Origin of the sequence: Pseudomonas sp. 2822-15 (assembly GCF_002742515.1) — a bacterium.
GTDB classification, from domain to species: Bacteria; Pseudomonadota; Gammaproteobacteria; order Pseudomonadales; family Pseudomonadaceae; genus Aquipseudomonas; species Aquipseudomonas salomonii.
Genome location: NZ_LJRY01000209.1, coordinates 346030 through 403700 on the forward strand (window position 1 = coordinate 346030; position 57671 = coordinate 403700).

General features: G+C 59.3%; 44 protein-coding genes (2 of these 44 only partly in view). 19 read left to right on the forward strand and 25 right to left on the reverse strand.

Annotated elements, in window-relative coordinates; all coding sequences use genetic code 11:
- Positions 1-549: the end of an amino acid permease gene (locus AOA59_RS23720; RefSeq protein WP_099489266.1), read on the forward strand. It extends 867 nt beyond the left edge of the window; 549 of the gene's 1416 nt are visible here — the last part of the coding sequence; its start codon lies off the left edge, out of view; the stop codon is at positions 547-549.
- Between the two features lie 116 nt (positions 550-665).
- Here the strand turns inward: AOA59_RS23720 and AOA59_RS23725 are convergent, their stop codons facing one another.
- The 4 genes from AOA59_RS23725 to AOA59_RS23740 form a co-directional block, all read right to left on the reverse strand.
- Positions 666-1124 carry an Hsp20 family protein gene (locus AOA59_RS23725; protein ID WP_099489267.1) on the reverse strand — a complete coding sequence of 153 codons (459 nt, stop codon included), beginning with the start codon at positions 1122-1124 and terminating at the stop codon, positions 666-668.
- A 179-nt stretch (positions 1125-1303) separates the two neighbouring features.
- Positions 1304-1669: a response regulator gene (locus AOA59_RS23730; protein WP_065930162.1), complete on the reverse strand. Its 366-nt coding sequence runs from the start codon at positions 1667-1669 to the stop codon at positions 1304-1306.
- A gap of 24 nt (positions 1670-1693) precedes the next feature.
- Entirely contained in the window at positions 1694-3133 is a 1440-nt protein-coding gene (locus AOA59_RS23735) for an ATPase domain-containing protein (RefSeq protein ID WP_065930163.1), read from the reverse strand.
- A 205-nt stretch (positions 3134-3338) separates the two neighbouring features.
- Positions 3339-4589 (reverse strand): MFS transporter, encoded by a 1251-nt coding sequence (locus AOA59_RS23740; RefSeq protein WP_099489268.1) that lies wholly within the window; start codon positions 4587-4589, stop codon positions 3339-3341.
- Positions 4590-4691: 102 nt separating this feature from the next.
- On the opposite strand from AOA59_RS23740, the gene AOA59_RS23745 reads away from it, so the two are divergent.
- Positions 4692-5660 (forward strand): AraC family transcriptional regulator, encoded by a 969-nt coding sequence (locus AOA59_RS23745; protein WP_099489269.1) that lies wholly within the window; start codon positions 4692-4694, stop codon positions 5658-5660.
- 36 nt (positions 5661-5696) lie between these two features.
- Here AOA59_RS23745 and AOA59_RS23750 read toward each other — a convergent pair whose 3' ends face one another.
- The 9 genes from AOA59_RS23750 to AOA59_RS23790 form a co-directional block, all read right to left on the reverse strand.
- A complete protein-coding gene (locus tag AOA59_RS23750) occupies positions 5697-6458 on the reverse strand; it encodes an SDR family oxidoreductase (protein ID WP_099489270.1) in 762 nt (253 codons plus the stop codon).
- Positions 6459-6487: 29 nt separating this feature from the next.
- Entirely contained in the window at positions 6488-7315 is an 828-nt protein-coding gene (locus AOA59_RS23755; protein ID WP_065930171.1) for a DMT family transporter, read from the reverse strand.
- An 82-nt stretch (positions 7316-7397) separates the two neighbouring features.
- Positions 7398-8294: a transcriptional regulator GcvA gene (gcvA, locus tag AOA59_RS23760; protein WP_065930172.1), complete on the reverse strand. Its 897-nt coding sequence runs from the start codon at positions 8292-8294 to the stop codon at positions 7398-7400.
- 191 nt (positions 8295-8485) lie between these two features.
- Positions 8486-9409: a hypothetical protein gene (locus AOA59_RS23765; RefSeq protein WP_099489271.1), complete on the reverse strand. Its 924-nt coding sequence runs from the start codon at positions 9407-9409 to the stop codon at positions 8486-8488.
- A gap of 100 nt (positions 9410-9509) precedes the next feature.
- Positions 9510-11474 (reverse strand): DUF262 domain-containing protein, encoded by a 1965-nt coding sequence (locus tag AOA59_RS23770; protein ID WP_158235262.1) that lies wholly within the window; start codon positions 11472-11474, stop codon positions 9510-9512.
- Positions 11474-12946 (reverse strand): DUF262 domain-containing protein, encoded by a 1473-nt coding sequence (locus AOA59_RS23775; RefSeq protein WP_099489273.1) that lies wholly within the window; start codon positions 12944-12946, stop codon positions 11474-11476. Before AOA59_RS23775 ends, AOA59_RS23770 begins: the two co-directional genes overlap by 1 nt.
- Before the next feature lie 165 nt (positions 12947-13111).
- Positions 13112-13954 carry a DUF1460 domain-containing protein gene (locus AOA59_RS23780; protein ID WP_099489274.1) on the reverse strand — a complete coding sequence of 281 codons (843 nt, stop codon included), beginning with the start codon at positions 13952-13954 and terminating at the stop codon, positions 13112-13114.
- A gap of 52 nt (positions 13955-14006) precedes the next feature.
- Complete coding sequence (locus tag AOA59_RS23785) at positions 14007-16061, reverse strand: prolyl oligopeptidase family protein (protein ID WP_099489275.1); 2055 nt, start codon at positions 16059-16061, stop codon at positions 14007-14009.
- Between the two features lie 42 nt (positions 16062-16103).
- Positions 16104-17015: a LysR family transcriptional regulator gene (locus tag AOA59_RS23790; RefSeq protein ID WP_099489276.1), complete on the reverse strand. Its 912-nt coding sequence runs from the start codon at positions 17013-17015 to the stop codon at positions 16104-16106.
- 114 nt (positions 17016-17129) lie between these two features.
- On the opposite strand from AOA59_RS23790, the gene AOA59_RS23795 reads away from it, so the two are divergent.
- From AOA59_RS23795 to AOA59_RS23810, 4 genes are all read left to right on the forward strand, one after another.
- On the forward strand, positions 17130-18344 hold the full coding sequence (locus AOA59_RS23795; protein ID WP_099489277.1) for an MFS transporter: 1215 nt from the start codon (positions 17130-17132) through the stop codon (positions 18342-18344).
- 231 nt (positions 18345-18575) lie between these two features.
- Positions 18576-19817 (forward strand): multidrug efflux RND transporter periplasmic adaptor subunit MexE, encoded by a 1242-nt coding sequence (gene mexE / locus AOA59_RS23800; RefSeq protein ID WP_065930203.1) that lies wholly within the window; start codon positions 18576-18578, stop codon positions 19815-19817.
- Positions 19818-19832: 15 nt separating this feature from the next.
- Complete coding sequence (locus tag AOA59_RS23805) at positions 19833-23012, forward strand: efflux RND transporter permease subunit (RefSeq protein ID WP_065930180.1); 3180 nt, start codon at positions 19833-19835, stop codon at positions 23010-23012.
- A complete protein-coding gene (locus AOA59_RS23810; RefSeq protein WP_099489278.1) occupies positions 23009-24424 on the forward strand; it encodes an efflux transporter outer membrane subunit in 1416 nt (471 codons plus the stop codon). Before AOA59_RS23805 ends, AOA59_RS23810 begins: the two co-directional genes overlap by 4 nt.
- A gap of 267 nt (positions 24425-24691) precedes the next feature.
- Here the strand turns inward: AOA59_RS23810 and AOA59_RS23815 are convergent, their stop codons facing one another.
- Entirely contained in the window at positions 24692-25711 is a 1020-nt protein-coding gene (locus tag AOA59_RS23815) for an AraC family transcriptional regulator (RefSeq protein WP_099489279.1), read from the reverse strand.
- 167 nt (positions 25712-25878) lie between these two features.
- On the opposite strand from AOA59_RS23815, the gene efeU reads away from it, so the two are divergent.
- The 4 genes from efeU to efeO (AOA59_RS23835) are packed head-to-tail and all read left to right on the forward strand — an operon-like array spanning position 25879 to position 30112.
- Positions 25879-26724: an iron uptake transporter permease EfeU gene (efeU, locus tag AOA59_RS23820; protein WP_099489280.1), complete on the forward strand. Its 846-nt coding sequence runs from the start codon at positions 25879-25881 to the stop codon at positions 26722-26724.
- 10 nt (positions 26725-26734) lie between these two features.
- Positions 26735-27937 (forward strand): iron uptake system protein EfeO, encoded by a 1203-nt coding sequence (gene efeO, locus AOA59_RS23825; protein WP_065930184.1) that lies wholly within the window; start codon positions 26735-26737, stop codon positions 27935-27937.
- A 14-nt stretch (positions 27938-27951) separates the two neighbouring features.
- A complete protein-coding gene (gene efeB, locus AOA59_RS23830) occupies positions 27952-29268 on the forward strand; it encodes an iron uptake transporter deferrochelatase/peroxidase subunit (protein WP_099489281.1) in 1317 nt (438 codons plus the stop codon).
- Between the two features lie 25 nt (positions 29269-29293).
- Positions 29294-30112, forward strand: a complete 819-nt coding sequence (gene efeO / locus AOA59_RS23835) for an iron uptake system protein EfeO (protein WP_099489282.1) — start codon at positions 29294-29296, stop codon at positions 30110-30112.
- Positions 30113-30172: 60 nt separating this feature from the next.
- Here efeO (AOA59_RS23835) and AOA59_RS33220 read toward each other — a convergent pair whose 3' ends face one another.
- From AOA59_RS33220 to pssA, 4 genes are all read right to left on the reverse strand, one after another.
- Complete coding sequence (locus AOA59_RS33220) at positions 30173-31150, reverse strand: hypothetical protein (RefSeq protein ID WP_256593108.1); 978 nt, start codon at positions 31148-31150, stop codon at positions 30173-30175.
- The gene (locus AOA59_RS23840; protein WP_256593109.1) at positions 31147-33969 is read right to left on the reverse strand and encodes a hypothetical protein; all 2823 of its coding nucleotides are present in this window, start codon (positions 33967-33969) and stop codon (positions 31147-31149) included. The genes AOA59_RS33220 and AOA59_RS23840 overlap by 4 nt, the downstream gene beginning before the upstream one ends.
- A 169-nt stretch (positions 33970-34138) precedes the next feature.
- Entirely contained in the window at positions 34139-37612 is a 3474-nt protein-coding gene (locus AOA59_RS23845; RefSeq protein WP_143522805.1) for a hypothetical protein, read from the reverse strand.
- Positions 37613-37733: 121 nt separating this feature from the next.
- Positions 37734-39077, reverse strand: a complete 1344-nt coding sequence (gene pssA / locus AOA59_RS23850) for a CDP-diacylglycerol--serine O-phosphatidyltransferase (RefSeq protein WP_065930188.1) — start codon at positions 39075-39077, stop codon at positions 37734-37736.
- A gap of 125 nt (positions 39078-39202) precedes the next feature.
- Here pssA and AOA59_RS23855 point away from each other — a divergent pair, with 125 nt between their 5' ends.
- Both AOA59_RS23855 and AOA59_RS23860 read left to right on the forward strand, forming a co-directional pair.
- Positions 39203-39766: a TetR/AcrR family transcriptional regulator gene (locus AOA59_RS23855; RefSeq protein ID WP_099489284.1), complete on the forward strand. Its 564-nt coding sequence runs from the start codon at positions 39203-39205 to the stop codon at positions 39764-39766.
- A gap of 54 nt (positions 39767-39820) precedes the next feature.
- A complete protein-coding gene (locus AOA59_RS23860) occupies positions 39821-40300 on the forward strand; it encodes a nuclear transport factor 2 family protein (RefSeq protein WP_065930190.1) in 480 nt (159 codons plus the stop codon).
- Between the two features lie 134 nt (positions 40301-40434).
- On the opposite strand, the gene AOA59_RS23865 is transcribed toward AOA59_RS23860, so the two are convergent.
- Positions 40435-41589 carry a PQQ-dependent sugar dehydrogenase gene (locus AOA59_RS23865; RefSeq protein WP_099489285.1) on the reverse strand — a complete coding sequence of 385 codons (1155 nt, stop codon included), beginning with the start codon at positions 41587-41589 and terminating at the stop codon, positions 40435-40437.
- A gap of 12 nt (positions 41590-41601) precedes the next feature.
- Positions 41602-41919: a hypothetical protein gene (locus AOA59_RS23870; RefSeq protein ID WP_065930192.1), complete on the reverse strand. Its 318-nt coding sequence runs from the start codon at positions 41917-41919 to the stop codon at positions 41602-41604.
- Between the two features lie 196 nt (positions 41920-42115).
- Here AOA59_RS23870 and AOA59_RS23875 point away from each other — a divergent pair, with 196 nt between their 5' ends.
- Both AOA59_RS23875 and ligD read left to right on the forward strand, forming a co-directional pair.
- On the forward strand, positions 42116-42970 hold the full coding sequence (locus tag AOA59_RS23875) for a Ku protein (protein WP_065930193.1): 855 nt from the start codon (positions 42116-42118) through the stop codon (positions 42968-42970).
- A 24-nt stretch (positions 42971-42994) separates the two neighbouring features.
- Positions 42995-45481, forward strand: a complete 2487-nt coding sequence (gene ligD, locus AOA59_RS23880; RefSeq protein WP_099489286.1) for a DNA ligase D — start codon at positions 42995-42997, stop codon at positions 45479-45481.
- Positions 45482-46625: 1144 nt separating this feature from the next.
- Here ligD and lpxO read toward each other — a convergent pair.
- A complete protein-coding gene (gene lpxO, locus AOA59_RS23890) occupies positions 46626-47525 on the reverse strand; it encodes a lipid A hydroxylase LpxO (protein WP_065911666.1) in 900 nt (299 codons plus the stop codon).
- Between the two features lie 362 nt (positions 47526-47887).
- On the opposite strand from lpxO, the gene AOA59_RS23895 reads away from it, so the two are divergent.
- Positions 47888-48274 carry a TIGR03067 domain-containing protein gene (locus AOA59_RS23895; protein ID WP_099489288.1) on the forward strand — a complete coding sequence of 129 codons (387 nt, stop codon included), beginning with the start codon at positions 47888-47890 and terminating at the stop codon, positions 48272-48274.
- A 136-nt stretch (positions 48275-48410) separates the two neighbouring features.
- On the opposite strand, the gene AOA59_RS23900 is transcribed toward AOA59_RS23895, so the two are convergent.
- Positions 48411-49223: a bifunctional 2-polyprenyl-6-hydroxyphenol methylase/3-demethylubiquinol 3-O-methyltransferase UbiG gene (locus tag AOA59_RS23900; RefSeq protein ID WP_099489289.1), complete on the reverse strand. Its 813-nt coding sequence runs from the start codon at positions 49221-49223 to the stop codon at positions 48411-48413.
- 154 nt (positions 49224-49377) lie between these two features.
- On the opposite strand from AOA59_RS23900, the gene AOA59_RS23905 reads away from it, so the two are divergent.
- The 3 genes from AOA59_RS23905 to AOA59_RS23915 all read left to right on the forward strand — a co-directional run bounded on the left by AOA59_RS23905 (position 49378) and on the right by AOA59_RS23915 (position 53846).
- The gene (locus AOA59_RS23905; RefSeq protein WP_099489290.1) at positions 49378-50616 is read left to right on the forward strand and encodes an MFS transporter; all 1239 of its coding nucleotides are present in this window, start codon (positions 49378-49380) and stop codon (positions 50614-50616) included.
- A gap of 142 nt (positions 50617-50758) precedes the next feature.
- Entirely contained in the window at positions 50759-52345 is a 1587-nt protein-coding gene (locus AOA59_RS23910) for an ABC-F family ATPase (RefSeq protein ID WP_074854431.1), read from the forward strand.
- A 325-nt stretch (positions 52346-52670) separates the two neighbouring features.
- Positions 52671-53846, forward strand: a complete 1176-nt coding sequence (locus tag AOA59_RS23915; protein ID WP_099489291.1) for an MFS transporter — start codon at positions 52671-52673, stop codon at positions 53844-53846.
- Here the strand turns inward: AOA59_RS23915 and AOA59_RS23920 are convergent.
- The 3 genes from AOA59_RS23920 to AOA59_RS23930 all read right to left on the reverse strand — a co-directional run bounded on the left by AOA59_RS23920 (position 53840) and on the right by AOA59_RS23930 (position 56786).
- A complete protein-coding gene (locus tag AOA59_RS23920) occupies positions 53840-54877 on the reverse strand; it encodes a dienelactone hydrolase (RefSeq protein WP_065911674.1) in 1038 nt (345 codons plus the stop codon). The genes AOA59_RS23915 and AOA59_RS23920 overlap by 7 nt on opposite strands.
- A gap of 241 nt (positions 54878-55118) precedes the next feature.
- The gene (locus AOA59_RS23925; protein ID WP_099489292.1) at positions 55119-55730 is read right to left on the reverse strand and encodes an FMN-dependent NADH-azoreductase; all 612 of its coding nucleotides are present in this window, start codon (positions 55728-55730) and stop codon (positions 55119-55121) included.
- A gap of 129 nt (positions 55731-55859) precedes the next feature.
- Positions 55860-56786: an AraC family transcriptional regulator gene (locus AOA59_RS23930; protein ID WP_099489293.1), complete on the reverse strand. Its 927-nt coding sequence runs from the start codon at positions 56784-56786 to the stop codon at positions 55860-55862.
- Positions 56787-56943: 157 nt separating this feature from the next.
- Between AOA59_RS23930 and AOA59_RS23935 the strand changes: the two genes are divergently transcribed.
- Positions 56944-57671, forward strand: the 5' portion of a protein-coding gene (locus AOA59_RS23935; protein WP_099489294.1) for an NAD-dependent succinate-semialdehyde dehydrogenase. The gene runs 652 nt beyond the window's last position; only the first 728 of its 1380 coding nucleotides appear in the window; its start codon is at positions 56944-56946; its stop codon lies off the right edge, out of view.

The following is a 57671-nucleotide window of genomic DNA, read 5'->3' on the forward strand; positions in this document are numbered from 1 at the left end:
GCAGCCGGCATCGTTAACTTCGTGGTCCTGACATCCGCCGCGTCATCGGCCAACAGTGGCGTATTCTCCTCCAGCCGCATGCTGTTCGGGCTGGCCAATCAAGACAACGCTCCGGGTGTCTTTCGGCGTCTATCGGGCAACAGCGTGCCTCTGTTGAGCCTGGCCTTCACGACACTGTTGATGCTGTCAGGCGTGCTCGTGCTGTTCATCGTTCCGGAAGTCATGACGGCATTCACCATCGTGTCCACCGTGTCGGCGATTCTGGTGATCTTCACGTGGTCGACCATCCTCGCGTCTTACATTGCCTATCGCAAAAAACGTCCTGAGCTTCACGCCAAATCTGCTTACAAGATGCCAGGCGGCGTGCCAATGGCCTGGTTGTCACTGGCTTTTATGGGCTTCGTGCTCTGCCTGCTGGCATTGAGACCTGACACACGCGTTGCGTTGATGGTCATGCCGGGGTGGTTCATATGGCTGGCAATTGCCTATCAGCTGACACGTAGCAGGAAACCAAAAACCGCCGTTGAATCGGCAGGTCAATTCGGTTGAGTCAAAAGGCGGACTTCAACCGGCAACGACCACGGCGCAGAACCCCACACGGGCACGCCTCAGCGGTTGATTAAAACAAAATAAAAAAGGCGCTCCGCAGAGCGCCTTAAACACACTTATTGCAGGCTTACTTGACGCTGGTCTGGCTTGCCGGTAGTACCGATCTCAATACGTTTTGGCTTGGCTTCTTCGGGTATAACCCGAAGCAGCTCGATGGCTAGCAGACCGTGGGTGAGCGCTGCACCTTGAACTTCGATATGGTCAGCCAGCCGGAAGGACAAGCGGAAGGCGCGTTGCGCTATCCCTTGGTGCAGGTAAGTCACCTTCTCGTCGTTTTCACGTTTTCCACCAGAAACGCTCAATACGCCATTTTCAACCTGAATGTCTATGTCCTCCTCAGTAAGCCCCGCCACTGCAATCACAATGCGGTATTGATCCTCACCATGCTTCTCCACGTTATGCGGTGGATAGGTATTACCAGCCTCACTACGAAGCGCTGATTCAAACAGGTCGTTGAAGCGATCAAAACCCACAGACTGACGAAACAGAGGGGCCAAAGAAAGAGTAGTAGCCATAGTAAATCTCCTGAGTGTTCTCCAAGTGATTTAAGACGCGACCCGTTTGCGGCATCGCGTAAAACCGAAAATAGGTGCTACCAAAACGTTTTCAAGAGCCCCCGAAAAATTTTTTCAACTCGATTGTTCGGGCAGGCGGAGCCCGTTTCTACGTGGCTCCGGGTAGGTAGATGCAGTACTCACTGATCAGAGGCGAGCAGCTTTTTAACTTCGGCAATGATCAAGTCGATGTTGAATGGTTTCGACACTACCGCATCAAACAGATCCGATCTCTGCATGCCGATGTGTGCCTGAGCACCGCTCATCAGAATGATCGGCAATTGATTCGCGCAAGGGAGGGCTCGAACGGCTGTGGCGAATTCCAGGCCGTCCATCACGGGCATCATAAAATCGGTGATGATCAAGGCTGGCCTTTCTCTATCCAGCACTTCCAGTCCTTTTCGACCATTGCTGGCAGTCACCACCATGAACCCCTCATCCTCCAGTGCGAAGCTGAGAATGTCAGCGATCAAGTACTCGTCGTCGACGACCAGGATGGTGGTCATGTTAATTCAATCCACTCAAAACGCTTAAGAAAGTGAACCGGGCGATGTCTCAGTGGGGGCTGAAGGTTCATGTCTCGAAGCCTTTTTCAGGAAAACATCGCGTTCTTGGATGACAACCTCAAATCTGGAGGGGTCATAAGAGCTATCTCGTACCTTAAGAATGGAAAGCGTCCTGCTTAGTTCAGAGTGATTCTCAGAGAAACGCATCAGCATCAAGTTATCGACGATGCTGGACAGGTCAGAGTTCGGCGCGCTGACCTCGGAGCCAAATAGATCACGCATTTCCCAGGATGCGAATACGGTTACGCCCCTGGATCGAAGCTCATTCATCAGCGCACTGAAGAAGTCAGTAGTTCGCGCCGGGTTTGTAGAGACTCGGGTCATACCGCTGAGGCTATCGATGAACAGGCGCTTGATGCCTTTTTCTTCTACAAGACTCAACAGGCGAGCGCCCAACCCATCCAGTAACCCCTCAGTCGTCGGCTGCCAGGCAATGCTCAGGGCGCCGCTGTCCTCCATGCCCTGGATATCGATACCCAGTGATTGGCCTTTGAGTCGTAACCGTTGTGGGCTCTCATAAAAGCCAAAATGCAGTCCTGGAGCCTCCACCGTCGACTCGGCCAGAAACTTCAGGCCCAGCGTCGTTTTACCAATGCCGGAGGGGCCCATGACCAGAGACACGCTGGAACTGTAAAGGCCTCCCCCCAATATGCCGTCCAGCGAACCAATGCCACTGGCGATACGCGTCATGTCGGCGCTGTCGGGGGCGGACGGGTGGCTATAAAGGCTTTCGAGCCGAGGGTAAACCACCAAACCATTGTCGGTAATTTCACACTCATGAAGACCTGTCATGGCTCCACTGCCGCGAGTTTTACGCAGTTGAATACGACGTACCGAGCGGGTGCCAAACAGCTCTTCGCCCATTTCAATGACGCCATCAACCATGGTGTGCTCAGGGCTGCCGTCGTCGAGACGGGAGCTGGTCAGAAATAGCACCGTGCAACCCGCGAAAGCGGCGTGCCCTTGCAACTCGGAAATGAATTTCTTGGTGTCGATGTGCGAGTCGGCTTTTGAGCGAGCATTGAGCAAGCCATCGACCACCATCACTGTAGCTTTTTGGCGACTTATTTCGCGCCGAAGCAGTTTCACCACCTCGTCCAGCCCTTCGTTTTCCAACGTGTCAAACGCGCTGACAAACTGAATGTCGGCGCCCACTTTGGATGCGTCGAAAAAGCTCAGAGTAGAAAGAAACTGAAACAGGCGGTCGTGTGACTCGGCCAGCAGTGTGGCGACCAGAACCCGGCCTCCATTGTTCGCATGATGGAACCCAAGTTGGTTGGCCAGGATCGTTTTGCCAGACCCTGGCCGCCCCTGGATTATGTAGGAGGCGCCCGCGACCAGCCCTCCCTTGAGCAGAGCGTCGAGCCCTTCGATTCCACTTTGGAGGCGTTTTAGCTTTTCCACAATGCGACCCTGATCTGAAAAAACAGGCTGTTTAAGCCCAATGATGGGAATGCTAACGCCATTTACGCTTTAGAGCCATTCAGACCTGGAGCGCGGTGGGTTAATCAACGGGAATGAAGTCCCGGATCATCTATCCCATGCGCGTATTGCGCAAGAAATGCTCAAGCACTTTACGAACGGGTTCGAAACGGTTTGGCTAACCGGATCAAAGATGCAACGCGGGCTTGGACTGGCGGATGCCATGGGCGGAGGGGACGCGAACACGCAGCGCAATCAGCAACGCGGCCAGCAGCATCAGCACGGCCGCGGCGACGAATACGCCTGCACTGCCACCGAGGCTGAATACCGCACCGCCTGCGGCGGCGCCCGTTGCGATGGCGGACTGCACCGAGGCCACCACCATGCCCCCGGCGCTTTCCGCCTGGTCAGGCACCGCGCTGGCGACCCAGTTCGACCACGCCACCGGCACGCCACCAAAGGCCAGGCCCCAGATCGCCAGCAGGACCGCCTGCCCCGGCACCGAGGCCGGCAACAGCACCAACGCCAGTGCGGCGACGCCGACCAGTGCAGGCATCAACACCAGTGTGGCCAGCGGGTGGCGCTCCAGCAGCCTCCCGGCCAACAGCGTGCCGACGAAGTTTGCGACACCGAACCCCAGCAGCATCAGTGACAGCCCTTGGGCGCCGATACCCGTAGTCCCCTCGAGGAAGGGCCGAACATAGGTGAACATCGCGAAGTGCCCGCTGTGCACCAGCACACAACCGAACATGCCCATGGCGATGCCCGGGCGCAGCAACACCTCAAGTACCGTACGCAGGCGTGCCGGCCGGCGCGGCGCAAGGCGCGGCAGCGTGAACGCCTGGAAAGCCAGGGTCGCCATGCCTACCGCTGCCGCCGCAAAGAACGCGCTGCGCCAGCCATAGAGCCCACCCAAGTAGCTGCCCAGCGGTACCGCAACGACCGTGCCGATGGCGATGCCGCTGAAAATGATCGACAGCGCCCGGGGCAACAAGGCACTCGGTACCAGGCGCATCGCTACCGCCGCCGCCATGCTCCAGAACCCGCCAAGGGCAATGCCCAGCAAGATGCGCATCAACAACAGCACCGCGAAGCTGGAGGAAACGGCGACCAACAGATTGGAGGCAACCATCAACGTGGAAAAACCCAGCAACACCCACCGTCGGTCGATGCCACGGGTCAGGCCTGGTACCAACAAGCCGGCGAACAACGCCACCACGGCCGTCACCGTTACTGCCTGGCCAGCCAGCGCTTCGGACACGCCCAGGTCAGTCGCCATCAGCGTCAACAAACTGGCTGGAAGGTACTCAGCGGTCAGTAATCCGAACACCCCCATGGCCAGGGAAAATACTGCCATCCACGCGGGGGTTGCAGGTTCTAGGTCCGAGTCGACGCCGTACGGGCTATCGCAAACGGTATTACACACACAGTCAGTCATTGCACGGATCTCCCAATCTTCATTGCGAGCCGCAGTCTAGGCGCGGGAATCCGGATGATCTATGATCTTAAGTCTCTACTTTTTGATCAAAACACCTGAACGATGCCTACAGATCAGTTTGCGCTTTCCTCAGATCTCATCAACGAGCTGTTACGCGGCATGCGCCTGCGTGGGGTCGAATACCGGCGTATCCAAACGGGCCCGACCTTTGGTTTGGGCTTCGCGGAAAAACCCGGGCACGCCTGGTTCCATTTCATGGCCGTCGGCACTGCAGTGTTGAAAATGGAGGACGGCACCACTTACGCGCTGTCTGCCGGCAACGCCGTGTTTATTTCCCATGGCGCGGCCCATCAACTGTTTTCCCATACGGACGTGCCGGTTCAAGACATCGACCGTTTAGACGGCGCCCCTCTGGGCGACACCGTCAGCGCGGTGGATACCGGGACCGATGGCAGCCCCACCCCAAGCACTATTGTGTTCAGTGGCTGCATGGAGTTTGAACTGGGCAGCATCCATGGGCTTGGTCGGCTGATGCCGGGCCTGATGCTGATTGATGCCGGTGGCCAGCGTTACCCCGGACTGGTGCCGATCCTTACCACCATGGAACGCGAGGTCAGCGCCGCCCGTGTCGGCTTCGCTGGTATCCTCGCGCGACTGGCCGACGTGGTGGCGGCCATGGTCGTTCGCGGCTGGGTGGAGTGCGCCTGCGGCAACGCCTCTGGGCTGGTCGCCGCCTTGCGCGATCCACGCCTGGCCGGTGCGCTGCTTGCGCTCCACCAACAACCGGGTCGCGAATGGACCGTTGCGCAGTTGGCCGAGCACTGTAATACCTCGCGCTCGGTGTTCGCCGAGCGCTTTCAAGTGACTATCGGCATGACCCCGCTGCGCTATGTCACCGAACTGCGAATACGCCTTGCACGCCAGTGGCTGACCCTCGAAAGGCTGCCGATTGAAGAGGTGGCGCAGCGCTTGGGCTATACCTCCCAGGCCGCCTTCAGTCGTGCATTCAAGCGCATTACGGGGCAGACACCGGGATTGAGTCGCAAGGTCAGGCAGCCCGCGCTGACTTGAACCGAGCGTAAGCAGCCGATGATCCGTGGCGTCGGCTCATTTACCGCCCGTCACGTCGAGGAATGTACCGGTAACGAAGGATGCCTCCGCGCTCGCCAGCCATAGAATCGCACGAGCCACCTCCTCGGGCTGACCACCGCGCCCCATGGGGATCGAATCCTTGACCCGGTCGACCCGCCCCGGCTCACCGCCACTGGCGTGCATGTCGGTATAGATATGCCCGGGGCGAATACAGTTGACGCGTATGCCTTCGCGCGCCACCTCCTTTGCAAACCCAATGGTGAACGTCTCCAACGCGCCCTTTGACGCCGCATAGTCGACGTACTCATTGGGGCTGCCGAGGCGCGCCGAGGCCGAAGAGACATTGATCACCACACCGCCCGGGCCGTTGTGGCGGTAAGCCATGCGTTTCACCGCCTGCTGGGCACAGAGTATTGGCCCAATGGCATTGACCGCAAAGATGCGCTGCATCCGCTCCAAACCAAGGTCTTCCAGGCGAGACTGAAGCCCCAGCATCCCGGCGTTATTGACCAGCACGTCGATACGTCCGAACCTGCGGTCGATGGCCGCGAACAAATCGGCCACCTGTTGCGGGTCCGCACTGTCGGCCCGCATCGCCAACGCCCGGCGCCCCAACGCTTCTACATCCGCAGCCACGGCCAGCGCTGCGGATTCGTTGGCAACGTAGCTGATAGCCACGTCATAACCCCTTTCGGCGGCCAGCCGGGCGGTGGCGGCCCCCACTCCACGACTGCCACCCGTGATTAGAATCAGCGGGGCCTGCGAGACATTGACCATTGAACATAGCTCCTGAGCTGTTGGCTGCATCAGCCGATGATGAGAGTACCGCCGGCGATCACCACGCACGCCAGTATCCGGCGTGCAGTGAGCGTCTCGCCGAGAAACGCATAGCCGATCAACGCCGCGAACAGCACGCTGGTTTCGCGCAGTGCCGATACCGCGCCCAGGGGTGCTTCGTTCATGGCGTAGATGATCATTCCATACGCGAGCAATGAGACCAGGCCGCCGACCAGCGCGGTCACTGTTCCGGGCCGGACGCAGAACAAGCTGCGGCTGTCGCGCAGGCCGATGTAGACCACCGGCATCAGCACGCCCCACAGGGCGCACATCCATACCGTGTAGGCAAGCGGCGCACCGGAGAGCCTCGCACCGATGCCGTCGACCACGCTGTAGGCCGCGATAAAGCCGCCCGTTCCCAGCGCATAGGGCAAGCTGGGAACCGACAGACTGCGCCCTCTGAAGGCCAACGAAATAATCCCGCCCGACACCAGCGCAATACCGACGAGCTCGCCAGGGGTGATGCTCTCTCCGGCGAACACGGCGGCACCGAAGGTGATCAGCACCGGCGACGATCCACGTGAGATCGGATAGACCTGCCCCAGATCGCCGACCCGGTAACTGCGCACCAGAAACAGGTTGTAGCCCACATGCAGCAACCCCGAGACCACCGCGTAGCCCCAGCTTTCAATCGCCGGGGGCGCCATGAATGTCGCAGCAACCACACTGGTAATGGCGATGGCGACGCACATCACCGTCATCGACCACAGCCGATCGGCGCCGCTACGCAGCAGCGCGTTCCAACTCGCATGCAGGAGCGCGGCGAACAGCACAAGGAACACGAGATGAATAGGCATGCGCCACTTTAGACAATGCGGCGCCGGGGCTAAAGCGAAGTCTCCTCATTGCGCCATGAGCAGATGCTCATAATTCATGGGTCTACGCCTGTACTTTCAGCGCCTCGCTGACCAGCCATTGGCGAAAGCTGGCGATGTGCGGCTGCGATTCGATGCCCTTGGGGCAGACGAAGTAGTAAGCCAGCGGCGATGGCAGCGGTATGTCGAACAGCCGCACCAAACGGCCATCGCTGATTTCATTCTCGACATGCCCGCTGCGCACCAATGCAACGCCCTGGCCGAGCAAGGCGGCCTCGACCGTCATGTTGGTATCGCCAAACCTGACGCTCTCCTTGAGCGGCAAATAGGCCAGGCCGACGGTTTGAAACCACGCCTCCCACTTTGGCACCAACTCAGCGCCATCACGCGTCAGCAGCGGGAAGTGCAACAAGTCTGCGGGGCTCTGCGGCGTCCCCACGCGTCGCAGCAGTTCGGGGCTGGCCACAGGAAATACCTGCTCCCCAAACAGGAACTCCGAATGCAGACCTGGGTAATTGCCCTTGCCGAGCCTGATCGCAACATCCGCCTGGCCGTGCGAGAAGTGGATAATTTTATCCGTGGTGTCCAGCGAGACCAACAGCTCGGGGTGCTGACGAGCCAGACGTGGCAAGCGTGGCAGCAACCATTTGAGCGCGAAGGAATAGGTGGTGCTGACGCTGAGTCGCACCCTGCCCTTTTGCTCGCGCAAGTCACCCAACGTCGCCTCCAGACTGATGAAAAACTCCCGCACGATGGGCGCCAGCGTAGCCCCCGCTGCCGTGAGGCGTAACGCCTTGCCACGCTCAAACAACGGCACGCCCCAAAGCGCCTCCAGGTGCTTGAGCTGGTGACTGACCGCGCTTTGAGTCACATGCAACTCCTGTGCAGCGGCTGTAAACGTCGGGTGGCGGGTCGCAACTTCAAAAGCGCGCAAGGTCGCGGTGGGCGGCAGATCTCTCATAGGGGCGGTATCCAGCGAGTTTTCGCAAAAGCACGTGTATGAAAGTTAGCTCATACCGAAGCGAAGTTCACTGTAAACGTCGCGTCCCTGGCGGGACAGTGGCTCAGTAGCGGTTGATAACCCACTAGCATCCAGGGTATTCGTTCGCTTGCCCTACTCCGCCCCCAACCCTCACCATCGGGGGCTCGCTGCTAGGCGTTTGGGAGTTGACCATGCGCCCTGATATGCTGAACAAAACTCTCCTCTTGCTGCGGGCTATTTATGTGTAAAGCTGACAGCAGAGAAGACGGGATTCTAGAGTTCATATTTTGATGCATCACGTTCCTGTCCATGTTAGCGGGGTGAGATACTTGCGCCAGGCTATCGAAGTTTTTCTCGTTGCAACTGATAATCCAAGCACCGTCAATGTGCGCGTACGCTGAGTTATCGAAATAGCTTGTGGTGAGGATTGTGCTGTTTTCCTTGGTGACCTGAAAGTCGATATCCACGATTTTTGGTGAGATTTTTTTCTGCTCGTCAATATCTATATAGATCGTCGCCTGCCGGGTGAAAAGATTTTTTAAATAGGCATAGTCAATAAGTTCATTTCCCTGAATAAATCCAACATTAATACAGATGATATTTATATCGTCGGACTGGGTGGTTTCATTGTTGAGGTAAGCCTCATACTTTCCTGCTTTTTCTTTAAGCGCCGACGTTATTCTTGCATGCAAGCTGTCCATTTCGGGGGTGTAGGCGTCTACTGAGCTTCCTGGCGCGGGGTCTTCCGGTCGGTGAGGAAAGAAGTATTGGGCGTACTGAGTTTTTTTCTGCACCACCTGAATGGGTGTTATCACTTCAATATTTATTCTTTTACTTTCAAAGCTAAACGTAATATCAGGACCTTTTTTCTCGCTGGAAATACCCTTGATACGCTGGGTGCAATATTTAAGAACAACCAGCTCCGACAGCCGCTGCATGGTCTTGTCCGCGTCACTCATTTGCGAGATAAAGTTTTCATCCAGCAGTTTATTTTCATGCATTTCATTATAAAGATTTGAATAGAATTCAATAATATTCTGGTCGCACGTGTAATACGCTTCAACAGCACGTGCAAAATGCGAAGCACCGGCCATACTATGTTCCTTCCTTTGACTTGAAGTGGATCGTTACGAGCGTCACTGAATCTGTCGCGGCCCGTCTGGTTTTTATAGCCCGCCTCTGACAGGCAACTGCTTAGGCGTCGTAGTGCGTCTCAAGGAGTGAGAGCATCACTTGCGCATGTTCATTAATCTGATGCTGCCCCCAGTCGTCGCCTTTGCCCAGTACATGAAACATATGAGCCAGTTTCAACGAGTCGTACTTGGGTTTGGTGCGAAATGCTGCTTGTTTTTTGATGACCGCCAGGTTGCTATAAGAGGAGTTCTCACCCGGGCTGAGCAATACCAAATTACCAAATCCGTGGAGTAGATCGTCTGATAATGTCCTGCCGAACTCTTCATTTTGAGGGTGCACATGTTCGACTGAATTCTTCGAAGTAATCCTGTATAGCTGCAGCTTGTCAGGATCCAACCAGTTGGACGTGCGACGTTCACGCCAAAGAATGTATTCCAGTTTCTGGAACCAGTAGTGTTCAAAGCTGGTGCCGTGAGCTTCCTTGAGGTAAGCGATTTTCGTGGCGATGGGTTCAGGTTCAGCGTTGTCACTGTACAAGAGCCGATAACTCGCCTCCTTCTGCGTCATTGCCGTAAGCGAGAGTTGGTTATCGATATGTTCGAGCAGCGCCAGCACCTCATGCTCCGCCATGCCTGGCGAATTGACCAGCCTGCCAAGAAAGGGCGTTAACCAATACTGGGCACTGCGCTCGCCAGTAAGGTAGCGCATGCTCTGTAGCTGGCTAAGATCGCCAGTCTCCTGAGTGATGGAGCGCCAATCAGGGCCATTGCCTTTGCTTCGATTGTTGATGGAACTCAAGCGCAGGGTTCGTTCATCCTCCTCGCCCAGGCGCACCCACTTGACGACCCAGCGGTCGAACTGAAACCTTACGTTCCAGAGGCATTCCATAAACCCTTTGGCTTGCGCTGCAGTAGCGTTTTCGGCGAACTGGAAGAAACAGTCATTGAGGTTACTGTCGTTGAGCCGCGAGCCGATGTCACGCCAGTTCTGAGCGTATCGGTAGATTCGAAAAGCATGCATGAGCAGCAAACCGAAGCTTGCGATCGACTGATAACGCGCCTCATCTTTCTCCCCAAGCGCCTCAATCGTGGCGTCCTCAGTCACTCTCATTGACATTATTTCGCTGATCGTGCGGCCTTTCGCGTAACCGGCTGCGGGGCGATCCAGGGAAAAGTGCTCGAAGGAGTGATCAGTGAGGTCGTTGAATTTCAAGCCACCCCAATGGGCACCCGCGAAGACATCACGCAGGTTCTTCTCGAAGTAATTCCCCATATCTTCGCATGCCTGCCAAATGCCTTCATACGTGGCACGGTTCTGCTTGATACATTTCATCAGGCGGGCTTTGAGGATATCGGTCTGTTCAAGCTGCACGCCACTGGTGTTCAGCGTCGCAAACAGTTTGTTCAGGTCCATGCCCATGGGCATGACATTGTTGACCCAGGTGACCTGGTTGAACAAATAGTCTGCAACCCGTTCAAGGGCTCGATCCCCCCCTTTTGCCTGCAATCTCTTCAGCCTGTCGCATGCGACCTTTCGAGCACCAATCAGGTGTATGAGATAGGGATTCGAAGCCTCCTTTTCGTCCGAATGTGTGTCCGCCGTCAATCCTGCCCACGCGCTCAACCGTGACTGAACCTCTTCACGAATATTAAAAGTGAGTCTCGGCGCATTGCCCAAGACCACAAGCGATCGCAGTAGCGATGAGGGCATCAGCGCACAGAACGCTAGCGCCAACACCATCAATGTCGTCATGCGTTGCTGGCCGTCGATAATTTCATAGGTCATGAATGCATCAGAGGTCGGCGAAGTGACTTCGCTGGTCAGCACCGTGCCTATGAAGTAATGCGCCTGCGCGGGTTGACCGTTCGCATCGAGTTCGCTCGCCAGGATGATCTGTTCCAACAGTACCTCCACATCCTCGCTGGGCCATACATAGGGGCGCTGGTAACAGGGAATGGTCAGCGCTATACCTTGCTGGCAAAGCGTGGCGGCAGTCTGCACATTTGACTGGACTTGAGCATTCATCATTTGCCTCCTTGGCGGGCAATGTCAGCGAGGCTGATTCGTTCGATGGCATCACATAACGCCACATCGTATCCAGAGGCTACCTGGGCGATATCCGGCCAGGCCAAGCCCAAGTGAAACGTTGCAGACACCGATTCTACGAAGCGCTTCTTGATGCTGTGCCTATCAAGCCCTTCCCGGGTGGTGGTGTAGGTGTAGGTCCGTAAGTACCCCAGCAGTTCCTCGTGGGTATGGCTGCTGGTAATCCAGTCCATCAGTGGATTCTCCCTGATGTGCGCCTGGACGCCATCTTCCCTCACGCTGACTTCTTTGATCAGGCGCAGCGAAAAAACCATACGGAATATCCACAGGCTCGCTTCGAGCAGTCGGGCAGTACCGAATTGGCTGGCGTACATCAGCAAAGCGCAATCGTATGCACGGCTCAGGAACACACTGCCGCACGCATCTTGGGACAACCGTTTGTAGTAGTAGCCAAACGAGTGTTTGGGCGGCGCGTTACCCACGTCGAGCAAATCCAGGCGCAGGCCGTGGAAGTATTCGATGTAGCGCATGGCATTAACCCCGACACCCAGAGGCTGGCGCATGGCATACCCGGTCTGGAAGGTGTGCGCTTCCTTGCCTCCGACATCGCGATACACCCGTAAGGTCCGATAGGCAATATCGCCCGTATTTGCCAGCGTTCGCTCGGCGAGTTCTGTGACGATTTGCTTGCGCTCGAGTAGCGGGTCGCGATCACTGGCAACGTTTCGCCAGCGCAGGCTTTGCCAATGCCGGGCCTTCATGATGGTGGCGACAAGGGGTTTGAGATCCCCAAGGCGCTCCCAGGTCCGGGCGAAATCATTCTGCGCATCAGTAGCAACGCTGCGTAGATGATAAGCCTTGATGATATCCGCGCCGCTCAAACGCACACCGGAAGTGTTCTGAGTTTCGAAGAAGCGGTACGCATCATCTTCTCGCTGCGTGACGACCAGCGTAACGTTAATGCGCGTGAAATCTATTTGCGGAAGCTTTTGCTGCTCCAGCCATCGAAGATTGAGCTGGATGCGCCGATAACTTTCTGGGGAGTTGAATTTCAACTCAGGCGCGCCTCTGTCCCCCTTCTGAAGACAATGAAGCAACGCCAGGCTGGTAATGCGCTGCTGGCCATCGATGATATTCAGCAATCCTCGCTGGCGCGCGTTACCACCTTGCTGGTGCAGGATGATACTGCCAAGGTAGAAGTCGTGGACCGGTGCATCCGTGCTGAAGAAGGCGCGCAAATCATCGAGCAACTGCGTTAGTTGCTCTTCTCCCCACCGATACGGCCGTTGGTATTCCGGTAAATGCAGGTTGCCAAAAATAACGCCGCCGTCGCTGGACGGAATGCGTTTTGCGCTGAATACATTATCGAGGCTCGTGGAGGCAACGGCGATGCCCTCCACGGCTTGCGGCAGATGCAAGGCAAATGCATGTGCGCTCGCGGCTTGGCTCATATGACTGTCCTTGTAATGTGTTCTACGACCTGCTGATCGAAGATGCCGAGGTCGTCCCTGAACGATAGAAACCGGCAGGATGGCATAATGCCACAATCCTGAGCCGCAAAGTTCAAAATGGCGCAGTTACGCCTGCGGCCAAGAGCAGGATCAACGCCCTGACACCTACTCCTTCGCCCTCAGCACAACAATCCCCGGCGTATTGGCCACATACGCCAGAAACGGCGAATCCATCACCTTCTGGCTGCCTGAATGCGAAGACGCATTGCGCAGTACGGGGCCTTTGTTCGTCATGATAAAGAACCCCACATGGGTCACATCCAGCCCGGCCAAGGGCGTATAGATGCCAATAAAATCGCCCTCGTGCAGGCGACTGATGACCTGCTTATCGATAAAACCAGCAGGAATGTAGGTCACCGTACGCTGGACCACCGGCAGGCCGGGCAGGTAGGCGCTGCCGTCGGCTTTTTGGTTGAGGCGTTTTTCGCGGCGAACGGCATGGGCGCTTAGCTGCGCGGTGATGTCTTGCGCCGGTTTATACCTGCCGCTGTAGGCCCAATCGGTGTAGAAGTGCTTACGGCTGAGAAAATCGAGATCGCCATCAACATAACGCGTGCGCAACAGGTTTTTCATAAAGTCGGGTTGTGCTGCTGACTGTCGCAGGGCCTCGACGTAATCCAGGTAGGTAAAGCAATCCAGGCCTCGAAAATCGACCACCAGTTGTTCGGGAGTGCCCAGTGAGCCCTGTAACTTGTTGGCAACATAGGGCGTGCCTAAAAAGGCCTTCGAGATGAGGCCGATCTGTTGGCCTGCGGGAAGCGACCGGTAGTTTGGACGTTCTTGGAGAATCGCATTGAGCTTCTCAACGGTGTAAGGATCCAGCGGTGCATTGGACGTCAGCGGCGCATTTGGCTGACGTTCGAACGCATGGCTTCCAGTGGTTGCGCCCGACGAGCCACAACCGGCCAACAGCATCGACATCAGGATAAAAACATAGGGTGTGCGCATCTGACTCTTCACTTTTATCCAAGGGGCATCCGATCATACCGGCCAGCGCCGGTCAGCCGTGGCCGGCGCTCAAGCGCTCCCACAAAAAGCCGTAGACCAGCGCTTTCATGTACGCACTCTGGGCATTATCCGCCGCGCCGCCGTGGCCGCCTTCGATGTTTTCGTAGTACGTCACGTCCTGGCCGGCATCGATCATCCTGGCCGCAAGCTTACGGGCATGGGCCGGGTGTACGCGGTCATCACGGGTCGAGGTGGTGAACAGCACCGGCGGGTAGGTCTTGGCCGGGTCGAACAGGTGGTAGGGTGAAAACGTCTGGATGTAGGCCCATTCTTCGGGCACGTCCGGGTTGCCGTACTCTTCCATCCACGAGGCGCCTGCCAGCAAATGGTGATAGCGCTGCATGTCGAGCAACGGCACCTGGATGACCACGGCTGCGAACAGCTCGGGGTATTGGGTGAGCATGTTGCCGGTCAACAGGCCGCCATTGCTGCCACCTTGCACGGCCAGGTGCCGGGGCGAGGTGAGGTTGCGGTTGATCAGGTCTTGCGCCACGGCGGCAAAATCCTCATAGGCGCGCGCACGCTTGTGCTTGAGCGCCGCCTGATGCCAACGCGGGCCGTATTCGCCGCCGCCACGAATATTCGCCACGGCATACACGCCGCCTTTGGACAGCCAGGCGCGACCCAGCCCGCCGGAGTATTCCGGGCACAGCGAGACTTCAAAGCCGCCATAACCGTAGAGCAAGGTCGGCGCGTTGGCGTTGTACTGCAAGCCCTGTTCGTGCACCAGGAAATACGGCACACGGGTGCCATCTTTGGACACGGCAAAATGCTGTTCAACCACATGCCGGCTCGCATCGAAGAACGCCGGCATGGCCTTAAGCACTTCGGGTTGCGCACCAAGCTCGGCCAGTGACAGCGTGACCGGCGTGAGAAAACCTCGGGTGACCAGCCACACCGCGTCGCTGTCATCGCTGTCGACGGCGCTCACATCCACGGTCGCCATCGGCGGTGCGCCGACAAGTGCGCTGCGTGCCCAGCCTTGCGGGCCGGGCGTCAGCACGCTGAGGCGGTTTCTGACGTCCTCCAGCACGTTGAGCACCAAGTGGTTGCGGGTCCAGTCCATGCCGGCCAGCGAGGTGCTGTCCGATGGCACGAACAACAGGTCGAAATCCCGCGCGCCGTCCATGAAGCGTGCAAAGTTGATCGCCAGCAACGAGCCGGCCACATAGCCATCCCCCACCGCCCAATCATCACGCAATTGCAGGAGCAACCAGTCTTTGTGCACCGACTTGTCGGCCGAGTTCGGCGCATCGATTTTGCTCAGCGTGCCATCCGGGGCGCGCAGGTACAGTTCGTTGTTGTAGAACGCCAGGGTGCGGCTGACGAAATCCCGCTCGTAACCCGGTGTGCTGTCGTGCATCGCCGCGATATACATATCGTCGTGCCGGCCTTCGTAGACGATCGTCGCGGCACTCAAGGGTGTACCGCGCTGCCATTGCTTGACGATGCGCGGGTAACCCGAGCGGGTCATGCTGTCTGCACCGAAGTCGGTAAACACATACACGTTGTCGTGGTCGATCCAACCCAGCCCGCCCTTGGATTCGGGCAACTCGAAGCCGTCTTTGACCCAGGCTTTTTCGACCAGATCAAATTCGCGCGTGACACTCGCGTCCGCGCCGCCACGGGACAGTGCGACCAATGCGCGTTGATAGCCAGGGTGCAGGCAGTCGGCGCCGTGCCAGACCCAATTTTCACCTTCCAGGGCATTCAATGCGTCGATATCCAGCACGGTTTCCCAGGCCGGTTGCGCCTTGCGATATTCCGCCAGCGTGGTCCGCCGCCACAGGCCGCGAGGGTGCACGGCGTCGACCCAGAAGTTGTAATAGTGGGCGCCGATTTTTTCCACGTAGGGGATATTGCTGTCCGAGTCGAGCACCGCCAGCAGGTCGGCCTGCATGGCCTTGAAGGACGCGGATTCGGCGAGTCGGGCGTGGGTCTTGAGGTTTTGCGCGCGCACCCAGTCCAGCGCTTGTGGGCTGTCGACGTCTTCCAGCCAAAGGTAAGGATCGTCGCCCGTGGAAGTCGGTGTCGGGAGGTTTGGCATGGTCGAATCCTGTCAAAAATCGGTGCGGAAAACCAATGAGTGTCACTCAGCCGCGCCCAACCCTGCAACCAGCACCTCCACCACCGCGCGCACCTTGGGCAGCGCGTAGCGGTTTTTGACCCAGGCCACGCTGATACCCATGCCGACACTGGCCAAGTGCGGCAAGACTTGCACCAGCGACCCGTCCTGCAAGTGTTGCTCAACCAGCCAGGACGGCAGTTGCGCGATACCGCAGCCGGCCAGCGCGGCCATCTTGAGCCCGTCGCCATGGCCGATCACCAGTTGCGGCTGTGTGTTTATGTGCAGCGCCACGCCTTGTTCGCCAGCATGCCGCCAGGGGCTGACGCGACCATCGACCCAGCCGTAGGCCATGCACTGATGCTGCTCGAGGTCACGCTCGGACTGCGGCATGCCGTGGCGGGCGAGATACGCGGGGGATGCACACAGCACATGCCACTCGCGCGTGAGTAAACGGTGCTCTACCGTCTCCGGCCAGGCCGGGACGTCGCCGATGCGCACGACGATATCCACGCCTTCCTTAAGCGGATCGACAAAGCCATCGGAGAAGGAGATGTGCGGGGTCAGCAATGGATGAGTGTTCAACCACGGCAGCAGGATCGGCAGCACCTTCGCCTGGCCAAAGGCGCCGGGCAGGTCGATGCGCACACGCCCGCGCAGTTCGGTGTTTTCAGCCTGCAGTGCCCATTCGGCTTCTTCCAGGTCGGCTAATACGCCGGTGCAGGTGCGCAGGTAGGCCACGCCGGCATCGGTCAGCGACAACCTGCGCGTGGTGCGATGGAACAGTCGGGCACCCAGGCGGGCTTCCAGGCGCGCAATGCTTTTACTCACGGCCGAAGCGGTCAGGTTCATTTTCCCGGCGGTCGCCGTAAAGCTGCCGTACTGCGCGACACAGACGAATACATCAATGCCCTTCAGGCGCTCTGAAGAAAACATGCACAGCCCTTATTCATGAATTGAGTTCCTGTACCTGGATAAAAACCATCCTAAATCAGAACTCGGTTCAAAGGTAAGCTGCGTCCACTCTGATAAATGGACCCCGAGGCTCGAATGCTGGCCACGCTGAAACACTACCCCGCCACCCTCAAACTGCTATTGGGTGCCTCGCTGATACTGACACTCGCCCGCGCAATCACCCTGCCCTACCTGGTCATTTACTTATCAGGCCACTTTGGCTTGAGCATCGCCGATATCGGCCTGGTGATCGGCTGCACACTGATCATCGGCTCGCTGCTGAGCCTGTATGGGGGCTTTCTGGTGGACCGGATGAGCAGTTATCGGCTTATCCTGACTTTCTGCGGCGCGTTCACCCTGGGCTTTCTCGGCGCCGCTATCGCGCCTGCGCTCTGGCTGTTCTACCTGTGCCTGGTGGCGGTGAACCTGGCGTATGCGGTGGTCGATATCGCGGTTAAAGCCGCCTTTGGCAGCCTGCTTCCCGTCGAACAGCGCAGTGAAGCATTTTCGATCAAATACACGCTGACCAATATCGGTTATGCCGTCGGGCCGTTCCTTGGCGCGGGATTGGCCACCGTAGATTCGAGCCTGCCGTTTCTAATGTCAGCCGGGCTTGGCGCCGGATTCTGGTTGGTCTACTGCGTATGGGGCGACAAGCGTTTGCAAACGGCCCAGGCAAACCAGCCAGCCGTAGCGTTCCTGGCCGTCGGCACACTGTTGCTGCGCGATTACCGCCTGGTGTGCTTTACCCTCGGCGGACTGCTCAGTGCCGTGGTGTTCGGCCAGTTCACGGCCTACCTCTCGCAATACCTGATCGTCACCACCACGCCTGAGGAGACCTACCGGATCATCAGCACGATTGTGGCCACCAATGCCCTGACGGTGATCAGCTTGCAATACAGCCTCGGCAAACGGATTTCCCCGCGTTACCTGAACCGTTGGCTGGCCGCAGGGCTCAGCCTGTTTGTCGTCGGCCTGGGCGGGTTTGCGCTGTCGACCACGCTGCTGATGTGGGTGCTGTCCATGGTGATTTTCACCCTTGGGGAAATTATCGTGTTCCCGGCCGAATACATGTTCATCGACAACATCGCACCCAATCACCTGCGCGGCATGTATTACGCCGCGCAGAACCTGAGTAATGTCGGCGCGGCGTTGGGGCCGGCGTTGTGTGGGTGGGTGTTGGCGACGCAGCCGGCGTACAGCATGTTTTATATGTTGGTGGTTTTTGTCGTGGCGGGCGGGGTGATGTACTTTTTGGGCGGGTTGATTGGCAGTCAGCGTGGCAACCTGGCGCCACCGGCAGACGGTTGAGCCTGTTGCCGCACACGGACAGCAGCCTGTGAGCCTCGTTCCTTGCAGGCCACGCAATACACTTTTGCCATCAAGCCCATTGATAGCTCCCTAACGAAACCGCCATTCTAGAGGGCTAATCTCTCGCTTATATCATTCCGAATGATAGTTACCTTTGCTTCATTCGATTCGTGACATAGCACCTCGCCGCGCATGATCCGCCCATCTCAAATACATTGGCGGATGCACCTCATGGAACAGTCACTCAAACACTTGCGCTTCCCCTTGGCGATTTTGGCCGTGGTGGTGATGAGCGCCTGCGGCAAGACCCCGGATCAAGCGGCCGCCATGCCCCCGGCGAAAATCAGTGTGGCCAAGGTGCTGGAACAACCGGTCAACGAGTGGGACGAGTTCACCGGTCGCCTGGAAGCCCCGGAAACCGTGCAGATTCGTCCGCGCGTGTCCGGCCAGATCGACCAGGTGGCCTTCACCGAAGGCGCCCTGGTGAAGAAAGGCGACCTGCTGTTCCAGATCGACCCGCGCCCGTTCCAGGCTGAGGTGCGCCGCCTCGAAGCCCAACTGGCACAAACCAAAGCCGCCGCCAGCCGTAGCGATAACGAAGCGCAACGTGGCGAGCGTCTGCGCCAGAGCAATGCGATCTCCGCCGAACTGGCCGACTCGCGCACCACCGCCGCCCAGGAAGCCCGCGCCGCTGTCGCCGGGATCCAGGCGCAGTTGGACCTGGCCAAGCTGAACCTGAGTTTTACCCGCGTGACCTCGCCGATCAGTGGCCGCGTCAGCCGTGCGGAAATCACCGCCGGCAACCTGGTGACCGCCGACACCACCGCGCTGACCAGCGTGGTCTCTACCGACAAGGTTTACGCCTACTTCGACGCCGACGAGCGCGTGTACCTCAAGTACACCGAGTTGGCCCGTGAAGGCCGCCGTGGCGCGACCACCCCTGTGTACCTGGGCCTGTCCAATGAAACCGGCAACCCGCACCTGGGCCAGATGAACTTCGTCGACAACCAGGTCAACCCGGCCACCGGCACCATCCGTGGTCGCGCCGTGTTCGATAACAGCAAGGGCGAATACACCCCTGGCCTGTACGCCCGCTTGAAGCTGGTCGGCAGCGGCACCTACTCCGCCGTGCTGATCAACGACGAAGCCGTTGGCACCGACCTTGGCAAGAAGTTCGTGCTGGTGATGGACGGCGACAAGCCGGCTTACCGCTCGGTGGAACTGGGGCCGAAGATCGAAGGCCTGCGCATCGTGCGCAGCGGTTTGACCAAGGACGACACCATCGTCGTGAAGGGCTTGCAGCGCATTCGCCCGGGTTCGCCGGTTGCTCCGGAAACGATCCCGATGGCCAGCAAGGAAACCCTCGCCGCCTTGGCACAACAACGACAAGCGCTTGAAGCCAGCAACCTGGAGCAAGTGGCGCCGGATAAAGCCGCGCCCAAGCTCGCAGCCGTCGCGACTCCACGCGGTTAAGGGATACGACTCAAGATGAATTTTTCCAAGTTCTTCATTTCGCGGCCGATCTTCGCAGCGGTGCTGTCGCTGTTGATTTTGATCGCCGGTGCGATCTCGCTGTTCCAACTGCCGATCAGCGAATACCCGGAAGTGGTGCCGCCCACCGTGGTAGTACGTGCCAACTTCCCGGGCGCCAACCCCAAAGTTATCGGTGAAACCGTGGCCGCTCCGTTGGAGCAAGCCATCACCGGCGTCGAGAACATGCTGTACATGTCCTCGCAGTCGACCGCCGACGGCAAGCTGACCCTGACCATCACTTTCGCCCTGGGCACTGACCTGGACAACGCGCAGGTACAGGTGCAAAACCGTGTGACGCGGACTCAGCCGAAATTGCCTGAGGAAGTGACGCGCATCGGTATCACCGTGGACAAGGCGTCGCCTGACCTGACCATGGTGGTGCACATCACCTCCCCGGATCAGCGTTACAACATGCTCTACCTGTCCAACTACGCCATCCTCAATATCAAGGATGAGCTTGCACGGCTGGGCGGCGTGGGCGATGTACAGCTGTTCGGCATGGGCGATTATTCCCTGCGTGTATGGCTGGACCCGAACAAGACCGCCTCGCGCAACCTGACCGCCACCGATGTGGTCACGGCCATTCGTGAACAGAACCGTCAGGTAGCGGCCGGTGCGCTGGGCGCGCAGCCTGCGCCTAACGACACCAGCTTCCAGCTGTCGGTCAATACTCAGGGCCGTTTGGTTACTGAGGAAGAGTTCGAAAATATCGTCATTCGTGCTGGCGCTAACGGCGAAATCACGCGCCTGAAGGACATCGCACGGGTGGAGTTGGGTTCCAGTCAATACGCCCTGCGCTCGTTGATCGATAACCAGCCAGCCGTAGCGATTCCGATCTTCCAACGCCCTGGCTCCAACGCCATCGACATCTCCAATGAAGTGCGCGCCAAGATGGCGGAGCTGAAAAAGAGCTTCCCGGAAGGCATGGATTACCGCATTGCCTACGACCCGACCGTGTTCGTACGCGGTTCCATCGAGGCCGTGGTTCACACCTTGTTCGAAGCACTGATCCTGGTGGTGCTGGTGGTGATCCTGTTCCTGCAAACCTGGCGCGCCTCGATCATTCCATTGGTGGCGGTGCCGGTATCGTTGATCGGTACCTTTGCAGTCATGCACCTGTTTGGCTTCTCGCTTAACGCGCTATCGCTGTTCGGCCTGGTACTGGCCATCGGTATCGTGGTGGACGACGCCATCGTGGTGGTGGAGAACGTCGAGCGAAATATCGAGTTGGGACTGGAACCGTTCCCGGCCACTGAAAAGGCCATGAGCGAAGTGACTGGCCCGATCATCGCGACTGCGTTGGTACTCTGTGCGGTGTTCATACCCGCGGCGTTTATCAGTGGCCTGACCGGCCAGTTCTATAAGCAGTTCGCCTTGACCATTGCGATCTCGACGGTGATTTCGGCGTTCAACTCGCTGACCTTGTCGCCCGCACTGGCTGCGGTACTGCTTAAAAGTCATAACGCACCCAAGGACGGCTTCTCCAGATTCCTCGACAAGATCCTGGGTGGCTGGTTGTTCAAACCGTTCAACCGCTTCTTCGACAAAGCCAGCCATGGTTATGTAGGCACCGTGCGCCGGGTGATTCGCGGCAGTGGCATTGCGCTGTTCCTGTACGCCGGCCTGATGGTGCTGACATGGCTGGGCTTTGCCCACACGCCGACCGGTTTCGTACCGGCCCAGGACAAGCAGTACCTGGTGGCCTTCGCGCAATTGCCGGACGCCGCCAGCCTGGACCGCACCGAAGATGTGATCAAGCGCATGTCCGACATCGCCATGAAACAACCCGGCGTGGAAAGCGCTATTGCCTTCCCCGGCTTGTCAATCAACGGTTTTACCAACAGCCCTAACAACGGCATCGTGTTCGTTACCTTGAAGCCGTTCGATGAGCGTAAAGACCCGAGCATGTCCGCCGGCGCCATTGCCGGTGCACTGAACGGTAAATACAGCAGCATCGAAGAAGCCTACATGGCGATCTTCCCGCCGCCGCCGGTACAGGGCCTGGGTACGATCGGCGGGTTCCGCCTGCAAGTCGAAGACCGTGGCAACCTGGGTTACGACGAGCTGTACAAAGAAGTGCAGAACATCATCACCAAAAGCCGTGGCGTACCTGAGTTGTTCGGCCTGTTCACCAGCTACACGGTGAACGTGCCACAGGTCGATGCCGCCATTGACCGCGAAAAGGCCAAGACCCACGGCGTGGCGATCAGCGACATCTTCGACACCCTGCAGATCTACCTGGGTTCGTTGTATGCCAACGACTTCAACCGCTTCGGGCGTACCTATCAAGTCAACGTGCAGGCTGAGCAACAGTTCCGCCAGGATGAAGACCAGATCGGCCAGCTGAAAGTGCGCAACAACAAGGGCGAGATGATCCCGCTGGCGACCTTTATCAAGGTCAGCGACACCTCGGGCCCGGACCGCGTGATGCACTACAACGGCTTTATCACCGCCGAAATCAACGGCAACGCCGCACCGGGCTATAGCTCCGGCCAGGCACAGGCGGCGATTGAAAAACTGCTCAAAGACGAACTGCCCAACGGCATGACCTACGAGTGGACCGACCTGACCTATCAGCAAATCCTCTCGGGCAATACCGCGCTGTTCGTGTTCCCGCTCTGCGTACTGCTGGCGTTCCTGGTACTGGCCGCCCAATACGAAAGCTGGAGCCTGCCGTTGGCGGTGATCCTGATCGTACCGATGACGCTGCTGTCGGCCATCACCGGGGTGATTATCTCCGGCGGCGACAACAACATCTTCACCCAGATCGGCCTGATTGTACTGGTGGGCCTGGCGTGCAAGAACGCGATTCTGATCGTCGAGTTTGCCAAGGATAAGCAAGCCGAGGGGCTCGATCCGCTGGCGGCGGTACTGGAAGCTTGCCGCCTGCGTCTGCGGCCGATCCTGATGACCTCGTTCGCCTTCATCATGGGTGTAGTGCCCCTGGTGCTGTCCAGCGGTGCCGGTGCCGAGATGCGTCATGCCATGGGTGTGGCGGTGTTCTCCGGGATGATCGGGGTGACCTTCTTCGGTCTGTTGCTGACCCCGGTGTTCTACGTCCTGATCCGTCGTTATGTGGAGCGCGGCGAAGCACGCAAAGCGGCCAAGGCCTTGAAGCTGGAGACACAGCAATGAGCGTGAAAGTATTTTTGCCGAGCTTGCTGGTACTGGCGCTGAGCGCCTGCGCCGTGGGCCCGGACTACAAAACCGAAAAATTGGAGGCGGCCAATATCACGGCCGCCGCCGACACCAAGAGCTATGACCACGCCCAGTACGAAGGCATCTGGTGGCAGCAGTTCGAGGACCCGACCCTCAACCAGTTGGTGACTCAATCGCTGAGCGGTAACCGCGACTTGCGCGTCGCCTTTGCCCGTCTGCGGGCGGCACGTGCCATCCGGGATGACGCCGCCAACGACATCATGCCGGTCGTCACCTCTCGCGCCAGCAGTGATGTGGGCAAAGGCCAGATTCCCGGCCAGACCACCAAGCGTGTCAACAGCGAGCGCTACGACCTGGGCCTGGACATGGCCTGGGAAGTCGACTTGTTTGGACGTATCCGCCGCAACCTGGAGGCCAGCGACGCTGACCAACAGGTCGCCGAGGCCGACCTGTACCAACTGCAAGTCACCATGATTGCCGAATTGGTGGATGCCTACGGTCAACTGCGTGGTGCGCAACTGCGTGAACGTATCGCCCTGGACAACCTGAAGAACCAGCAGGAATCGCGCACCATCACTGTGAGCCTGCGTGATGCGGGTGTTGGCGATCAGCTCGATGTGGAACGCGCCGACGCACGCCTGGCGGCCGTTGAAGCCAGCGTGCCGCAACTGCAAGCCGAGCAAGTGCGCGAGCGTAACCGCATCGCCACCCTCCTCGGCCAGCGCCCCGACAAGCTGAGCGTGGACCTGAGCCCTAAAGACCTGCCGGCGATTGCCAAGGCCTTGCCGATCGGCGACCCCGGCCAGTTGCTGCAACGTCGCCCGGACATCCTCAGTGCCGAACGCAAACTGGCCGCCGCCACCGCGCGTATCGGCGTGGCCAAGGCCGACCTGTTCCCGCGGGTCAGCCTCAGCGGCTTCCTCGGCTTTACCGCCGGGCGCGGTTCGCAGATTGGTTCGGCTGCCGCCAATGCCTGGTCCCTTGGCCCAAGCATTACCTGGGCCGCCTTTGACCTGGGCAGCGTGCGTGCACGGTTGCGCGGTGCGAATGCCGAGGCCGATGGCGCCCTGGCGACCTATGAGCAGCAAGTGTTGCTGGCGTTGGAAGAATCGGAGAATGCCTTCAGCGATTACGGCAAACGCCAGCAGCGCCTGGTTTCGCTGATTCGTCAGAGTGAATCCAGTCGCGCTGCCGCTGACCTCGCCGCAATTCGTTATCGCGAAGGCACCGTGGATTTTCTGGTGCTGCTCGATGCGCAACGTGAGCGCCTGGCGGCTGAAGACTCCCAGGCCCAGGCCGAAGTGGATTTGTATCGCGGCATCGTCGCGATCTACAAAGCCCTGGGTGGTGGCTGGCAGCCGGACACGGTCGTAGCCAGCAGCAAGTGATGTAACGAGCTCCTTTGGTTGGTCGCATCCAGCCAATTTTTAGCCCTGCGGCTCATTCGGTCGCGGGGCTTTTTTTTTGGGTTAATTTGAAACGCATGGACGGCAGATACTGCTGTAGTCCCTCGCCAGTCATTTCCGATCATTGGAGGGTAAGAACATGGCAATCTTTCACCCGTCTGCTGAAATCAGCGAGTCCTTGCCACGGCTTTAGCGACGCCCGCAACCGCAGTGGCGACCACCACCAGAGGGTCTACGCGGGAGCCTGCGTCACACAGACGGCAACGCGTCACTCAGGATCAGGCTGCGGTAGTGCCCAGGGTTTGAGCCGGACCATTTGCGGAAGGCTTTGTAAAAGGAGCTGACATCCGCAAACCCAAGGCGCACGGCAATTTCAACAAAACTGATATCGGCCTCGGCGAGCCAGACAATCGCCAATTCCTTGCGCACGCTATCCTTGAGCCCCTGATAAGTCTGGCCCTCATCTGCCAGCCGGCGACGCAGGGTCGACGCGGATATACACAGGTTGGCGGCCAAGCCTTCGGTTTCCGGCCAGGTATTGGCAGGCATATGGCGCAGGTCATGTTTGATGCGATTGGCCAGGCTCGTCGGGTCGCGGTATTTGACCAGTATGTTGGCTGGCGCATGCGCCAGGAAGCGCTTGAGTTCTTCCGGGCTGCGCTTGATCGGCAGGTCCAGGCAGTCGGCAGAAAAGATCATGCGCGTGCGTGGCCGGTCGAAGCGCAGGTTGTCGGAGAACATCACGCGATAGTCGTCGCAAAACTCCGGTGGCGGGCAGCGCAATTCAATGGCGAGAATCGGAATCCGCCGACCCGCCAGCCAGCAGGCGACGCCGTGGACGATCATCCAGTAGGTGAAATAGGTAAACGCGCGTTGGGGTTCGGGTTCGAGCAGAACGATTTCTGCCAGGCTCTGTTGGCGCACCAGTTGTGCGGGCATCTGCTCGAGCATCAACGACAAAAAACCCAGGCCGGTTTCCACGCCGGCATCCAGGCTCGGTTGCGCCATCGCGGCGCGGCACAGGAACGCCAGGCTGCCGGACTTGAGTTTGCGCGGGTCCATACCAAAAAATTCATCATCCCGGCGGCGCGCCAACAAACGCCACAGCCGCGCGTACGCGGTGGCCGGTACGCGGGCGTCGGGCTGCGCCAGCAATGCCGGGTCTATCCCGACCTTGCTCAAGGCTTCAACCGTGGCCGCGCCGGGCGCGCAGCTTTGCAGTAAGGCTTCGCGCACAAGATGGATGGAGATGGTGTCTTTTTCCGCCATGGGAATCGGGCTATTCAATGCTGCAAAAGATGGAGTGCATCATAAGGGCGGTTGCGATTCGCCACCACCGTTCAGCCGCAGTTCAGCAAAGGTCCATATTGGCTGTTTAGTAATGAGTATCATTATGTTACAAATTAGCATCCTATCCAGCCTTGATGCGGTGCCGAATGCTCGTTCCCTTTCTAATCATGCTGCGCGAAGGCATTGAAGCCGCATTGATCGTTGGCATCATCGCCAGTTACCTGCAGCAAACCGGCCGTGGCCAGTGGATGCCCGCCGTGTGGATCGGCGTGTTCCTGGCCGCTGCGTTGGCCCTGCTGGTAGGTGGGGGGCTGGAACTGGTCAGTGCGGAGTTCCCGCAGAAACAACAGGAACTGTTTGAAGGCATTGTCGGCTTGGTAGCCGTCGGCATCCTCAGCTCCATGGTGTTCTGGATGCGCAAGGTGGCACGCTCCATCAAGCATTCCCTGCACGAATCCCTGGATCACGCGTTGGCCGGCTCCAAGCACCAAGTCATTGCGCTGATCGCCATGGTGTTCTTTGCCGTGGCCCGTGAAGGCCTGGAAACCGTGTTTTTCCTGCTCGCCGTGTTCCAGCAGAGCGATGGCCCGGGCGCACCGATCGGCGCCCTGCTCGGCTTGATCCTGGCGATTATCGTCGGCTTCCTGATCTACACCGGCAGCATGCGCCTGAACCTCGGCGCGTTCTTCCGCTGGACTGGTCTGTTCATCCTGGTGGTGGCCGCCGGCATTCTTGCCAACTCGGTGCAGGCGCTGCACGAAGCCGGAGTGTGGAACCACTTGCAAACCGTGCTGTTCGACTTCAGTGCCGTGCTGCCGATGGACAGCCCGCTGGGCTCGGTGCTCGCCGGGATGTTCGGCTACCAGGAAGCGCCGACCGTGAGCACCCTGGGTGCCTATCTGATTTATCTGGTAGTGGCGCTGGTGATGTTCTTCCTGCCCTCGCCCCCTGCCAAGTCAGTCGTCCAACCCTCTTCCGTTTCCAGCCAGTAAGGACCGTCTCTTGTCCAACCCAACCCTTCAACCGGCACCGCCGTCGCGCGCCCTGCGCTGGGCAGTGGCCGGCTCGGTGGTGGTGATGATCGCCGCCGGTGCGCTGTTTTATTACGCTTCGCAACTGGCTGCCGCCAAGCGCCAGACCAATCACAACGAAATCGCGGTGACCATTCACGGCCACGCCTGCGAACCGAATGAAATCAGCGTACCCGCCGGACGCGCGAGTTTTCGCATCATCAACCGCTCCGACCGCGCGGTGGAATGGGAAATCCTTGACGGCGTGCTGGTGATCGAAGAACGCGAAAATATCGCGCCGGGCCTAAGCCAGGTGATCAACGCCAACCTGTTGCCCGGCGACTATGCGATCACCTGCGGCCTGCTGAGCAACCCGCGCGGCACGCTGCATGTGACCCCGACCGCCGAGTCCGACGCTCAGGCCAAGGCCAAGCCGTCGATGGTGGCGTTTATCGGCCCACTGTCGGAGTTCCGGGTGTACCTGAGCGGCCAAGGCAGTGCGCTGGTCAAGGCCGTGACCGCGCTGCAGCAAGCGATTGCCGCCGGTGACCTGGCCCAGGCGCAGGCGCTGTATGTGCCGGCCCGTGAGGCGTACCAGCGTCTGGCTCCGGCCGCGCAACGCCTGGCGCAACTGGACAACGCGATCAACGCCCGCGCCGATTACTTCGAAAAACGCGAGCAAGACCCGGCGTTCAGCGGCTTCCACCGCCTCGAATACAGCCTGTTCCAGCAGCGCAGTCTCGACGGCCTGGGCCCGGTCGCCGAACACCTGGTCACTGACGTCACCACCCTCAAGCAACAGTTGCTTGCGCAATCCCTGCCGCCGGAACAACTGGTCAGCATTGTGGTGCGCAACCTCAACAGCCTGGCGGATGTGCGAGCCGCCAGCGGTGAAGAGGAGCGCTATAGCCATACCGACTTGAACGGCTTTGCCGCCAACCTGGAGGCCGCCCGCAAGGTGGTCGACCTGATGCGTCCATTGCTGACCAAATCGGCACCGGGCCTGTTGCCAAACATCGACAGCGCCCTGGAGGCCTTCGATGCACAGCTCAACAGTTTGAAAGTCGACGGCCAGTACAGCCGCTACGACAGCGTCACGGCCGATCAACGCAAGCAGATCGCCGACAAGGCCAAGGCTCTGGCCGTTGCACTCGATGGAATCGACCCCGCCCTTGGCCTTTCCGGCCTGCAGTGAAGACGACCTAAGACATGAGTGATTCAGAACAGTTTTCCGCACACTTTTCAGCACAGCGCCGCCGCGTCCTGTTGGGCATGGCCGCCACCGGCGCCGCGATTGCCGGCAGCACCCTGACATGCCCGGCCATGGCCGCTGCGGCCGAACAAGTCACCACCGCACCGCGCAGTGACAAGACCCAGGACCACCACGATTTCTTCGGCCAGCACCAGACCGGCATCGTCACCCCTCGCCCGGCCTGCGGCATGCTCGTCGCTTTCGACGTGCTGGCCAATGACCGCGAAGACCTGGAGCGCCTGTTCCGCACCCTGAATGAGCGCATCGCGTTCCTGATGACCGGCGGCACCGTGCCGCAAGTTGACCCGAAGCTGCCGCCCACCGACTCCGGGATCCTCGGCCCGGTGGTTACGCCAGATAACCTGACCATCACCGTCTCGGTCGGCGAATCGCTGTTCGATGAGCGTTTCGGCCTGGCCGCAGCCAAACCCAAGCGCCTGAGCCGCATGGTGGGCTTCCCCAACGACGCGCTGGAACCCGCGCAGTGTCACGGCGACCTGAGCCTGCAATTCAGCTCGAACACCCCGGACACCAATATCCACGCCCTGCGCGACATCGTGAAGAACCTGCCCGACTTGCTGCTGGTGCGCTGGAAACAGGAAGGCAGCGTACCGCCCCAGGCACCGGCCAAACCCGGTGAGCCGGCGCAGAGCGCACGCAACTTCCTCGGTTTTCGTGACGGCTCGGCCAACCCGAACTCCAACGATGCCAAGGCCATGGACCAAATCGTCTGGGTACAACCCGGCAGCGACGAACCGGCCTGGGCCGCCAACGGCAGCTACCAGGCCGTGCGTATCATCCGCAACTTCGTCGAGCGTTGGGACCGCACGCCCTTGCAGGAACAGGAAAGCATCATCGGTCGCATCAAACCGACCGGCGCGCCTATGGACGGCGACAAAGAAACCCAGGTTCCCGACTACAGCAAGGACCCGGAAGGCAAGTTGACCAAGCTCGATGCGCACATCCGCCTGGCCAACCCGCGTACCCCGCAGACTCAGGCCAACCTGATCCTGCGTCGGCCGTTCAACTACTCCAACGGCGTCAACAAAAACGGTCAGCTGGACATGGGGCTGCTGTTCATCTGCTACCAGGCTGACCTGGAGAAAGGCTTTATCAGCGTGCAAACCCGGCTCAACGGCGAGCCCCTGGAGGAATACCTCAAGCCGGTCGGCGGCGGGTACTTCTTCACCTTGCCGGGGGTAACGGGGCCTAAGGACTTCCTCGGCCGCACACTGCTCGCTGCAACGCACTCTCAAACCACTGCCAATACCTAAAACAAACCAGAGCGGAAAACGTCCCATGAAGAAGTCGACTATCGCGTTGTCGTTGCTAATGACCCTTTCACCGTTGGCAGCCTTCGCCGCCACCGCGCCCCTGGACCTGGTAGGCCCGGTGTCGGACTACAAGATCTACGTCACCGAAGAAATTGGCGAACTGGTTACCCAGACCAAGGCGTTCACCGATGCGATCAATAAGGGCGACCTCGCTACCGCACAGAAACTCTACGCGCCGACCCGCGTGCACTATGAGTCCATCGAGCCGATCGCCGAGCTGTTCAGCGACCTCGACGCCTCGATCGACTCGCGTGTCGACGACCACGAGAAAGGCGTAACCGCTGAAGACTTCACCGGTTTCCACCGCATCGAGTACGTGCTGTTCTCCGAGAAGACCACCAAAGGCCTGGAAACGCTGACCGCCAAGCTCAACACCGACGTCAACGACCTTAAAACCCGCGTGGACGGCCTGACCTTCCCGCCGGAAAAAGTCGTCGGCGGCGCTGCAGCGTTGTTGGAAGAGGTGGCGGCCACCAAGATCTCCGGTGAAGAAGACCGTTACAGCCACACCGACCTGTATGACTTCCAGGGCAACATCGACGGCGCGAAGAAAATCGTCGACCTGTTCCGTGGCCAGATCGAGAAGCAGGATAAAGTCTTCCTGGCCAAGGTCGACAAGAACTTTGCCACCGTGGACAAGATCCTCGCCAAGTACAAAACCAAAGATGGCGGTTATGAGACCTACGACAAGGTCAAGGACACCGACCGCAAGGCCCTGGTGGGCCCGGTCAACACCTTGGCTGAAGACCTGTCGATGCTGCGCGGCAAGTTGGGCTTGAACTGATGGATGCGCCCAGGCGTTCGTGCAGCCCTGCGGGGCGGCCGAACACCTGGGTGTCAAACATCACACGGGAGCGGGCCTGAAGTGCTCCAGTGGTGTCCCTTCGGGTTTATGGCTTACGGGGTTGATCGCATACCACGAGCCGTTCTTCTGAACCGCCAGGACCTCCTGGCCGCCATTGAAACCTTTACGGGCTCCTGGAAAGTTTTTCCTCCGATTGCCAAACACCGAATCCGAAGCGCCCGAGAGCCATCGCCACTGCTCGAACGTGGTGACCGGCAGATAAATGTTCGAGCCGATATGAACCGGGACTCCGTTGGCGACTTTACCCAGACCCTTAACACCATTTACCCCCCCACGAAAAATGCTGGGGATGGCTTCCAATGGGTTGAACAGTCCACGAATGTAGGTCACCCCGCCTTTGAGCGCGGCCAAGGTGAATGGCGTGCCACTGAAGGGGATCAACATTTTCAAGCCTTTGCCAAACGCCTTTAATCCCGACCACCCCCCGGTCGCAAAAAAAGACAAGAAGTCGATCATCAGGCCTTTCGCGCCGTCCTCTGTTTTACCCTCCACCAAATCCGCCATCGCCCCCACAAAAGGAATCAGACTCAGCAACATTCGAGTACCTTCAGCAGAAAACAGACTGCTCGTGGAAAAAGGGTGATTACGCTTGTACAAGTCCGTGGGTTCATTGGCATAGGCGATCCGTGCGTCACGGTCATCTTTGAAGTTATAGGCTACTAGCCTATCGACTATCTGAGCTATTTTGGATGAAGCAAAGGTGTTCGGTGCACGATCGTGAATATGGCCCGTCCTCTCGGGTATCGGGTCTGGAAGCTCCTCGATAATCACTTGCGACGTTACCCCAGCACGCGGCTCAGAGCCTGTACTGTAGGCGTCAAAATCAAACGGTTGCGTCGTTCCATTCCGGATCACCGGCCCTGCATAGGTATAGAGACTGTCGCGTAGCGTTTCATTTTCCACCTTACCGTCAAGCGGCAGCTTGGAGGGCAAGTCCGGTCGCTTGACCATCGTCATGGACCCTGGGAAAACTTCGTAGTAACCGAACCTGGGTTTGACCAGGCCAGTTTCATAGCGAAGCAAGAGGCCATGCTTGCCTTTGCTCTGTTCGACTTTTGAGTCCGGCCCTTGATCGACGCGCAGTGAGTCTCCGGTCGTTTGGCGCACGCTATAGAACGTGATCTTCCCCACTCCAGCGCCTTGCGATCTTCAAGGGGTAGATCAGCGATCATCAGCTTCAATGTGGTTGACTGCGCTGCACGGAGGTCGGCAATGTATTTATCGACGGCAGGTGCCACTAATGGCTCGATCCTGGGCAATTGCTTGAGCCGCTCCTTAAAGGTCGCGAAGTCGACCTTCGTATGAGCAAACGCGCTACGCGTCCAATAGTCTTTGACGCCAAGCAAGGGTTTGTTGTCCTTGTAATTCATCAAGATGACATCGATCAAAAACTTCTCATTGCGGTCGGTTTTTCCAGACCTGAATGCACCGGCGGAAAAACCCGTATCGGGATAATCAGGCACCTTGAGGTTGCGAATCTCGTCTTCGGTCATTTCCGGGAACAGCAGCAGCAGTTGTCGGACCAGCACGCTTGATTCAGTAGGCGGCTCGCTCATCAGTACGTTGAACGCCTCACGGGTCTGGTATTCGCGCTCGGAAAAGGCTTTCGACGCGGCCTCGTAATCCCCTGTCGAATAGCGACCATCTGACGTGGCTGGAAAAATGCCGTTCATCACTGCCCAATCCAACAGTGGCGAAACCCCCATTGTTTTGATCAAGGCTTCTTGTTTAGGCCCTGTAGCCTCCTGACGTGCCAGCGCGAGCACTTGCGTAAGATTCAAGCGTGAATCGCCCGCTATCTCACAGCCCAGGCGCATGTTCATCCAGGCTGTGCTGCCGACCTTGATGTTCTCCGGGTCCTGGTTGAACAGTTTGGCCTTTTCGGCATCGACGCCAGGGTCTCGTTTGACGAGCATCTCCGGTGCCGACTGGGCCAGCAACAGATGGGCCATCAGGGCCGAAACCTTAGGGTCGACCCCCTTACTTTCCAAGTGCCTCTCGACACGTTCACGCACCTCTTTAAGCGTGCGGCCCTTATTGCCAGGCTGATACAACTCATAGCCCGCGACCGTGCCCCGCTTGCCCGGCACCGGGCTATCGACGCAGAACTTGAGCGTGGTGGCCAAGAGTTGGTGGCGATCGGTTCTCGTCAACGCTTGGCCATCGGCCACAGCATAGAGCCCAATGGACTTGGCAATGTCTTCAGCCATGGCAATGGCCTGTGGCGAATCAAAAAAAGCGGCGAGATGACTGTCCGGGTCGGGATAGGCTTGAAAGCCTGAGGCAGGGGGGGAAAAGGCCTTGAGCGCCACTTCGACCTGCGCCGATCGACCCTGGAGCGTTTGCGTCACGTGGGAGGACAGCCCTGGCCCGCCGTAGGGCGTCATGCCTGCGTAATCACCCGCCAGCGGCGGCGACGGCATTTGAGTGGTTAACCAATGGATCGTCGCACGCAACTGGCCGACGGTTTTCGGGACATCGGGCGCGTAAAACGCCAGGACCTGACGCGCATCATAAGTGCGTGTGGAGTACAGCGCATTCCCGGTCTTTTTGCTCATCTTCACTAACTGGTCGTAAGCCTCGTTCATCTTGCGTGCCGCCTTCCCTTCAGCGTCGTCATTTCTCGACGCCCGCTCGACCTCATGGTCGAAAGCTTGCTGCATGGAAACCCAATCCCCGGCAAGATTACGCATCTGCAAGTCGCCCTCCGACAGCCTGAACTCAGGCATCCGGAACTCACTGCCAGGAAGATCGTACCCGGCCTTCTTCAAAAAGGCCTGGAAGGTCGCAGACTCCAGAAACTGAAGAAAAAGCTGGCGCGGCTTTTTGCTGCGCTGATCCAGGGAGGAACCCGGATCGACCTTCACGTTCTGGTCATCCAGGTCAAGCACGTTCGTGTCCGGTTCACCCGTGAACTGTGAGCGAAACTGCTCTACCACGCGTGCACGTACCGCACTGTCCTCACGACGCTGGGCCAGCTCTTTGAACTGGCGTTGCCATTCATCGCGTCGCGCCGCAGTGATCTTGGGCCACCCGTTGTTCTTGAGATGCTTGCTCAGGTGGTGGGCACTTTTTTCACTTTCCGGTGGCTTTACGCCGTAAAAATCCAGCAACACGTCACGGCCAATGGCGTTGGGACGGCCAGTTGCGGGAAGGCCCAGGTTGCTCGGCGAAAGCACCTGTTGCAGGGCCGAGATCGTTTGACTGACTTGCCCCCAGCCAGAACCATCAGTAGCCGAAAAACGCTGTAAGGTTTCTTTACCGTCACGTACCACAACGCCCACAACGCAATCATTGAATACCCGTATGGTTTCGGGCTTCAACGCTTGAGAACGGAACCACGCCTGGACGGATGGTTCATTAACCGCCTGGTTGTACATCTCGATGAAGGGCTCTACGGATGATTTTTCAGGGTTGGCTTTTTCATCCGCTTTGCCAGTGTTCAACCCGTTAACCAACCTTTTCTGCAGCGCGATGTCCGCCTTTTCAGCGTCCGCTGCTGCGGGGTATCGCCGCCTGACTTTGCCTGCTTTGGCAGGTGGCACCGCTGCGCTTTTAACGTCAGTGTCACGTTTGTACCGGCCTGCCTGTTCCTGCAGCTTCACCTCGCGCAATGACCTGGAATGATGCGTATCAGTTGGGCTGGGGCCTGGGGTCACAGCGATAACGGAGGGAGAAGCCGGTACATCGGGGGTGGGGATGTGTGGGGTACTGGCCTGAGCGGAGGAAGAAAGGGGTAAAACCGGAACGCCACCTTTTGCAAGGATTGTCGACATTCAAAATCTCTCTACCGATTGAGTTGATGAGTGTTCTCGTCCCTAAAAAACAATTGATTAATAAAATATTAAGTAATGCGAAGTCGGGCCGTAGGCATTTTCTCAACTAGATGGCAGTAAAATCTTGTCAATAACACCCCCAAGCCTTGGCCAGGCTTGGGGGCGTTTTTTATGCAGCCGTCGCGTTCAGCGGTTTAAACCCGTCCAACGGGGTGCCGATCGGCAAATGAGTGGTGGGATCCGTCGCATACCAATAAGTACCGATTTGCACCGCTTGAACCGGCACCGAATAATTGTGCCCATTGTGAGTGGCCCTCTGCCCGGCAGGGCTTGGGGCTGGCGGAGGTTGATTCAGAACGCGGCTCACGCCCAGGCATGTACGCATTTTTTCCTCCACAGAGCCCAGCGTGGTCACCAGCGAAGGCGTGGGTGCCTTGTTCAGCAGTTTAGGCAGGCTGAATATGCCTTTGGCAACGCCGGTCAGCAGGTCCGCCGTGCCATCCAGTGGGTTCAGGAAACCACTGACGACGCTGACCCCTTTTTCCAGGACGCGAAAAGCCTTGGCACCGAAGGGCGCGACAACTTTTGTGGATTTGAACAAGGCATTCAGGGTCGAGCCTGCGCCCCCGATAACGGCGCCCACCGTGTCGATAATCAGCCCTCGCGTGCCCTCGACGACGTTGCCCTGGGCCAGATCCATGATTGCCCCTACGAACGGAATCATGCCCAGCAGCACCTGGTCCCTGTGAGCCGATAGCTCGCGCTGTTGCTCCAACGGCAACTTGCCCTGAGCGAGCTGCAACGTGGTGTCGCGATGATGAACAAAGTTGCCCTGCATTATGCGGTCGACAATCGACTGGGTGCGGGCCGAAGAAAAACTGTTGGGCACCACCGTTTGCATGTCGCTCTGCTCGGTCGACGGCGCGGCGGGCAAGGTATCCCCAATTTTTTCGATAATGACGTGTGGCGATTTGACGCCGGGCCTTGGCACTGCGTCGGAGCTGTAAGCCAAAAAATCAAACGGTTCCTCCAAACCGTTCTGCAGTTTCGTTTTGGTAGGAGCCCAACGCCCGTACACCTTGGTGTCGTTTTGCAGTTCACCGCCCAGTGTCAACGTATCCGGTAGATCATCACGTTTGATGATCAACAACTTATCCGGGAAGACCTCAAAATAGCGGATCACACCCAAGTGTTCACAGCGTATCAACGTACCTTTGCGCCCTCGCCGCTCCTCCACCTGATCGGGTGTCTGGTCCAGCGTGGGCACGCCGTCCACTTGCTCACGCAGGGCAAACAGTTCGACCTTGCCCAGTTCCAGGGCCTGGCGATCAGCCAATGGCAGGTTGGCAATCATGCGCTTGGTGACGGTGCTCAAGCCCTGCTTGAGGTTGGCCAGATAGGTGTCGACCTCTGCGGGCAACTGGGCCTGCACATTCGGTAACTGGGCGATTTTGGCATTCAGGGCCCGCACGTTTGCATCAATAGCGTCCTGGTCTGCTTTGCTCAGGCCCTGGTTGAAATCAAACGGGGTTTTGCGGGTGGGCGATTTCGGCAGCGCCTGCCCCGGGGTCAGGAGCATCCAGCGGCCCTCAACCAGGTCGCCGGTCATGTACGTCTCGACCAACGGGCGTGTTACCGGCTCCGACAACTTCTGGTTGCGACGTTCATTCGGCTCTGCAATGTACACACGCAACGCTTTTATTTGCTCAACGCTGAGATCGGGAAAGACGTGCCGCAAGTTCTCGATCGCGCGTTTTTCTCGCGTCGGCAGCGCCACATTGAAGTGGTTCAAGGCTTGAAGGAGCTGCGTGCGCTGCGCGTCGAAAGCCTCTTTGGCCTGCTGGTACATCTGGGGTGTATAGCGCCCATCCGCCGGTCGGGTGTAGACGCCCTGCATCAAGCCCCAATCGAGTAATGCGGCCATCCCGTAATTATCGAGTATGGCGGCCTCTTCCGGCGTGCGCGGGTCCAGCCGGCTGAGTGCCATAACCTGCGCGTAACTCATGGCACGCGAAACGCCGGCGCCGCCCTGACGCTCGGCAAACATGACGCCCAGGCGCAAATCTGCCCATTCAGGCGAACCCATGCGCAGCGTGTCGGGAATGCCCCGCACAAGAAACTCAGGCGCAGCACTGGCCAGCAACAAATGGGCCACGAGCGGCGCGGCTCGGGGGTCGAGTAGTTTGTTCTGTTTGAGATGGGCTTCGAGATCCGCGCGTACCTCGGCCATGCTGCGCCCACTGTTGCCTGGCTGATACAGGTCATAGCCGGCGATTGTGCCTGGACGCCCGGGCGTCTGTGGATCAATTTTGAGTTTGATGGCAGCGATGATCCACTGCTTGCGTTCGGCGTCCGACAATTGTCGGGTGCCGGATGCGCCACGAAAACGCTGGTCAAACGCTAAACTATCACCCAGCAACAAGACCAGAGGGTCACTGAGCATTTGGCTGATGAAATGTTCGGCTTGAGCACGCAGATCCTCGGGTGTATTTCGATCGAGGATACCTCCGGTATTGAGTAGCACCAACATGGCGTCGCCTGAGTTGTCATCAGTTGGGGTATCTCCCACCGCCGCCAAGGCGGCTTTATCGGCGATAGACAAGTCTCCGGGTGCCCAGGTGCGGCCTAACAGGCCGGAGTAATTTCCCAACGGTGCAGGCGGCGGTAATACCGTGGTCAGCCAGCGCACGGTATTACGCAACTCACCCACGGTCTTGGGCAATGACAATCCATAAGCCTGCAAAGCGTCGCTGATCCCGACCTTGCCGGCTTCGTTACGGGTCAGTCCTGAGCTGTTGCTGACGGGCACGGCCAACTCGGCCAGTTCCACGGTTTGCTCATCGGGCTTGTCTGTGATGTGTTGAGTCAGGATGCCTGCCAGATGAGCGCGTTCATCCAGGGCGTCAATCGCTTGCCTGGCTGTGTGCACGCGAGTGTCGAGTTCAGCCTTCTTTTCGGGCGCTGACCAGTCCGCGGCCGCCAGTGCTTGCTGAGCTTGCGTCACGTTGCTATCGCTAGCGGGTGGTTGCACCCCATACCAGCGCATGACTGCGTTGCGCGAAAAAGTGCTGCCGGTAAGGTCGGCATACGGTAACCCGGCCCCGTCAGGATCAAGACTGCGGGCAGCGGCGCGCAACCTTGCGCTGGCTTCCCACCAACCGGATGCATCGCTGGTGGTAAATGTTTGCACGCTGGTGACACCGTCACGGGTGACGCTGCCCGTCACCGAGTCGGGCTTGACCACCACCGTCGACAACGCCATGCCCTTGCTCAGGAACCAGCTCTGGAGCTCAGGCGTATTGAACGCGTGCCGGTAAGCATCGAACAGTGGATAAATCGTCGTATTGGCTGCCAGGTTGACTCTGCGGTCTGTCGCTTGACGCAAGGCCTGGCTCCCCAGCCCCGCCTGTAAGGCACGGTCAGCGCTTGAAGCGGCCTCGGCAGGAACCGTAGGCAACGCAGGGAGCGTCCATGACGAGAGCGACTCGGGTTCCAGGCTGCGTTTGCCGCGAGTACCCGTTTCGAGCGCGGGGCCATGGGCTGGTGCTGGTGCAGATGGCAGCACCGGCGGGGTAAACGTGCGAGCGTGAAAAAGTGGCGAGATGTTCGACATTTCTAGTTCCTCTGTACCAGTAAGTGGCAAGAGCTCTTGTCCCTAAGAACTGTCTAGGGAGAAATGTACGAACCTGGATCTAATCTGGGTGTAAGAAAACTCCTAAGACGGCTAAGGCAGTGAGAGAGTTTGCTAGGCGAAGTGCGGCGACTTACAAGATCCGGTAGAGCAACCTTTCAATGCGCACCCGGCTGACCCGTCGTAAAAACTTGCCGACTGCGGGCGGATACTCCACCAGGGTCTGCAATTGCTGATACCGCTCGATACGCGTGGTGTGCTGGAAGATCTGCGCGAGCTCTGTGCGCCGCGGCGCCAGCCACTCGCCCTTGGGATCATCGATCAGCAGGGCATTTTCCAGATCCAGGCGGAACGCCCGTGGGTTGAGGTTGTTGCCCGTCAGCAAGGTGTAACGCTGGTCGACCCACATCCCCTTGAGGTGATAGGTATTGTCACCGTCACGCCACAGATGCAGGTTCAACTGGCCGCTGTCGATCATCGGCTGATGGCGTTTGGCGAAGCGGCGCAGGCTGATTTCATACAGGTAAGGCAACGCCGAAATCACCTTGAACGGCTCGCCGGGCGGGATGTAGAAATCGTTGGCGGTTTTGTCGCCGACGATAATGTCGACCTTCACCCCACGCGCCAGGGCGCGGTTTATTTCACGGGTCACCGGCAGCGGCAGGTTGAAATACGGCGTGCAGATGGTCAGTTGATGCTGGGCACTGGCGATGAGTTCGAGAATCACCCGGTTCAACGGATTGTTCTTGCCCACACCCAGCAACGGGCTGACCGACAAGTGCCCATTGGGCAGCAACCCCGTGGTGGTGTCGTAGGCCGCGTGCTTCAAGCGGCTACGCAAGTCACCGATGTCATTGCGCAGGCTGCGGGTGGTCGGCAGGTTTGGCAGGTCCAGGCGATGCACGGCCTTGGACGCGACCAGCCCATGCTCCACCAGGTGTTGCATCGAGTCAGCCAAAGGCTTGCTGTGGATCAGGTGATAGCGGTCAAAGCGGTATTTGTCGAACTTGTGCAGGTACACATTGTTGAGACTGGCGCCGCTGTAGAGCACGCTGTCGTCGATCACAAAACCCTTGAGGTGCAGCACGCCAAACAGTTCGCGGGTTTGCACCGGCACGCCGTACACCGGCACTTCGCTGGCGTGGGAATGGGTCATGGCCTGGTACCAGGCGCTGTTGCCCGGCTGCTTGCCGGCGCCGATCAGGCCGCGCTGGGCGCGCAGCCAGTCAACCACCACCACGATATCCAACTCGGGCCGTGCCGCCTTGGCAGCGTGCAGGGCGTCGTAGATTTCCTGCCCCGCTTCGTCCTGCTGCAAGTACAGCGCAACGATGTAGATGCGCCGGGTGGCCTGGGCGATTTTTTCCAGCAGGCACAGGCGGTACGCAGCGGCACCGGACAGCACGTCGATGGCATCGGGAGACAGCGGGAAACCACGCAGTTTGGGCAACAGGGAGCGTTTGAAGAACGACGGCATAAGGCTCGCTATGGGTCGAATCCGAAGAGGCACAGAGCTTACACCATGGGGCTGCTCAGGTCTCGCCGCGGCAGATGGAAAAAATTTAATTGACCATGAAGAACGATCGTTCTACTGTCTGCGCCATGAACGATATCAACAGCAATGAAACCCGCGACATTATCCTCGACGTCACCGAGAAGTTGATCTATCGCCACGGCATCGCCGCCACCGGCATGGAGTTATTGGTGAAAACCGCCGGCGTCTCGCGCAAAAGTATTTACCGTTACTTTGCCAATAAAGACGAACTGGTCATCGCCGCCCTGCAACGCCGCGACGCGCGCTGGATGCAGTGGCTACGCACTGAAGTGGAACGCAGCGAAGGCAGCGGCGAGCGCCTGCTGGCGTTGTTCAGCGCGCTCAAGACCTGGTTTGGCTCTGCGGACTTTCGCGGTTGCGCCTTTATCAACACCAGTGGCGAAACCGGCGACGCGCAAGATCCGGTGCGCCTGTTGGCCAAGGCGCATAAACAAAAACTGTTCGAGTACGCTCTTGAACTGTGTAAAGCACATGGCACCCCCGAACCCGAACGGCAGGCCGCGCACCTGCTGATCCTCATCGATGGCGCCATTACCGTTGCCCTCGTCATGGGCGATTCAACAGCGGCTGATAATGCGCAATGCATGGCGCGAACGTTATTGGGACTTTGAACGCACAGGCTGAGCAACTTTCGACACCACCTTGGTATTTACAGGAGCTGCCCCATGTCATCCACAGCAGAACAACGCCCGCCACTGCCACCGTTTACGCGTGAATCGGCGATTCAAAAAGTGCGTCTGGCCGAAGACGGCTGGAACTCCCGCGACCCGGAGCGCGTGTCCCTGGCGTATACCCTGGACACGCAATGGCGAAACCGCGCCGAATTTGCGCATAACCGCGAAGAGGCCAAGGGCTTTCTCACGCGCAAATGGGCCAAGGAACTGGATTATCGGCTGATCAAGGAGTTGTGGGCATTCACCGACAACCGTATTGCCGTGCGCTATGCCTATGAGTGGCATGACGACTCCGGCAACTGGTTCCGTTCCTATGGCAACGAGAATTGGGAATTCGACGAAAACGGCCTGATGGCCAATCGTTTTGCCTGCATCAACGATTTGCCGATCAAAGCAACCGAACGCAAGTTCCACTGGCCGTTGGGCCGACGCCCGGATGATCATCCGGGGTTGTCTGACCTGGGGCTGTAAGCCTTACGTAAACCAAATGGGGGAGCTGGCTTGCCTGCGATACAGACGATTCGGTTAATCAGGAACACCGAGGCGATACTATCGCAGGCAAGCCAGCTCCCACATTGGCCTATTAAGCCTCTGTCATTCCTGATTCAGTCCTGATTCAGCCCGACGCGATACAGCACGCCGTTGTCCTCATCGGTCAGCACGTACAGGAATCCGTCCGGCCCCTGGCGCACGTCGCGAATCCGTGCCTTCAACCCGCCCAGCAAGCGTTCCTCGTGAATCACCTTATCGCCATCGAACTGCAGGCGAATCAACTCCTGGCTGGCCAATGCGCCGATAAACAGGTTGTGATCCCAGGCTTTGAAACGCTCGGCGTCGTAGAACGCCATGCCACTGATGCCGGGGGACTTTTCCCAGACGTGGTGGGGTTGCACAGTGCCCTCCACCGCCTTGCCCTGGGCTTCCGGAATCGGCGTCAGCGAATAATTGATGCCGTGGGTTGCCAGGGGCCAACCGTAGTTCTTGCCGCGCTCAATGATGTTGATTTCATCACCGCCGCGCGGGCCATGTTCATTTTCCCAGATCGTGCCGCTCCAGGGGTTCAACGCCAGCCCTTGCGGGTTGCGCTGGCCATAGGACCAGATCTCCGGGCGCACGCCCTGCTGGCCCACAAAGGGGTTGTCATCCGGCACACGGCCGTCCGGGTAAATGCGCACAACCTTGCCTTGCAACTTGTCCAGGTCCTGGGCCGTCGGCCGGTCATTGTTCTCGCCCAGGGTCACAAACAGGTAGCCATCCCGGTCGAAGGCCAAGCGCGAGCCGAAGTGATTGCCGGTCGACAGCTTGGGCTCCTGGCGCAATATCACCTTGAAGTCTTTGAGCCCGCTCAAGTCATCGGCCAAGCGCCCACGCCCCACGGCAGTGCCGGCCTTGCCACCCTCGCCGCCGCCTTCGGCATACGACAGGTAGACCAGGCGGTCCTGCTTGAAGTCGGGCGACAGCACCACATCAAGCAAACCGCCCTGCCCTTTGGCCCACACCTGCGGCACGCCGGTCAGCGGCGCGGACAGCTTGCCGTCCGGGCTGACAAAGCGCAGGTGGCCGGGGCGCTCGGTCACCAGGAAGCCTTGTTTGTCCGGCAGAAACGCCACGGCCCACGGGTGGTCGAGGCCTTTGGCAATGGGGGTGGCGGTGATGCTGCCTTGTTCGCTGGGGAACTGCTGGGCATCCGCCGCCATGACGGCCGTCGCGGGCAGCAGGGTTGCGCAAAGAGCGGCTAATAGGGTTTTACGTAGAAACATAAGACGGAGTCCTTACCGGCGATTGCCGTTGGCATCGTAAGTGGGCGCTTTGGGTGCAGTGGCAGGACGGCTCGGGGCCGCGTTACGGGTCGGGTAACGATTGCCGATACCGCCGTTTTCGACGGTGGGTGCAGGGCCGGTCGGCGCGGGTTGAACCCCACGGTTGGTGGCCGGCGCATTGGGTTGGGTGCCCTGCATGCTGTTCGGGTTGGCCCGATGGATTGGGCTGTTATTGGTGTTGTAGCTGCCGGGCAGGTTCTGCGCCTGGGCCAATGGCGCGAGGGCCAGGCCCAGCGCGACGACGGCGAGGTAACGCACACAGCTGTTCATGACAAAACCTCTTTGGGGCGAGTAGTACGTGCTTTCGATAACACGCTACGCCTTGGGTTCGGCTTTCGACATTAAATAGTTTCTCATCAGATGTAACACGATCTGTCAGCGCATCTGTCCACGCATCTGCCCGTCGAAACTTTTACGCCCGCCTGCGAGTCACCAGAACACCGACACTTCTCAAGGAACCGCAGCCATGCCAAGGGCAATCTGGAAAGGCGCCATCAGTTTCGGCTTGGTCCATATCCCGGTCTCGCTGGTCTCGGCCACGTCCTCCCAGGGCGTTGATTTTGACTGGCTGGACAAACGCAGCATGGACCCGGTGGGCTACAAGCGCATCAACAAAACCACCGGCAAGGAAGTCACCAAGGACCATATCGTCAAGGGCGTGGCCTTTGAGAAAGGCCGCTACGTGGTGCTCAGCGAAGACGAAATTCGCTCGGCCCACCCCAAGTCGACCCAGACCATCGAAATCATCGCCTTTGTCGCCGCCGACCAGATCCCGCTGCAAAACATCGATACGCCCTACTTCCTGGCCCCGGACAAACGCGGCGGCAAGGTCTACGCACTGCTGCGTGAAACCCTGAAAAAAACCGCCAAGGTCGCCCTGGCGAACGTGGTGTTGCACACCAAGCAACACCTGGCGGCGCTGATGCCGCTGGAGTCAGCGCTGGTCCTGGTGATGCTGCGCTGGCCCGCCGAAGTGCGCAGCCTCGACGAGCTGGAACTGGGCAGCGACGTGACCAAACCGAGCCTGGCCAAAGGCGAATTGGACATGGCCAAGCGCCTGGTCGAAGACATGAGCGCCGACTGGCAGCCGGACGACTACCGCGACAGCTTCCAGGAAAAGATCATGGCGCTGGTGGCGAAGAAGGCCAAGGCCGGCAAGGTTGAAGACGTTGAGAGCCAGGCCGGCAGCGAAGAACGCAAATCGGCCGATGTGATCGACCTGACCGAACTGCTCAAGCGCAGCCTGGCCGGCAAGCCCGCCGCGAAAAAGCCCGCGACCAAAAAACCGGCCGCGAAAAAAGCCAGCACAAAGGCCTCTTGAGCCCGCCATCAGCCGGAGAACGCCATGGCCAAGCCCCTGAGTGAGTACAAACGCAAACGCGACTTCGAGATCACCGCAGAACCCGCAGGCGAGGTGCCCGCCGGTAAATCCGAGGCCTCGGCGCTATCTTTCGTGATTCAAAAACACGACGCGCGCAACCTGCACTATGACTTTCGCCTGGAGCTCGATGGCGTACTCAAAAGCTGGGCCGTGCCCAAAGGCCCGAGCCTGGACCCGAGCCAGAAACGCCTGGCGGTCCACGTTGAAGACCATCCGCTGAGTTACGGCAATTTTGAAGGCAATATCGCCGCCGGGCAGTATGGCGCCGGTGATGTAATCGTGTGGGATCGCGGGGTCTGGCAACCTCACGACGATCCGCACAAGGCGTATGCGGCCGGCAAACTCAAATTCACCCTGGTCGGTGAAAAACTGTCCGGCGATTGGGCGCTGGTGCGCACCCGCCTCAAGGGCAGCGGCGACAAGGAGCAGTGGTTGCTGATCAAGGAAAAGGATCAGCAAGCCCGCCCGGCCGAAGACTACGACATCGTCAAGGCCCAGCCCAAAAGCGTGCTCAGCGACGCCACCGTGGGCAAGCCCGCGCCTGCGCCTGCACCGCGTGCAAAGCGCCAGAAAGCCAAGACCGCCCTGCCCGATCAATTCGCGCCACAACTGGCCACCCTGGTCGACCGCGCCCCGGCCGGCGACTGGCAATACGAGATCAAATTCGACGGCTACCGCATGCTGGCGCGTATCCGCGATGGCGATGTGCGCCTGTTCACCCGCAACGGTCATGATTGGACAGAGCGTTTGCCGCGCCAGGTCAAGGCGCTGCAAGCCCTCAAGCTCCAGGACAGCTGGCTGGATGGCGAAGTGGTCAGCCTCAATGCCGACGGTTTGCCGGACTTCCAGGCGCTGCAAAATGCCTTCGATATCGGCCGCAGCCTGGATATCGTCTATTACCTGTTCGACGCGCCGTTTCTACAGGGCCAGGATTTGCGCGAAGCCCCCGTGGAACAACGGCGTGCCGCGCTAAAGTCTGCGCTGTCGGGCAGCCGCAGCAAATTGCTGCGGTTTTCCGAAGCCTTCGCCGCCAACCAGCGCGACATCTTCGAAAGCGCCTGCGACCTGGCGCTTGAAGGCGTGATCGGCAAGCGCGTCGGCAGCCCTTACGTGTCCAGCCGCAGCGCCGACTGGATCAAACTCAAATGTCGCCTGCGTCAGGAATTTGTGATTGTCGGTTACACCCGCCCGCAAGGTTCGCGCACCGGCTTCGGCGCACTGCTGCTGGCGGTCAATGACGACAACGGCTTGGTGTATGCCGGGCGTGTCGGCACCGGGTTTGATCAGCACACGCTCAAAACGATCTACGCCCAGCTCACGCCTTTGGAGCGCAAGACTTCGCCGCTGCACACACCGCTGACCAGCAGCCAGGCACGCGGCGTGCACTGGGTGAAGCCCGAGTTGGTCGGCGAAGTCAATTTCGCCGAATGGACCCGCGAAGGCGTGGTACGCCAAGCCGCGTTCGTTGCGCTGCGCAGCGACAAGCCTGTGGCGCAGATCATCCATGAGCAACCGCGCGCGGCCAAATCGCTCAAGCAGGCTTCAGCGCCGAAAAAAACCGGCAATGGCGTGAACATCACCCACCCCGACCGCGTGATCGACCCACAAAGTGGCACGCAAAAGCAGCAGTTGGCAGACTTCTACGCCAGCATCAGCGATTGGATACTGCCGTTCCTGCACCACCGGCCCGTGTCGCTTCTGCGCGCGCCGGAAGGCATCGAAGGTGAGCAATTCTTCCAAAAGCATGCAGAGCGCCTGGCCATTCCCCATATCAAGCAACTGGACCAGCGCCTCGACCCCGGCCACGCACGGCTGATGGAAATCGACACCGCCAAGGCCCTGCTCGGCGCCGTGCAGATGGGCACGATCGAGCTGCACACCTGGGGCGCCACTGCCGACAAAATCGAAACCCCGGACCTGTTTGTGCTCGACCTCGACCCGGACCCCGCCCTGCCCTGGAAAAGCATGCTGGAAGCCGCGCAACTGACCTTGTCGGTGCTCGACGAGTTGGGCCTTCAAGCGTTCGTCAAAACCAGCGGCGGTAAAGGCCTGCACCTGGTCATCCCGCTGGCGCGCCGGGATGGCTGGGAGACGGTGAAGGCCTTTGCCAAGGCCATCGCACAGTTCATGGCACAGCAACTGCCCGAACGCTTTACCGCCACCAGCGGCCCGAAAAATCGCATCGGCAAGATCTTTATCGACTACCTGCGCAATGCCCGCGGCGCGAGTACGGTGGCGGCCTATTCGGTACGGGCCCGCCCGGGCCTGCCGGTCTCGGTGCCGGTGAGCCGGGAGGAATTGAACGGGTTACGCGGTGCGCAGCAGTGGACGGTGGCTAATCTGCATGAGCGTTTGGACACGCTCAAGGACGACCCTTGGGCCGGTTACGCCAACCGGCAGAAGATCAGCAAGAAGATGTGGGACAAGCTGGGGGCTGAGCCGCCGCTGTGATAGTAGTAACCACCGTACCACGTCAATATATGGGAGCTTGCTTGCCTGCGATGGCATCCACTTGGTGTACCTGAACAATGTTGCTGCGCAGGGCGGTTTTTTGGCGGTGTACATATCCGTTATTTAGGTAACGGCGGCCTATGGTTCCGCTCTTACAGCGGGTCACTTTTGCAAGGACGCAAAAGTAACCAAAAAGTCCTCGCCCCAACACTCGGTGCCTCGCTGTGGCTCGGCATGCCCGCAATCCGCCAGTGATTTGGGGGGCCGCCGCCCCGCGCCATCCATGGCGCGGGGCGGCTAAACCGGCATCCCTGCCGGTTTACCCCCCAAATCACTGTCGAATTCCGGCCATCGTGTTTGACGGGGCGATTTCAGATCAAGATCAAGATCAAAATCAAAAGCGCAGATCAAAAGACCGCTGACTTCGTCATCGAAAAGGATGTAAGGGCCGGAGCAACAGCAACAGCAACAGCAGAGCCATACTCGGTCAAAGGTGGGAGCTGGCTTGCCTGCGATGCAGGCACCTCGGTGTGTCAGGTACACCCAGGTGATGCCATCGCAGGCAAGCCAGCTCCCACAGAAAAGCAGCTATTCAGTGCATGCATATCCGCAGCCGACCTCATATTCAAAACTGCATGCGATCAACTGTGGGAGCGGGCTTGCTCGCGAATGCGGTGGGTCAGTGACAGATGAATTGACTGGCACACCGCCTTCGCGAGCAAGCCCGCTCCCACATTTAGACTGCGTTGCATCAGGTAGACAGGCTGTTGCTTTGCACTTGATCTGGCTTTTGATTCAACCACTCAGGTCGGCTTTCAGGCCGCCGTGCTCTGCTTTTGATCTTGCTTTTGATCTGAGGCGCCCCGTCAACCACGATGGCCGAACGCAGGCTTGAATCCGTGGGTAACCCGGCAGGACGCCGGGTTAGCCGCGCTGGGCCAAGGATGGCCCATCGCGGCGGCCCACGGATTCAAGCCGGAGTGAGGGCACACCGAGCATTAGCGAGGTGCCAAGTGGTGGGGCACAGACCTTTTGGTTACTTTTGGGGCGTTTGCCAAAAGTGACCCGCTGTAAGAGCGGAACCATACTCAGCCGTTACCGCAGCAACGGATATGTACCCCAAAAGACCGCCACCACAGGCAAGTCAGATCAGAATAAATATCACCGCCAACCCAGCAAAAATCGCCCACTTCTCCAGGTAATACCGCGCCCGATTACGCTTTTTCAGCTCCTTGCCACGCAAACGGATCTTGTACAACCGCGTAAACGCACGGTTCAACCCGCCCGTCTTGTCACCCTCATCATTAGGCGAACCCGCCGCCGCCATCACATTACGACTGAACCACCGGTTAAACGCTGCCGCCCAGCGGTACTTCATCGGGCGCTCAATGTCACAGAACAAGATGATGCGGTTCTGCTGCGTCGTGTTCTCAGCGTAATGAATGTAAGTCTCGTCAAACATCACCGGCTCACCGTCACGCCAGTAGTAACTCTCGCCATCCACATTGATATAGCAACCCGGATCGTTCGGCGTATCCAGCCCCAAGTGATAACGATAGGAGCCTGCATAAGGATCACGGTGACGCACCAGCTTGGAACCCGGCGGCAACTCGGCAAACATCGCCGCCTTGATCGAGCCAATACCTTGCACCAGTTCAGTGGTGCGCGGGCACAACTTCATCGCCGACGGATGACTGTCGCCGTACCACTTAAGATAAAAGCGCTTCCAGCCCGACTTGAAGAACGAGTTGAAACCCACGTCATTGTATTGGTCCGAGCGCTTGATCTCGCCCGCACGCATCAGGTTCTGGCCTTCCTGGCGGATTTCCTCCCAGTGCTCCTGCAGCGGGCTCAGGTCCGGAAAGTCGCTGGGCGACAGAAACGGACGGCTTGGCTGCTTGGAAAACAAGTAGAGGAAGCAGTTGATCGGCGCCAGGAACGTCGAGTGATCGCTAAGCTGGCGACCCAACTTGTGTCGCACTCTGCCACGCAGGTGAACATACGCAATGGAGGCAACGTAGAGAACAACAATGATGAGTTTCAAGGGATTCGTCACAAGTCAGAAGAGAACAGGCTGCTCCTGCGTGCACACAACGGCCGAGGATTAATAAGCAGCACCTGAAATCACAATTACACATTGGCGGCTGGCCGGAAAAGTCTCTTCCGGAACCAGGCCATTGGCCTTTATTTAGCCACAGTTTGTAACCAAAGGTTAACTAAGAATTGTGAAAAGCTGTCTACGCAGCGTGTAGGACGCGCAACCGCCTGTCTGGACGCAAGCCCAGTGGGGCTACTTACAGTGCAGGCGGTGGCGCTGCCAACGCAGAAAAAACTCGCCGTCCAACCAGGTTCCAGGCCCCTTTCAGTTACAATCGCGCCGATCAACCTCCCGCAAAAGGAACTTGCATGACACCTCAACCAGACCCGGACTTCACCGCGCTCCAGGGCGCCTGGGAGCAGATCTCCCTGGAAGACAGCGGCGTACACAACCCGCCCGACGCACACAGCGCGCCGGGTGCCATTACCACGATTCGTGGCGATCAGTTCGAAGTCCAAACCGTGAATGGCGACCTATTGCTGGCTGGCCGGTTTTCACTGGACAGCAGCACCACGCCCAAACGCATTACCTGGGTGGACTCCATGGGCGATGACGCCGGCAAAGCCTTACCCGCCAGCTATCGCCTAGAAGGCGACGATTTTGTGTTTATTGCAGCGGATGAAGGCATGCCCCGCCCGACCGTCTTCAGCACCGGGCCAGGGCAAACCATGCGCACCTTTGTGCGTCGCCGGTGAATCCAGGCATCCGAAACGCCGACAGGGTTTTCACACAGCCTTCACCTCCAGGCCTTTAGCGTAAGGCCACCTACTCCAGTGATTCACTTGGCCCGCCGCTACTGTCGCGGGCCTTTTTTTGGGCGCAAAAACCGCTTTAAACCGAGCGTTTGATGGCCGTCAGGGTGAAACACAACGGCAATTGAGCTCGCTGGTGTTCGTACTGGTCATACAGCTCTTCCCGGTTGGAGTGCGGGTACTCCTGCAGATGCTCGATCTGCAGGTGCGCCGCAATCGCCCCGCTGACGACGCTGCCCAGGGTATGCACGTACCAATAGGACGTCGGCCCAGGAACCTCTTTCAGCCCTTCGTAGACAATCGATTGCTGCAGCACGAACGGATCGCGTTGAAAGTACGAACTGGCGGGCAATAGCGGGTTAGCCGCCTGCGGGTCGAAGACTTCCAGGAAAGGATGAGTCTCATAGATCACCAGGGTGCCGCCGGGCTTGAGGGTGCTGGCCACATGCTGCATGAACAGCGCCACATCCGGCATCCAGCCGAGTACGCCAATGGTGACCAAGGCAATATCAAACCGGCCAAGCAGTTGCTCAGGCAGGTGATGGATATCGGCTTCGATGAACTGCGGGTCATGCGGGGAAACATCCGCCAACGCCCGAGCTTGCGCCAGGAAGGCTGCCGATTGATCGACGCCCACCACCTCGCGCGCCCCCAGGCCAAACAACGACAGGCTTTCACGCCCGTTGTTACAGCCGATCTGCACCGCCGCCTTGCCGGCAACGCCGACGGTTTGCAACAGCGCGGTAATGGTGGGGTCGAGGCACGAAAAAGTCGGTTCAGCGACGGATTGCAGCAGTGTGTTCCAGGTCGCGGTGCCTTTGTGCAGCGCGGCAGAGGCGTCCCAGGCGGCCTTGTTACTGGCGATCGCCTGTTGAGCTGAGGGCATGTCCATTGCGTCTCCAAAGAGTTATTTCAGCGGGCTACGAAAAATAATCCAAATACCCGCCAGATAAAACCCTCAGCAGCCGCGAAACTTCTGTTCAGGCCCATGGGTCACTAACCCAACGAGTGTCCAGCCCCTGAACACCCTTTGCGAAGACAACGCCGTGGCCAATCACTCTGACCTGCGTAATACCTTGTCCCTGGACAGCCTCAACTTTTTCCTGGCGGATGTGCGCGACGGCCTCGGGCCCTACCTGGCGATTTACCTGCTGGCCGTGCACCAATGGGACCCGGCCAGCATCGGCGTGGTCATGACCCTGGCGGGCATCGCCGCACTGGTCACCCAAGGCCCGGCGGGCGCGCTGATCGACCGCACACGCAGCAAGCGCGCCGTGATCGCCGTGGCTGCCATCCTGGTAACCGCCAGTTGCGTGCTGCTGCCGTTTGTCAGCACCTTCAGTTGGGTGGCCCTGACCCAGGCTGCCAGCGCCGTGGCCGCCTCGGTGTTTGCCCCGGCCATATCCGCCATTTCCCTCGGGATTACCGGACCCCGCGCCTTCACCCGGCGTACGGGGCGCAATGAAACCTTCAACCACGCCGGCAATGCCGTGGCCGCGCTGCTGGCCGGCGGCCTGGCGTACCTGTATGGCCCGGTGGTGGTGTTTTACCTGATGGCTTGTATGGCGCTGGCCAGTATCGTGGCCGTGAGCTGCGTGTCGGCCAAGGCGATTGACCATGAAGTCGCCAGGGGCTTTGACCCGGCCCACCACAGCGATCACGAACAACCGTCCGGCGTGAAAGTGCTGCTGGCCAACCGGCCGCTGCTGATATTCGCCATCTGCTGCGCCCTCTTCCACCTGGCCAATGCGGCGATGCTGCCGTTGGTCAGCCAGAAGCTCGCGCAGATCAACCTGCAGATGGCCACGCCGCTGACCTCGGCGTGCATCGTCGCCGCGCAACTGGTGATGGTGCCGATGGCCTGGCTGGTCGGGCTCAAGGCCGATGTGTGGGGGCGCAAACCGTTGCTGCTCGCAGGTTTCCTGATCCTGCCGCTGCGCGGCGTGCTCTACACCTTGTCCAGTGATCCATACTGGCTGGTGGCGGTGCAGATGCTCGACGGCATCGGCGCGGGGATCTTTGGCGCGCTGTTCCCGGTGATCGTCAAGGACCTGACCCAGGGCACCGGGCGTTTTAATGTGAGCCTCGGCGCGTTGTCCACGGTGTTTGGCCTGGGTGCGGCGTTGAGTAGCAGCCTGGCCGGTTTCGTCGTACAACAAGCCGGCTACAACGCGGCATTCCTGACCCTGGCCGGCGTGGCCGCGGCAGCCTTGGCGCTGTTATGGCTGGCGATGCCGGAGACCTTGGAAAAACCATCGTTCGCCTGCCATACAACTGTCGCCTGACATATGCGACAATGCGCGCCAAATTCCAACACACAGCCAAAATATTCTGCTCAGCGACCGGGTTTCGCGCCTTGATGTCGCTGTTGACGCATGCCTGAAGGCTCCTGCCGCCACGCTCGCAACTCATTGATAGGTAAAGTAATTGATCTCCACAGCTAACATCACCATGCAGTTCGGCGCCAAGCCGCTCTTCGAGAACGTCTCGGTCAAATTCGGCGCCGGCAACCGTTATGGTTTGATCGGTGCCAACGGTTGCGGCAAGTCGACCTTCATGAAAATCCTCGGCGGCGACCTCGAGCCGTCCGGCGGCCAGGTCATGCTGGAGCCGAACGTGCGCCTGGGTAAACTGCGCCAGGACCAGTTCGCCTACGAAGAATTCACCGTGCTCGACACCGTGATCATGGGCCACGAAGAGCTGTGGCGGGTCAAGGCTGAGCGTGACCGCATCTACTCGCTGCCGGAAATGAGCGAAGAAGACGGCATGGCCGTTGCCGAGCTGGAAACCGAATTCGCCGAAATGGACGGCTACACCGCCGAATCCCGTGCCGGTGAACTGCTGCTGGGCCTGGGTATCCCGCTGGAACAACACTTCGGCCCGATGAGCGAAGTCTCCCCAGGCTGGAAACTGCGGGTATTGCTGGCCCAAGCGCTGTTCTCCGACCCTGAAGTGCTGTTGCTCGACGAACCGACCAACCACTTGGACATCAACACCATCCGCTGGCTGGAAAACATCCTGACCCAGCGCTCCAGCCTGATGATCATCATCTCTCACGACCGTCACTTCCTGAACAGCGTGTGCACCCACATGGCTGACCTGGACTACGGCGAGCTGCGCCTGTTCCCGGGCAACTACGACGAGTACATGACCGTGGCGACCCAGTCCCGCGAGCAACTGCTGTCGGACAACGCCAAGAAGAAGGCGCAGATCTCCGAACTGCAATCCTTCGTCAGCCGCTTCTCGGCCAACGCCTCGAAAGCCAAACAAGCCACCTCCCGTGCCAAGGCGATCGACAAGATCCAGCTGGCCGAGGTCAAGCCATCGAGCCGTGTGAGCCCGTTCATCCGTTTCGAGCAGAACAAGAAGCTGCACCGCCAGGCTGTGATGGTCGAAAAAATGGCCAAGGGCTTCGACGGCAAGCCGCTGTTCAAGGACTTCAGCTTCCAGGTTGAAGCCGGCGAGCGCGTGGCGATCATTGGCCCGAACGGTATCGGCAAGACCACCCTGCTGCGCACTCTGGTCAACGAACTGACCCCGGACGCCGGCAGCATCAAGTGGACCGACGCCGCGGAGCTGGGCTACTACGCCCAGGACCACGCCCATGACTTCGAAGACGACGTGACCCTGTTCGACTGGATGGGCCAGTGGACCCAAGGCGAGCAGATGATCCGTGGCACCCTGGGCCGCATGCTGTTCTCCAACGACGAGATCCAGAAGTCGGTGAAGGTAATTTCCGGTGGTGAGCAAGGCCGCATGCTGTTCGGCAAGCTGATCCTGCAAAAGCCGAACGTGCTGATCATGGACGAACCGACCAACCACTTGGACATGGAATCCATCGAAGCGCTGAACCTGGCGCTGGAAAACTACCCGGGCACGCTGATCTTCGTCAGCCACGACCGTGAGTTCGTATCGTCCCTGGCCACCCGCATCATCGAGTTGAGCGCCACCGGCGTGATCGACTTCAGCGGCACCTACGACGACTACCTGCGCAGCCAGGGCGTGGTGTTCTAAGCACCCGCTGTGGCAGGCCGGCTTACTGTTGCAGACCCGCTTCCCGTGGCAGGCTTGCTTGTTGTGGCGAGCAGGCTTGCCCTGCGCTGGGCTGCGAAGCGGCCCCAATAAAAAACACCGCGTTCTGCCAGGCAAAACGCGGTGTTTGGTTTTAGGGCCGCTTCGCAGCCCAGCGCAGGGCAAGCCTGCTCGCCACATCGAGACTGTTCACCACAATAGACCGGCTTATGACGACGGGCCTCTTCAGCAAAACCCGTTAGCCAGCTTCCTTTTCCCCCACGCCCTTGCCATCATGCCCTCACCGCCCGCCCGCGAATGAGTGACCATGCCTGCCGCCGCCCCCAGTTCCCTGTCGATCACCCTGCAGATCGTCTCCATCGTCTTCTACACCTTTATTGCCTTTATCTGCATCGGCCTGCCGATCGCGGTGATACCCGGCTATGTGCATGAACAACTGGGCTTCAGCGCCGTAGTCGCCGGGGTCACCATCGGCGCGCAATACCTGGCCACCCTGCTCAGCCGGCCGATGGCGGGGAGGATGTCGGACAATGTGGGCACCAAACGCGCGATTGTGCTGGGTTTGGCGGGCATCCTGGTCAGCGGCGTGCTGACGTTTTTTGCCCCCTTGCTTGAAAGCATGCCCGCCGTGAGCCTTGGGGTGTTGATCGTCGGCAGGCTGCTGCTCGGCGTGGCCCAAGGCCTGATCGGCGTTGGCACCATCAGTTGGTGCATGGGCGCGGTCGGTGCCGAACACACGGGGCGCTCGATCTCCTGGAACGGTATCGCGTCCTACGGCGCCATTGCCATAGGCGCGCCGCTGGGCGTGGTGATGGTGGCCGATTATGGCTACAACAGTCTCGGTATCGCGCTGTCGGTGCTGGCCGCTTTGGGCCTGGTGTTGATCCGCAATAAACCCTCAGTACCGGTGGTGCGTGGCGAACGCTTGCCGTTCTGGGCGGTGTTCGGGCGCATTGCGCCGTTTGGCGCCAGCTTGTGCCTGGCGTCGATCGGCTACGGCACGCTGACCACCTTTATCACCCTGTATTACCTCAACCGTGGCTGGGCCGGTGCGGCGTACTGCCTGACGGTGTTCGGCGTGTGTTTTATCTTGTCGCGCCTGGTGTTTATCTCGGCCATTAGCCGCTTCGGCGGGTTCACTGCGGCGATTGCCTGCATGACCATCGAAACCGTCGGCCTGACCCTGTTGTGGCTGGCGCCGTCCACCGGTGTGGCGCTGATCGGCGCCGGCCTCACCGGCTTCGGCTTGTCGCTGGTGTACCCGGCGCTGGGCGTGGAAGCCATCAAGCAGGTGCCCAACAGCAGCCGTGGTGCGGGGCTGAGTGCGTATGCGGTGTTTTTTGACCTGGCCCTGGCGATTGCCGGGCCATTGATGGGCGCCGTGGCGCTGAACCTCGGCTATGGCTGGATCTTCTTCTGCGCTGCGCTGCTGTCGGTCACGGCGCTGTGCCTGACCGTGCAGCTCAAGCGCCGCGCTTACTGATCAGCAGTCTGCAAACCGGCGCGGGTCGACTGACCCAAAGTGTGCACGAAAAAGCGCCCCGCTTCCGAGATCAGGTCGCGGTGAATGCCTTCGCGGTCGACACCGTCGGCATCCGTGCAAATCGCCGGCATGGCCAGCAGTTGGTCGCTGTCACACGGTGCCATGAACACAAAGTGCCCGGCCCCGGCCAATAGTTTGAAATCCGGCGGTTGCGGCAGTTTGCGCGCCAGGGCGGCGGCGTTCTTGTCCACGGCCACCAGCTTGTCGCCGTCGCCGCTGTAGAGCAGCACCGGCACGTGCACATCGGCCAGGGTGTGGCGGCCGAACATCAGACTCAGCGGCGCCATCAGCATCAAGGCATGAATACGTGGGTCGGCTTGCGGCTGCAGGTCTTCGCGGTCGACCACCAGCTCACCTTTGGTGGTGCAGGCATCACGGTCTTCCGGGCGTTCCTGGCAATAACGGCGCAGGCGGTCGAAATCCGGCTTGGCCCCGGCCAGGATCAGCGCGGTTTCACCGCCGGCTGAGTACCCGATGACGCCCACCTGGTCGATATTGACGAACGGCGACAGCATCGTATCCCCGAGCGTGGCGGTAATCGCTGCGGAAATCTGGATCGGCCGCCCGTACAGGTTGCTCACCGTGCCCAGGCGGCTGTGATCCTTGTAGTTGTCACCAGGATGCAAAACGGCCACCACCACAAACCCCTTGCGTGCCAGTGAAGTGGCCAGGTCGTGCAGCGCCAGCGGTGTACCGGTGTTGCCATGGGACAGCATCAGCATCGGGAAACGCCCGATAGCGACTTTGGAATCCTGGGTGGCGGCCACGTGGTAAGGGCCTAATTGCGTGGAATGTTCATCGTCGGTGGACGGGTAGAACGCGATGGCGTTCATCGGCTGCTGATCCAGCGGGTCGAGAAAACTCATGCGATGAAAGCCCACACTCCAATGCGGGTGCGGCGCCGGGGCGGCGTGCACTGAAATCAGGCCGCCGAACAGGGAAAGAACCAAAACAGCACAAAGACGCATCATGGGGATGTCCACCTTTGCTGCGCGACCACGTTCAACACCCGCGGCATGTCGGTTTGAAAAGTCCATGGGCCAAGGCACTCGCTGCGGGTGATAAACCCATGTGTGCATAACCTGGGCCAAAGTAATGACAGCGGGCAAACGAAAAAACTCCGTACTCCGGTCGCGTTCAGGCGATCAGAATACAGAGTTTAGGCGCCCCGGTTCAGATTGGAACCGAACAGAGGCGAACTTTACACAAGCCTTACGCGGCGGCGAACAATTGTTCGTTGATTACGACGTTGGCATCGCTCAAGGCTTTGCTGCGAACTTCTTCACCGTAGGCCAGGCCCTGGGCGCGGACAAATTCGATATCCGTGATGCCCAGGAAGCCAAATACCAGTTTCAAGTAGTCCTCGTGGCCCACATTGCTTGCCTGGCCCGCGTGCAGACCGCCAGCGGTGGAAACAATGATCAGCTTCTTGCCGCCGCACAGGCCTTCAGGGCCGGCTTCGGTGTAACGGAAGGTTTGGCCGGCCACCGCAATACGGTCGATCCAGGCCTTGAGCTGGGACGGCACCGAAAAGTTGTACATCGGCGCACCGATGACTACAGCGTCAGCGGCGATGAATTCAGCCAGGGACGTGGCGCTCAGTTCAGCCTCGTGTTTTTGGACGGCGTCGCGCAATTCGGCAGCGGTGCCCAGGGCGCCCAGGGTCAGGCCGGAAAAGTGGCTGATACCTTCGGCAGCCAGGTCACGATAGGTCACTTCCACACCCGACTCAGCCGCTTGCCAGGCCTTGACCACACCAGCGCTGAGCTGACGGGAAGCCGAGTTGTCGCCGAGGATGCTGGAATCGATATGCAACAGTTTCATGCGGGTTCTCCAAGTGAGGATCGCGGCTGGGCGATCGAATGAGGTTAATCCTACACATGAACCCAATAGTCGATTAGACGGCACAAATGTGATTGTTTGTCCTGCCAGCAGGACAATCGACCCAAATACTCAATGCGACGACACATAAATAGACGTCGACGCGGGCGCCGGCAGCGCATAGGTGCGCTTCATCCACTGAATCTCTTGCTGGGGCGTGCGCCCGAACAAGCGCTTGAACTCTCGGCTGAACTGCGAAGCGCTTTCATAGCCCACCTGAACGCTCGCCGTGGCGGCGCTGATGTCGTTGCGCAGCATCAACAAGCGCGCCTGGTGCAGGCGCGTGGACTTGAGGTATTGCATCGGCGAGGTGTCGGTGACGGTGCGAAAGTGCGCATGAAAACTCGGTACGCTCATCATCGCCTCCTGCGCCAGCACTTCCACGTCCAGGTGCTGGTGGTAAAACCCATGAATCTTGCGAATCGCCCGCGCCACCTTGCCGAACTGGCCCTGGCGGTTAAGCGCGGCACGCATCGACCCGCCCTGCTCGCCCGTGAGGATGCGGTAGTAGAGCTCGCGCATCAGCGCGGGGCCGAGGACCTGTGCCTCCATCGGCGCACTCATGGCTTCGAGAAACCGCAGCAGCGACTCACTGAGTTTGTCGTCCATGGGCGAGGAATACATGCCGCGCGGCTTGGCTTCGCGCAACTCGGGAAACCCATCCAACGCCAACATCAATTCGGCGGCAAGGGTGAAATCCAGGCGCACGTACACCGCCAGCATCGGCTCTGCTTCGCTGGCCTCGGTTTCCATGGTGAACGGCACCGGCACCGACACCACCAGGTAATGCTGGGCGTCGTACAGGTAAACCTCTTCGCCCAGATAACCGCGCTTGCGCCCCTGGCAGACAATCACAATGCCTGGGTCATACAACACCGGCACGCGGTGCAGCGGCTGATTTGAGCGAAGAAAGCGCACGTCCTCCAGAGCGCTCAGGTTATAGCCTTCGACAGGCGCCAAGCGGCCCATCAGCTCGATGATTCGTTGGGTGCGGCCCATGGCACGTGGTTCCTGGCGAAAACAGCACGGTACTGCGCAAATACCGCCATGGCTATGCACTCATAGGAATAGGCAATCAGCACATTGGAATGGATATTCGCTCAAGCCGCCGTGTTCCGTAGCCTGAACCTGCACTTTCAGCCTTCGGAGTTTGCCCATGCTTATCGTCTACAACCCCGCCACCGGTGAAGAAATCGACCGTGTGGCCAAGCACACCTCAGCCCAGGTCAAGGCTGCCGTTGACCGCACCTGCGCGGCCTTTCCCGATTGGTCCGGCAAACTCGCCAAGGAGCGCAGCGACATTCTGCGGCGCTGGCACGACAGCGTTAAGGCCGACAAGGAAGCCTTCGCCGAACTGCTCTGCCGTGAAAACGGCAAGTGCCTGAGCGAAGCCCGAGGTGAAATCGACTACGGCCTGGGCTTTATCGAGTGGTACGCCGAAGAGGCCAAACGCGTCTACGGCGACACCATTCCCACCCACGACCGCAATGCCAATGTAGTGGTGACCAAAGAAGCCATCGGCCCGGTCGCAGCCATCACGCCGTGGAACTTCCCGTTCATGATGATCACCCGCAAAGTCGCCACAGCCCTGGCCGCCGGCTGCACCATGGTGATCAAACCCGCCGAAGACACGCCGCTCACCGCCCTCAAGCTGCTGGACTACGCCCGCAGGGCCGGTATCGAAGCCGGCGTGCTTGAAGTAGTGGTGGGTGACCCGCAGGAAATCGGCCTGATCTTTACCTGCGACCCACGCATCCGCAAGATCTCGTTTACCGGCTCCACCGGCGTGGGCAAATTGCTCGCATCGCAATGCGCGGCAACCATCAAGAAGATGACCCTGGAACTGGGCGGCAACGCGCCGTTTATTGTATTTGCGGACGCCAA

What these genes read in the sequence shown, in the direction of transcription:
- AOA59_RS23725 (WP_099489267.1), bottom strand. Translation starts at nt 1,124, where the DNA reads ATGGCTACTACTCTTTCTTTGGCCCCTCTGTTTCGTCAGTCTGTGGGT.
- AOA59_RS23730 (WP_065930162.1), bottom strand. Translation starts at nt 1,669, where the DNA reads ATGACCACCATCCTGGTCGTCGACGACGAGTACTTGATCGCTGACATT.
- AOA59_RS23740 (WP_099489268.1), bottom strand. Translation starts at nt 4,589, where the DNA reads ATGACTGACTGTGTGTGTAATACCGTTTGCGATAGCCCGTACGGCGTC.
- AOA59_RS23745 (WP_099489269.1), top strand. Translation starts at nt 4,692, where the DNA reads ATGCCTACAGATCAGTTTGCGCTTTCCTCAGATCTCATCAACGAGCTG.
- AOA59_RS23750 (WP_099489270.1), bottom strand. Translation starts at nt 6,458, where the DNA reads ATGGTCAATGTCTCGCAGGCCCCGCTGATTCTAATCACGGGTGGCAGT.
- AOA59_RS23755 (WP_065930171.1), bottom strand. Translation starts at nt 7,315, where the DNA reads ATGCCTATTCATCTCGTGTTCCTTGTGCTGTTCGCCGCGCTCCTGCAT.
- gcvA (WP_065930172.1), bottom strand. Translation starts at nt 8,294, where the DNA reads ATGAGAGATCTGCCGCCCACCGCGACCTTGCGCGCTTTTGAAGTTGCG.
- AOA59_RS23765 (WP_099489271.1), bottom strand. Translation starts at nt 9,409, where the DNA reads ATGGCCGGTGCTTCGCATTTTGCACGTGCTGTTGAAGCGTATTACACG.
- AOA59_RS23770 (WP_158235262.1), bottom strand. Translation starts at nt 11,474, where the DNA reads ATGAATGCTCAAGTCCAGTCAAATGTGCAGACTGCCGCCACGCTTTGC.
- AOA59_RS23775 (WP_099489273.1), bottom strand. Translation starts at nt 12,946, where the DNA reads ATGAGCCAAGCCGCGAGCGCACATGCATTTGCCTTGCATCTGCCGCAA.
- AOA59_RS23780 (WP_099489274.1), bottom strand. Translation starts at nt 13,954, where the DNA reads ATGCGCACACCCTATGTTTTTATCCTGATGTCGATGCTGTTGGCCGGT.
- AOA59_RS23785 (WP_099489275.1), bottom strand. Translation starts at nt 16,061, where the DNA reads ATGCCAAACCTCCCGACACCGACTTCCACGGGCGACGATCCTTACCTT.
- AOA59_RS23790 (WP_099489276.1), bottom strand. Translation starts at nt 17,015, where the DNA reads ATGTTTTCTTCAGAGCGCCTGAAGGGCATTGATGTATTCGTCTGTGTC.
- AOA59_RS23795 (WP_099489277.1), top strand. Translation starts at nt 17,130, where the DNA reads ATGCTGGCCACGCTGAAACACTACCCCGCCACCCTCAAACTGCTATTG.
- mexE (WP_065930203.1), top strand. Translation starts at nt 18,576, where the DNA reads ATGGAACAGTCACTCAAACACTTGCGCTTCCCCTTGGCGATTTTGGCC.
- AOA59_RS23805 (WP_065930180.1), top strand. Translation starts at nt 19,833, where the DNA reads ATGAATTTTTCCAAGTTCTTCATTTCGCGGCCGATCTTCGCAGCGGTG.
- AOA59_RS23810 (WP_099489278.1), top strand. Translation starts at nt 23,009, where the DNA reads ATGAGCGTGAAAGTATTTTTGCCGAGCTTGCTGGTACTGGCGCTGAGC.
- AOA59_RS23815 (WP_099489279.1), bottom strand. Translation starts at nt 25,711, where the DNA reads ATGGCGGAAAAAGACACCATCTCCATCCATCTTGTGCGCGAAGCCTTA.
- efeU (WP_099489280.1), top strand. Translation starts at nt 25,879, where the DNA reads ATGCTCGTTCCCTTTCTAATCATGCTGCGCGAAGGCATTGAAGCCGCA.
- efeB (WP_099489281.1), top strand. Translation starts at nt 27,952, where the DNA reads ATGAGTGATTCAGAACAGTTTTCCGCACACTTTTCAGCACAGCGCCGC.
- efeO (WP_099489282.1), top strand. Translation starts at nt 29,294, where the DNA reads ATGAAGAAGTCGACTATCGCGTTGTCGTTGCTAATGACCCTTTCACCG.
- AOA59_RS33220 (WP_256593108.1), bottom strand. Translation starts at nt 31,150, where the DNA reads ATGACGATGGTCAAGCGACCGGACTTGCCCTCCAAGCTGCCGCTTGAC.
- AOA59_RS23840 (WP_256593109.1), bottom strand. Translation starts at nt 33,969, where the DNA reads ATGTCGACAATCCTTGCAAAAGGTGGCGTTCCGGTTTTACCCCTTTCT.
- pssA (WP_065930188.1), bottom strand. Translation starts at nt 39,077, where the DNA reads ATGCCGTCGTTCTTCAAACGCTCCCTGTTGCCCAAACTGCGTGGTTTC.
- AOA59_RS23855 (WP_099489284.1), top strand. Translation starts at nt 39,203, where the DNA reads ATGAACGATATCAACAGCAATGAAACCCGCGACATTATCCTCGACGTC.
- AOA59_RS23860 (WP_065930190.1), top strand. Translation starts at nt 39,821, where the DNA reads ATGTCATCCACAGCAGAACAACGCCCGCCACTGCCACCGTTTACGCGT.
- AOA59_RS23865 (WP_099489285.1), bottom strand. Translation starts at nt 41,589, where the DNA reads ATGTTTCTACGTAAAACCCTATTAGCCGCTCTTTGCGCAACCCTGCTG.
- AOA59_RS23870 (WP_065930192.1), bottom strand. Translation starts at nt 41,919, where the DNA reads ATGAACAGCTGTGTGCGTTACCTCGCCGTCGTCGCGCTGGGCCTGGCC.
- AOA59_RS23875 (WP_065930193.1), top strand. Translation starts at nt 42,116, where the DNA reads ATGCCAAGGGCAATCTGGAAAGGCGCCATCAGTTTCGGCTTGGTCCAT.
- ligD (WP_099489286.1), top strand. Translation starts at nt 42,995, where the DNA reads ATGGCCAAGCCCCTGAGTGAGTACAAACGCAAACGCGACTTCGAGATC.
- AOA59_RS23895 (WP_099489288.1), top strand. Translation starts at nt 47,888, where the DNA reads ATGACACCTCAACCAGACCCGGACTTCACCGCGCTCCAGGGCGCCTGG.
- AOA59_RS23900 (WP_099489289.1), bottom strand. Translation starts at nt 49,223, where the DNA reads ATGGACATGCCCTCAGCTCAACAGGCGATCGCCAGTAACAAGGCCGCC.
- AOA59_RS23915 (WP_099489291.1), top strand. Translation starts at nt 52,671, where the DNA reads ATGCCTGCCGCCGCCCCCAGTTCCCTGTCGATCACCCTGCAGATCGTC.
- AOA59_RS23920 (WP_065911674.1), bottom strand. Translation starts at nt 54,877, where the DNA reads ATGATGCGTCTTTGTGCTGTTTTGGTTCTTTCCCTGTTCGGCGGCCTG.
- AOA59_RS23925 (WP_099489292.1), bottom strand. Translation starts at nt 55,730, where the DNA reads ATGAAACTGTTGCATATCGATTCCAGCATCCTCGGCGACAACTCGGCT.
- AOA59_RS23930 (WP_099489293.1), bottom strand. Translation starts at nt 56,786, where the DNA reads ATGGGCCGCACCCAACGAATCATCGAGCTGATGGGCCGCTTGGCGCCT.